The organism is Streptomyces sp. NPDC096048 (genome assembly GCF_044763415.1).
Lineage (GTDB): Bacteria > Actinomycetota > Actinomycetes > Streptomycetales > Streptomycetaceae > Streptomyces.
On record NZ_JBIWGG010000001.1, the window covers coordinates 745086 to 800245 of the forward strand.

At 70.7% G+C, this 55160-nt stretch carries 55 protein-coding genes and 1 riboswitch (2 of these 56 cut by a window edge); of the genes, 28 read left to right on the forward strand and 27 right to left on the reverse strand.

Features of this window, described 5'->3' with window-relative positions:
* On the reverse strand, positions 1 to 365 hold the 5' portion of the coding sequence (locus ACIQ6R_RS03560; protein WP_404218447.1) for a cyclic nucleotide-binding/CBS domain-containing protein. Its footprint begins 37 nt before the window's first position; 365 of the gene's 402 nt are visible here — the first part of the coding sequence; its start codon is at positions 363 to 365; its stop codon lies beyond the left edge, outside the window.
* A gap of 140 nt (positions 366 to 505) precedes the next feature.
* Complete coding sequence (hisN, locus tag ACIQ6R_RS03565; protein ID WP_404170106.1) at positions 506 to 1306, reverse strand: histidinol-phosphatase; 801 nt, start codon at positions 1304 to 1306, stop codon at positions 506 to 508.
* Positions 1307 to 1810: 504 nt separating this feature from the next.
* On the opposite strand from hisN, the gene ACIQ6R_RS03570 reads away from it, so the two are divergent.
* On the forward strand, positions 1811 to 2437 hold the full coding sequence (locus tag ACIQ6R_RS03570; protein WP_404218449.1) for a TetR/AcrR family transcriptional regulator: 627 nt from the start codon (positions 1811 to 1813) through the stop codon (positions 2435 to 2437).
* Positions 2438 to 2466: 29 nt separating this feature from the next.
* Here ACIQ6R_RS03570 and ACIQ6R_RS03575 read toward each other — a convergent pair whose 3' ends face one another.
* From ACIQ6R_RS03575 to ACIQ6R_RS03590, 4 genes are all read right to left on the reverse strand, one after another.
* Positions 2467 to 2790: a multidrug efflux SMR transporter gene (locus tag ACIQ6R_RS03575; RefSeq protein WP_121749126.1), complete on the reverse strand. Its 324-nt coding sequence runs from the start codon at positions 2788 to 2790 to the stop codon at positions 2467 to 2469.
* A 148-nt stretch (positions 2791 to 2938) separates the two neighbouring features.
* Positions 2939 to 3952: a ribosome small subunit-dependent GTPase A gene (rsgA, locus tag ACIQ6R_RS03580; protein WP_404170112.1), complete on the reverse strand. Its 1014-nt coding sequence runs from the start codon at positions 3950 to 3952 to the stop codon at positions 2939 to 2941.
* Between the two features lie 12 nt (positions 3953 to 3964).
* On the reverse strand, positions 3965 to 5281 hold the full coding sequence (gene aroA, locus ACIQ6R_RS03585; protein WP_404170115.1) for a 3-phosphoshikimate 1-carboxyvinyltransferase: 1317 nt from the start codon (positions 5279 to 5281) through the stop codon (positions 3965 to 3967).
* 138 nt (positions 5282 to 5419) lie between these two features.
* Complete coding sequence (locus ACIQ6R_RS03590; protein ID WP_404170118.1) at positions 5420 to 6142, reverse strand: M50 family metallopeptidase; 723 nt, start codon at positions 6140 to 6142, stop codon at positions 5420 to 5422.
* Positions 6143 to 6192: 50 nt separating this feature from the next.
* Here ACIQ6R_RS03590 and ACIQ6R_RS03595 point away from each other — a divergent pair, with 50 nt between their 5' ends.
* The 10 genes from ACIQ6R_RS03595 to ACIQ6R_RS03640 all read left to right on the forward strand — a co-directional run bounded on the left by ACIQ6R_RS03595 (position 6193) and on the right by ACIQ6R_RS03640 (position 16600).
* Positions 6193 to 7008 (forward strand): SOS response-associated peptidase, encoded by an 816-nt coding sequence (locus ACIQ6R_RS03595; RefSeq protein ID WP_404170121.1) that lies wholly within the window; start codon positions 6193 to 6195, stop codon positions 7006 to 7008.
* Between the two features lies 1 nt (position 7009).
* On the forward strand, positions 7010 to 7693 hold the full coding sequence (locus ACIQ6R_RS03600) for an alpha/beta family hydrolase (RefSeq protein WP_404218451.1): 684 nt from the start codon (positions 7010 to 7012) through the stop codon (positions 7691 to 7693).
* Between the two features lie 257 nt (positions 7694 to 7950).
* Entirely contained in the window at positions 7951 to 8634 is a 684-nt protein-coding gene (gene sigR / locus ACIQ6R_RS03605) for an RNA polymerase sigma factor SigR (protein WP_003973756.1), read from the forward strand.
* Complete coding sequence (rsrA, locus tag ACIQ6R_RS03610) at positions 8631 to 8942, forward strand: mycothiol system anti-sigma-R factor (protein WP_386316574.1); 312 nt, start codon at positions 8631 to 8633, stop codon at positions 8940 to 8942. The genes sigR and rsrA overlap by 4 nt, the downstream gene beginning before the upstream one ends.
* A gap of 143 nt (positions 8943 to 9085) precedes the next feature.
* Positions 9086 to 10411, forward strand: a complete 1326-nt coding sequence (locus ACIQ6R_RS03615) for an HD-GYP domain-containing protein (RefSeq protein ID WP_404218453.1) — start codon at positions 9086 to 9088, stop codon at positions 10409 to 10411.
* Between the two features lie 268 nt (positions 10412 to 10679).
* Complete coding sequence (locus ACIQ6R_RS03620; protein WP_404218455.1) at positions 10680 to 12053, forward strand: HD-GYP domain-containing protein; 1374 nt, start codon at positions 10680 to 10682, stop codon at positions 12051 to 12053.
* Positions 12054 to 12167: 114 nt separating this feature from the next.
* Positions 12168 to 13148, forward strand: coding sequence for a tetratricopeptide repeat protein (locus ACIQ6R_RS03625; RefSeq protein WP_404170130.1), 981 nt, complete (start codon positions 12168 to 12170; stop codon positions 13146 to 13148).
* An 87-nt stretch (positions 13149 to 13235) separates the two neighbouring features.
* On the forward strand, positions 13236 to 13886 hold the full coding sequence (gene def, locus ACIQ6R_RS03630) for a peptide deformylase (RefSeq protein ID WP_404170133.1): 651 nt from the start codon (positions 13236 to 13238) through the stop codon (positions 13884 to 13886).
* A 249-nt stretch (positions 13887 to 14135) separates the two neighbouring features.
* Positions 14136 to 15227 carry an epi-isozizaene synthase gene (gene cyc1, locus ACIQ6R_RS03635; RefSeq protein ID WP_404218457.1) on the forward strand — a complete coding sequence of 364 codons (1092 nt, stop codon included), beginning with the start codon at positions 14136 to 14138 and terminating at the stop codon, positions 15225 to 15227.
* Positions 15224 to 16600: a cytochrome P450 gene (locus ACIQ6R_RS03640; protein WP_404218458.1), complete on the forward strand. Its 1377-nt coding sequence runs from the start codon at positions 15224 to 15226 to the stop codon at positions 16598 to 16600. Before cyc1 ends, ACIQ6R_RS03640 begins: the two co-directional genes overlap by 4 nt.
* A 21-nt stretch (positions 16601 to 16621) precedes the next feature.
* Here the strand turns inward: ACIQ6R_RS03640 and ACIQ6R_RS03645 are convergent, their stop codons facing one another.
* Positions 16622 to 17590: a GlxA family transcriptional regulator gene (locus tag ACIQ6R_RS03645; protein WP_404218460.1), complete on the reverse strand. Its 969-nt coding sequence runs from the start codon at positions 17588 to 17590 to the stop codon at positions 16622 to 16624.
* A 92-nt stretch (positions 17591 to 17682) separates the two neighbouring features.
* Between ACIQ6R_RS03645 and ACIQ6R_RS03650 the strand changes: the two genes are divergently transcribed.
* The gene (locus ACIQ6R_RS03650) at positions 17683 to 17955 is read left to right on the forward strand and encodes a hypothetical protein (protein ID WP_404218462.1); all 273 of its coding nucleotides are present in this window, start codon (positions 17683 to 17685) and stop codon (positions 17953 to 17955) included.
* Here the strand turns inward: ACIQ6R_RS03650 and ACIQ6R_RS03655 are convergent.
* From ACIQ6R_RS03655 to ACIQ6R_RS03680, 6 genes are all read right to left on the reverse strand, one after another.
* Positions 17868 to 18881: a ribonucleotide-diphosphate reductase subunit beta gene (locus ACIQ6R_RS03655; protein ID WP_404170148.1), complete on the reverse strand. Its 1014-nt coding sequence runs from the start codon at positions 18879 to 18881 to the stop codon at positions 17868 to 17870. The genes ACIQ6R_RS03650 and ACIQ6R_RS03655 overlap by 88 nt on opposite strands.
* Positions 18881 to 21271 carry a ribonucleoside-diphosphate reductase subunit alpha gene (locus ACIQ6R_RS03660; RefSeq protein ID WP_404170151.1) on the reverse strand — a complete coding sequence of 797 codons (2391 nt, stop codon included), beginning with the start codon at positions 21269 to 21271 and terminating at the stop codon, positions 18881 to 18883. The genes ACIQ6R_RS03655 and ACIQ6R_RS03660 overlap by 1 nt, the downstream gene beginning before the upstream one ends.
* Before the next feature lie 122 nt (positions 21272 to 21393).
* Positions 21394 to 21555: riboswitch (cobalamin riboswitch) on the reverse strand.
* Between the two features lie 57 nt (positions 21556 to 21612).
* Complete coding sequence (locus ACIQ6R_RS03665) at positions 21613 to 22119, reverse strand: GNAT family N-acetyltransferase (protein WP_404170154.1); 507 nt, start codon at positions 22117 to 22119, stop codon at positions 21613 to 21615.
* A 78-nt stretch (positions 22120 to 22197) separates the two neighbouring features.
* Positions 22198 to 23808, reverse strand: coding sequence for a monocarboxylate uptake permease MctP (mctP, locus tag ACIQ6R_RS03670; protein WP_404218464.1), 1611 nt, complete (start codon positions 23806 to 23808; stop codon positions 22198 to 22200).
* The gene (locus ACIQ6R_RS03675; protein ID WP_404218466.1) at positions 23805 to 24062 is read right to left on the reverse strand and encodes a DUF3311 domain-containing protein; all 258 of its coding nucleotides are present in this window, start codon (positions 24060 to 24062) and stop codon (positions 23805 to 23807) included. The genes mctP and ACIQ6R_RS03675 overlap by 4 nt, the downstream gene beginning before the upstream one ends.
* A 159-nt stretch (positions 24063 to 24221) precedes the next feature.
* Complete coding sequence (locus ACIQ6R_RS03680; protein WP_404218468.1) at positions 24222 to 24986, reverse strand: GntR family transcriptional regulator; 765 nt, start codon at positions 24984 to 24986, stop codon at positions 24222 to 24224.
* A gap of 454 nt (positions 24987 to 25440) precedes the next feature.
* Here ACIQ6R_RS03680 and ACIQ6R_RS03685 point away from each other — a divergent pair, with 454 nt between their 5' ends.
* From ACIQ6R_RS03685 to ACIQ6R_RS03700, 4 genes are all read left to right on the forward strand, one after another.
* Positions 25441 to 26718, forward strand: coding sequence for an extracellular solute-binding protein (locus ACIQ6R_RS03685; RefSeq protein WP_404218470.1), 1278 nt, complete (start codon positions 25441 to 25443; stop codon positions 26716 to 26718).
* A 109-nt stretch (positions 26719 to 26827) separates the two neighbouring features.
* The gene (locus tag ACIQ6R_RS03690) at positions 26828 to 27814 is read left to right on the forward strand and encodes a carbohydrate ABC transporter permease (RefSeq protein ID WP_404218472.1); all 987 of its coding nucleotides are present in this window, start codon (positions 26828 to 26830) and stop codon (positions 27812 to 27814) included.
* Positions 27811 to 28641 carry a carbohydrate ABC transporter permease gene (locus tag ACIQ6R_RS03695; RefSeq protein WP_404170166.1) on the forward strand — a complete coding sequence of 277 codons (831 nt, stop codon included), beginning with the start codon at positions 27811 to 27813 and terminating at the stop codon, positions 28639 to 28641. The genes ACIQ6R_RS03690 and ACIQ6R_RS03695 overlap by 4 nt, the downstream gene beginning before the upstream one ends.
* 8 nt (positions 28642 to 28649) lie before the next feature.
* Complete coding sequence (locus ACIQ6R_RS03700) at positions 28650 to 30140, forward strand: glycoside hydrolase family 3 protein (RefSeq protein WP_404170169.1); 1491 nt, start codon at positions 28650 to 28652, stop codon at positions 30138 to 30140.
* 267 nt (positions 30141 to 30407) lie between these two features.
* On the opposite strand, the gene nagB is transcribed toward ACIQ6R_RS03700, so the two are convergent.
* Together nagB and ACIQ6R_RS03710 are read right to left on the reverse strand one after the other, a co-directional pair.
* Positions 30408 to 31193 carry a glucosamine-6-phosphate deaminase gene (gene nagB / locus ACIQ6R_RS03705; RefSeq protein ID WP_404170172.1) on the reverse strand — a complete coding sequence of 262 codons (786 nt, stop codon included), beginning with the start codon at positions 31191 to 31193 and terminating at the stop codon, positions 30408 to 30410.
* Positions 31194 to 31325: 132 nt separating this feature from the next.
* Entirely contained in the window at positions 31326 to 32087 is a 762-nt protein-coding gene (locus ACIQ6R_RS03710; RefSeq protein WP_404218474.1) for an SDR family oxidoreductase, read from the reverse strand.
* Positions 32088 to 32184: 97 nt separating this feature from the next.
* Here ACIQ6R_RS03710 and ACIQ6R_RS03715 point away from each other — a divergent pair, with 97 nt between their 5' ends.
* Both ACIQ6R_RS03715 and ACIQ6R_RS03720 read left to right on the forward strand, forming a co-directional pair.
* A complete protein-coding gene (locus ACIQ6R_RS03715; RefSeq protein ID WP_404218476.1) occupies positions 32185 to 32829 on the forward strand; it encodes a TetR/AcrR family transcriptional regulator in 645 nt (214 codons plus the stop codon).
* A 444-nt stretch (positions 32830 to 33273) separates the two neighbouring features.
* Complete coding sequence (locus ACIQ6R_RS03720; protein WP_404218478.1) at positions 33274 to 34749, forward strand: sensor histidine kinase; 1476 nt, start codon at positions 33274 to 33276, stop codon at positions 34747 to 34749.
* Between the two features lie 223 nt (positions 34750 to 34972).
* On the opposite strand, the gene ACIQ6R_RS03725 is transcribed toward ACIQ6R_RS03720, so the two are convergent.
* Both ACIQ6R_RS03725 and ACIQ6R_RS03730 read right to left on the reverse strand, forming a co-directional pair.
* Complete coding sequence (locus tag ACIQ6R_RS03725) at positions 34973 to 35230, reverse strand: WhiB family transcriptional regulator (protein ID WP_003973730.1); 258 nt, start codon at positions 35228 to 35230, stop codon at positions 34973 to 34975.
* Between the two features lie 321 nt (positions 35231 to 35551).
* Complete coding sequence (locus ACIQ6R_RS03730; RefSeq protein WP_386510079.1) at positions 35552 to 36520, reverse strand: diacylglycerol/lipid kinase family protein; 969 nt, start codon at positions 36518 to 36520, stop codon at positions 35552 to 35554.
* Positions 36521 to 36655: 135 nt separating this feature from the next.
* On the opposite strand from ACIQ6R_RS03730, the gene ACIQ6R_RS03735 reads away from it, so the two are divergent.
* A complete protein-coding gene (locus ACIQ6R_RS03735) occupies positions 36656 to 37102 on the forward strand; it encodes a hypothetical protein (RefSeq protein WP_404170184.1) in 447 nt (148 codons plus the stop codon).
* A gap of 71 nt (positions 37103 to 37173) precedes the next feature.
* Here ACIQ6R_RS03735 and ACIQ6R_RS03740 read toward each other — a convergent pair whose 3' ends face one another.
* The 3 genes from ACIQ6R_RS03740 to ACIQ6R_RS03750 all read right to left on the reverse strand — a co-directional run bounded on the left by ACIQ6R_RS03740 (position 37174) and on the right by ACIQ6R_RS03750 (position 39169).
* Positions 37174 to 38229: an RNA polymerase sigma factor SigF gene (locus ACIQ6R_RS03740; protein WP_404170187.1), complete on the reverse strand. Its 1056-nt coding sequence runs from the start codon at positions 38227 to 38229 to the stop codon at positions 37174 to 37176.
* A 17-nt stretch (positions 38230 to 38246) separates the two neighbouring features.
* Entirely contained in the window at positions 38247 to 38660 is a 414-nt protein-coding gene (locus ACIQ6R_RS03745; RefSeq protein WP_003973726.1) for an anti-sigma regulatory factor, read from the reverse strand.
* Positions 38661 to 38908: 248 nt separating this feature from the next.
* A complete protein-coding gene (locus tag ACIQ6R_RS03750) occupies positions 38909 to 39169 on the reverse strand; it encodes a UBP-type zinc finger domain-containing protein (RefSeq protein WP_210960524.1) in 261 nt (86 codons plus the stop codon).
* 61 nt (positions 39170 to 39230) lie between these two features.
* Between ACIQ6R_RS03750 and ACIQ6R_RS03755 the strand changes: the two genes are divergently transcribed.
* Complete coding sequence (locus ACIQ6R_RS03755) at positions 39231 to 40823, forward strand: Na+/H+ antiporter (RefSeq protein ID WP_404218480.1); 1593 nt, start codon at positions 39231 to 39233, stop codon at positions 40821 to 40823.
* Positions 40824 to 41137: 314 nt separating this feature from the next.
* Here ACIQ6R_RS03755 and ACIQ6R_RS03760 read toward each other — a convergent pair whose 3' ends face one another.
* Together ACIQ6R_RS03760 and ACIQ6R_RS03765 are read right to left on the reverse strand one after the other, a co-directional pair.
* Complete coding sequence (locus ACIQ6R_RS03760; RefSeq protein ID WP_404170193.1) at positions 41138 to 42046, reverse strand: 1-aminocyclopropane-1-carboxylate deaminase/D-cysteine desulfhydrase; 909 nt, start codon at positions 42044 to 42046, stop codon at positions 41138 to 41140.
* A gap of 36 nt (positions 42047 to 42082) precedes the next feature.
* Positions 42083 to 42661, reverse strand: coding sequence for an N-acetylmuramoyl-L-alanine amidase (locus tag ACIQ6R_RS03765; RefSeq protein ID WP_404170719.1), 579 nt, complete (start codon positions 42659 to 42661; stop codon positions 42083 to 42085).
* A 328-nt stretch (positions 42662 to 42989) separates the two neighbouring features.
* Here ACIQ6R_RS03765 and ACIQ6R_RS03770 point away from each other — a divergent pair, with 328 nt between their 5' ends.
* The 4 genes from ACIQ6R_RS03770 to ACIQ6R_RS03785 all read left to right on the forward strand — a co-directional run bounded on the left by ACIQ6R_RS03770 (position 42990) and on the right by ACIQ6R_RS03785 (position 47304).
* Positions 42990 to 44396 (forward strand): family 2B encapsulin nanocompartment shell protein, encoded by a 1407-nt coding sequence (locus ACIQ6R_RS03770; RefSeq protein WP_404218483.1) that lies wholly within the window; start codon positions 42990 to 42992, stop codon positions 44394 to 44396.
* Between the two features lie 87 nt (positions 44397 to 44483).
* Positions 44484 to 45644: a family 2 encapsulin nanocompartment cargo protein polyprenyl transferase gene (locus tag ACIQ6R_RS03775; protein WP_404218485.1), complete on the forward strand. Its 1161-nt coding sequence runs from the start codon at positions 44484 to 44486 to the stop codon at positions 45642 to 45644.
* Between the two features lie 273 nt (positions 45645 to 45917).
* Complete coding sequence (locus ACIQ6R_RS03780; RefSeq protein ID WP_404218488.1) at positions 45918 to 46565, forward strand: GNAT family N-acetyltransferase; 648 nt, start codon at positions 45918 to 45920, stop codon at positions 46563 to 46565.
* Positions 46566 to 46719: 154 nt separating this feature from the next.
* Complete coding sequence (locus ACIQ6R_RS03785) at positions 46720 to 47304, forward strand: dihydrofolate reductase family protein (RefSeq protein WP_404218490.1); 585 nt, start codon at positions 46720 to 46722, stop codon at positions 47302 to 47304.
* A gap of 124 nt (positions 47305 to 47428) precedes the next feature.
* Here the strand turns inward: ACIQ6R_RS03785 and sodN are convergent, their stop codons facing one another.
* The gene (gene sodN, locus ACIQ6R_RS03790) at positions 47429 to 47824 is read right to left on the reverse strand and encodes a superoxide dismutase, Ni (RefSeq protein ID WP_064729779.1); all 396 of its coding nucleotides are present in this window, start codon (positions 47822 to 47824) and stop codon (positions 47429 to 47431) included.
* A 146-nt stretch (positions 47825 to 47970) separates the two neighbouring features.
* Here sodN and sodX point away from each other — a divergent pair, with 146 nt between their 5' ends.
* Entirely contained in the window at positions 47971 to 48408 is a 438-nt protein-coding gene (gene sodX / locus ACIQ6R_RS03795) for a nickel-type superoxide dismutase maturation protease (protein ID WP_404170257.1), read from the forward strand.
* Here sodX and ACIQ6R_RS03800 read toward each other — a convergent pair.
* The gene (locus ACIQ6R_RS03800) at positions 48312 to 48941 is read right to left on the reverse strand and encodes a CGNR zinc finger domain-containing protein (protein WP_404218492.1); all 630 of its coding nucleotides are present in this window, start codon (positions 48939 to 48941) and stop codon (positions 48312 to 48314) included. The genes sodX and ACIQ6R_RS03800 overlap by 97 nt on opposite strands.
* A 99-nt stretch (positions 48942 to 49040) precedes the next feature.
* Here ACIQ6R_RS03800 and ACIQ6R_RS03805 point away from each other — a divergent pair, with 99 nt between their 5' ends.
* Positions 49041 to 49820 (forward strand): class I SAM-dependent methyltransferase, encoded by a 780-nt coding sequence (locus ACIQ6R_RS03805; protein ID WP_404218494.1) that lies wholly within the window; start codon positions 49041 to 49043, stop codon positions 49818 to 49820.
* Between the two features lie 87 nt (positions 49821 to 49907).
* Here ACIQ6R_RS03805 and ACIQ6R_RS03810 read toward each other — a convergent pair whose 3' ends face one another.
* Genes ACIQ6R_RS03810 through ACIQ6R_RS03820 form a run of 3 tightly spaced genes read right to left on the reverse strand, consistent with a single transcriptional unit; the run spans position 49908 to position 52777 of the window.
* Positions 49908 to 50669 (reverse strand): amino acid ABC transporter ATP-binding protein, encoded by a 762-nt coding sequence (locus ACIQ6R_RS03810; RefSeq protein ID WP_404170266.1) that lies wholly within the window; start codon positions 50667 to 50669, stop codon positions 49908 to 49910.
* Positions 50666 to 51616, reverse strand: coding sequence for an amino acid ABC transporter permease (locus tag ACIQ6R_RS03815; RefSeq protein WP_404170268.1), 951 nt, complete (start codon positions 51614 to 51616; stop codon positions 50666 to 50668). The genes ACIQ6R_RS03810 and ACIQ6R_RS03815 overlap by 4 nt, the downstream gene beginning before the upstream one ends.
* A gap of 30 nt (positions 51617 to 51646) precedes the next feature.
* Positions 51647 to 52777 carry an ABC transporter substrate-binding protein gene (locus ACIQ6R_RS03820; protein WP_404218496.1) on the reverse strand — a complete coding sequence of 377 codons (1131 nt, stop codon included), beginning with the start codon at positions 52775 to 52777 and terminating at the stop codon, positions 51647 to 51649.
* Positions 52778 to 53250: 473 nt separating this feature from the next.
* Here ACIQ6R_RS03820 and ACIQ6R_RS03825 point away from each other — a divergent pair, with 473 nt between their 5' ends.
* Both ACIQ6R_RS03825 and ACIQ6R_RS03830 read left to right on the forward strand, forming a co-directional pair.
* Complete coding sequence (locus tag ACIQ6R_RS03825; RefSeq protein ID WP_404170274.1) at positions 53251 to 54480, forward strand: NADP-dependent malic enzyme; 1230 nt, start codon at positions 53251 to 53253, stop codon at positions 54478 to 54480.
* A 334-nt stretch (positions 54481 to 54814) separates the two neighbouring features.
* A protein-coding gene (locus ACIQ6R_RS03830; protein WP_404218498.1) for a zinc-binding dehydrogenase crosses the window boundary here: on the forward strand, positions 54815 to 55160 show its beginning. The gene runs 620 nt beyond the window's last position; only the first 346 of its 966 coding nucleotides appear in the window; its start codon is at positions 54815 to 54817; its stop codon lies off the right edge, out of view.

Here is a 55160-nt window from a genome sequence, read left to right on the forward strand (position 1 = left end):
GCCCAGCAGCGGATGATGTCGCGGACCGAGACGATGCCCGCGGGCTCGCCGCGGTCGAGGACGATGAGGTGGCGGAAGCCGCCGTGCGCCATCGCCCGGGCCGCCTCCTCCACGGTCCAGGAGGGCGCGGCGAACACGACGTCGGTGGTGGTGTGGGCGTGGGCGCGTTCGGTGTCCGGGTCCTGGCCCTGGCCGACGGAGACGAGGACGTCGCGTTCGGTGAGGATGCCGATGCCCCCGGCGTCGGGGTCGTGCACCACGGCCGCGCCGACGCGGCGCGCGGACATCAGGGCGGCGGCCTCGCGGAGGGTGTGGGCGGGGCCGATGGTGAGGACTACCGTGCTCATGGCTTCGCGGACGAGCATGGGTGGAGCCACCTCCTGCCGGTGATCCATGAGTTAGTTCATGGATTCACAAATTCACAAGTGGGGGGACTCTCAGAGTGGCAGGCAAAGCACGGGTCAACAAGAGGGCGGGGGCGTGTGAGGGCGCGTCAGGAGGGCGCTCAGTAGCGCTGGTTGAGATACCCGAGAAGCTCGTCGTGGAGCCGTCCGTTCGACGCCGCCGCGTTGCCGCTGTTCGGGCCGTGGCGTCCGTCGAGGCCGGTGAAGGTGCCGCCCGCCTCCGTGACGATGATCGCGTTCGCGGCCATGTCCCAGAGGGAGAGCTCGGGTTCGGCGCAGATGTCGACCGAGCCCTCGGCGACCATCATGTACGGCCAGAAGTCGCCGTACGCGCGCGTGCGCCACACCTCGCGGGTCAGGTCGAGGAAACCGTCGAGCCGGCCCTGCTCCTCCCAGCCTCGAAGCGAGGAGTACGCGAAGGAGGCGTCGGAGAGGGCGGAGACCTGGGAGACCTGGAGCCGGGAGGCCGAGGTCAGGCTGCGGCCCGTGAAGGCGCCGTGGTCCTTCACCGCCCACCAGCGACGGCCGAGGGCCGGGGCGGAGGCGAGACCGACGACGGGCTGGTAGCCGCCCTCGCCGGCCTCCATGAGGGAGATGAGGGTGGCCCAGACGGGGACGCCGCGCACGTAGTTCTTGGTGCCGTCGATCGGGTCGATGATCCAGCGGCGGGGTCCGGTGCCCTCGACGCCGTACTCCTCGCCGAGGACCGCGTCGCGGGGGCGCGCACGGGCGAGGTGGCCGCGGATGAGTTCCTCGGCGGCCTTGTCCGCCTCGCTCACCGGGGTCATGTCCGGCTTGGTCTCGACCTTCAGATCGAGGGCCTTGAAGCGTTCCATCGTCGCGGCGTCGGCGGCGTCCGCGAGGACGTGGGCGAGGCGGAGGTCGTCAAGGTAGTCGGGCATGCGATCACGGTATCTGTCGGGGGCGGGGCGGGGCTACCAGGGGCTTGACGGGGTGGGGTGGGACAGGGGGGCGGGTGGTGGCGAGGGGCGGGTGTGCGGCCCGGTGTTGGTGGGGCGCGGGTCTGTTCGGTGCGGGGCGGAGGTGGGTGCGTGGCCCGGCGTGGCGGGGTGCGGGTCCGCGGGCGCTGGGGCGGAGGTGGGACACGGCCGGTCCGGTGCAGACGGGGCGCGGGTCGGCCGGGGCCTGGGCGGGGGTGGGTCGACCGGGCTGGGGTGGGGGTGGGTCGCGCGGCCCGGCGCCGGCAGGGTGCCGCTGCGCCCACCCGTGCCGCCCCAGCGGCACGACTGCCCGCAGCGGCGGCGGCGCGCGACTGCCCGCGGCTACGCCGGGAAGCGGCTGCCCGCGGCTCCGGCGGGGGAAAGCGGCTGACCGCGCGAGAGCTCTTGACAGTGCCCCCATACCCGTCAAATCTGGGCACCAAGTCGCTCGGCCCGAGGGAGGCGATGGTGCCTGCAGCCCGGGAGTCCCTGCTCGATGCCGCCTACAGGGCGCTGGCGCGTCGGCCGTGGTCCGCTGTGCGGATGGTGGACGTGGCGGCGGCGGCCGGGGTGTCCCGGCAGACCCTGTACAACGAGTTCGGGAGCAAGGAGGGCCTCGCCCGGGCGCTCGTCCGCAGGGAGGCGGACGGGTACCTGGCCGGCGTCGAGCGTGCGCTGACCGGTGGTCCCGGCGACCCTCGTGAACGGCTCACCGCCGCGGCGGAGTGGACCACGTCCACCGCCCGCGAGAACGCGCTGGTACGGGCCATGCTCACCGGCTGCTGGAGCGAGCGGCTGCCCTCCCCGGCCCTGACGGCGGTGCCGTCCTCCTCCGCGGTGCCGGCCCAGCGCCGGGCCGACGGTCCACTGCCCTCGCCCGCGGACTTCGTCGCCCTCGTGCGCGACCGTGCCGTGGCCGTCCTGCACGGCGTCGGCGCGCTCCCGCCGCCGGACACCAGCGAGCTGGCCCGCTCCTGCGAACTGGCCGTGCGTCTCGCCCTGTCCTGCGTCGCGGCGCCGCCCGCCGAGGGCGGGGTGGCGGAGCTCGTACGCACCGCCCTGTCACGCCAGTCGACGGCCCAGGTGTATTGATCCGCGGGGTTGTTCGGGCGGCGGACGCGTCAGTGCGCCGAGCCCGACAACTGGAGCCCGATCACGCCGATGATGACGAAGCTGATCGAGACGATCTTCAGGGTCGACACCAGATCGCCGAGGAAGACCATGCCGTAGATGGCGGTGCCCGCCGCGCCGATGCCGGTCCACACCGCGTACGCCGGACCGACGTCGAGCTTCTTCAGGGCGAGGGTCAGCAGGCCGAAACTGCCCAGCGCGAAGACGCAGAAGGCAATGGTGGGCCAGAGGCGGGTGAAGCCGTGCGACAGTTTCAGACAGACGGCGAAGCCGGTTTCGAGCACCCCGGCCACTATGACCAGCAGCCACGCCATGTCTTGTCCTCCCGTAGTCCCGTACCGTGACCGCTGCGTCGCCTGGTCTTCTTCATATGGTCGCTACGTCCGGCTTTGCTCAGCCTTGGATCCGGCTTGGTGCGATTATGCACTTACCGGTGGCAGGGCACGGCAAACAACGCGGAGGTCAGTCGCCTTCCTTCCGTTCCCGCGTCGACAGCAGCCGGCGCAGCGAGTACAGCCGGGCCGGGTCCGCGTGCCCCTCGGCCACCCACGCGTCCAGCGCGCAGTCGGGCTCGTCGTGACTGCACGCGCGCGGGCAGCCCTCCGTGCCGGGCACCAGGTCGGGGAAGGCGTTGATCACCCGCGACGGATCGATGTGCGCGAGACCGAACGACCGCACGCCCGGGGTGTCGACGACCCAGCCGCCCCCCTCGGAGGACAGCGGCAGGGCGAGCGCCGAGGTCGTCGTGTGCCGGCCGCGGCCCGTCACCGCGTTGACATGGCCCGTCACGCGACGGCGGTCCTGGGGCACCAGTGTGTTGACGAGGGTCGTCTTGCCGACGCCGGAGTGCCCGACGAAGGCCGTGATCTTGCCGTCCAGATGTTCCCGTACGAGGCCGGCCGCGGCGCCGTTCTCCAGCTCCTCGCGGCTGGTGACGACGTAGGGGATGTCCAACGCCCCGTACAGCTCCAGGAGTTCGTCGGGCGGTGCGAGGTCCGACTTGGTCATGACCAGCAGCGGAGTGAGGCCGCCGTCGAACGCCGCGACCAGGCAGCGGTCGATCAGACGGGGACGCGGCTCGGGGTCGGCGAGGGCGGTGACGATGGCGAGCTGGTCGGCGTTGGCGACCACCACGCGCTCGTAGGGATCGTCGTCGTCCGCCGTACGGCGCAGGACGGAGGTGCGCTCCCCGATGCGGACGATGCGCGCGAGCGTGTCCTTCTTGCCGGTGAGGTCACCGACCAGCGCCACCCGGTCGCCGACGATCGCCGCCTTGCGGCCCAGTTCGCGGGCCTTCATCGCCATCACGATCCGGTCCTCGACGAGGCAGGTCAGCCGGCCCCGGTCCACGGTGAGGACCAGGCCCTCGGCGGCGTCCTCGTGCTTGGGGCGCGTGTGGGTGCGCGGCCGGTTGCCCTTGCGGTTCGGGCGGGACCGGATGTCGTCCTCGTCGGTGTGCTTGCCGTAGCGGCGCATGGCGAACCGTCCCTACGCCCCGAGCATCCCGGTCCACAGGTCGGGGAATTCGGGCAGTGTCTTGGCGGTCGTCGCCACGTTCTCGATCTCCACGCCCGCGACCGCGAGGCCGATGATCGCCCCGGCGGTGGCCATGCGGTGGTCCTCGTAGGTGTGGAAGACCCCGCCGTGCAGGCGGCGCGGTCGGATGTGCAGGCCGTCGGCGGTCTCGGTGACGTCGCCGCCGAGTTCGTTGATCTCCTTGGTGAGCGCGGCCAGGCGGTCCGTCTCGTGCAGGCGCAGGTGCGCGACCCCGCGCAGGGTCGAGGGGGAGTCCGCGAGGGCGGCGACGGCCGCGATGCCCGGGGTCAGCTCGCCGACCTCGCCGAGGTCGACGTCGATGCCGTGCACGGCACCCGAGCCGGTGAAGACGAGCCCGTAGTCCGTGAGTTCGCAGGAACCACCCATCTCGGTGAAGATCTCGCGGAGCCGGTCGCCGGGCTGGGTGGTGCGGGACGGCCAGTCGGGGACCACGACCTTGCCGCCGGTCACCAGAGCCGCCGCCAGGAACGGCTGGGCGTTGGACAGGTCCGGCTCGACCGTCAGGTCCCGGCCGAGCAGCGCGCCCGGCGTGACCCGCCAGACGTTCGGCTCGCCGCCGGACTCCGGGGTGTCGACCTGGGCGCCGACCGAGCGCAGCATGTCGACGGTCATGCGGATGTGCGGCATGGACGGCAGCGCGGACCCGGTGTGGCGGACCTCGACACCCTGGTTGAAGCGCGGGCCGGACAGCAGCAGCGCGCTGACGAACTGCGAGGACGACGACGCGTCGATCTCGACCGGACCGCCCTCCAGGGCGCCGCCGCCGTGCACGGTCATCGGCAGTGCGCCGCGCCCGTCGTCGTCGATGCGGGCACCCAGGACGCGCAGCGCGTCGATCACGCCGTGCAGGGGACGCTCGTACGAACGCGGGTCGCCGTCGAAGCGGATGGCGCCGTCGGCGAGCGTGGCGACCGGCGGGAGGAAGCGCATGACCGTGCCCGCGTTGCCGACGTCGACCGTGGCCGGGCCGCGCAGGCCGGCCGGGATGACCCGCCAGAACTCGCCCGTGCCGTCCGGGCCGACGCCCTCCTCGATCTCGACGCCCATCGCGCGCAGGGCGCCGGCCATCAGCAGGGTGTCGCGGGAGCGCAGCGGGCGGCGCAGCCAGCCGGGCTCGGAGGCGAGCGCGGCCAGCACCAGGGCGCGGTTGGTGACCGACTTGGACCCGGGCACGTGGACGGTCGCGTCGACGGCTCCGCTCGCGTGTGGTGCGGGCCAGAGGGCGGTGTGCGCGGGGTTCACGGTCATGGGCCCCACTTTAATGGCTGGGGACGATCGGAGATCTTGATCAAAAGCGGCGAAACCTGACCGAAAGCACGACAGTGCAATTCGACTCCGCACTTGCCGTGCATATATGCGGGAGCGCGGGGCCCGGATGTGCCCGGTTCACAGCTCCAGCAGCCAGCGCGCCCCGCCGACCAGCGAACACAGCGACACCGCGTGGAAGAGGAAGAACCACACCCCCGCCGGTGCGTGGGTCAGGCGGGCCAGCTGGTCCGCGTCCGAGTCCCCGGCGCCGCCCCGCGCCCGCTTGACCTGCAGCTCGAACGCCGGCCGCACCCCGCCGAGCAGCAGGAACCACACCACCGCGTACGCGAACGCCGCCTGCACCTGCGGCCCGGCCAGCCAGGACACCACGACGAACGCGGCGCCGGTGAGCACCACCGTCAGCACCCCGTACGCGTTGCGGACCATCACCAGCAGGGCCACGAGCAGCGCCGTCGCCAGCCACAGCAGCAGCGTGATGCGCCCCGCGGCCAGCAGCGCGGCGCCGCCGAGGCCGAGCAGCGGGGGAGCGGTGTAGCCGGAGACCGCGGTCAGGATCATCCCGAGCCCGTGCGGCTTGCCGCGGCTGACGGTCAGGCCGCTGGTGTCCGAGTGCAGTGTGATGCCGGTCAGCGTGCGCCCGGTGAGCAGGGCCACGAGCCCGTGACCGCCCTCGTGGGCGATGGTGATCGCGTTGCGCGCTATCCGCCACAGCCCGTGCGGCACGACGACGGCGAGCGCGGCGGCCAGGGCCGCGATCACCACCCACAGGTCGGGATCGGGCTGGGTGCCGGAGACCTCGTCCCAGAGGGAGGTGAGCGAGGCCGTTGCGAGGTGGTCCATGTTCGGTGAGGGCTCCTCGTATGCGCGCGGGGTCTGGCAGTGTGGCACGTATGTGCGGACGGTATGCGGCGAGTCGTCGACCCGAGGATCTCGCGGGAATCTTTGAGATCGAGAAGTGGGAGCCGGAGGAGACTCTGGAGCCCGACTACAACGTGGCTCCCACGAAGGAGGTCTACGCCGTCCTGGACCGTCCCCTGAAAGACGTCGAGGACCCGAAACCGGTTCGCCAGCTGCGCAAGCTCAAGTGGGGTCTCGTCCCCTCCTGGTCCAAGACGCCCGAGGGCGGCGCCCGGATGATCAACGCGCGCGCGGAGACCGTCCATGAGAAGCCGTCCTTCCGTCGCGCCTTCGCCACCCGGCGCTGCATCCTGCCCGCCGACGGCTACTACGAGTGGGTCACCGGCAAGCAGGAGCGCGACCTGGAGGTCGAGGGGCGCAAGAAGCGGCCCCGCAAACAGCCGTACTTCGTGACGCCCGCCGACGGGTCCGTGTTCGCCATGGCGGGGCTGTACGAGTTCTGGCGGGACAAGACACTGCCGGACGACCACCCGCACTCCTGGTGGGTGACGTGCTCGGTGATCACCACGGAGGCGGAGACCACGCCGCTCGCCGTCGCCCCGGCCGACGGTCCGCACGCCCTGGCCGACATCCACCCGCGGATGCCGCTGATGCTGACACCGGACCGCTGGGACGACTGGCTCGACCCGGCGCGCACCGACCCCGACGAGCTGACCTCGATGCTGGCGGCGCCGCCCGCCGGACTGATGCGGGCGTTCCCCGTCTCCACGGCCGTGAGCAGCGTCCGCAACAACGGGCCGGAACTGCTGAGGGAGCTGGAGGGACCGGAAGAGGGCACACTCTTCTGACGTGACACCCGAGACACCCGAGACACCCGAAACCCCCGCGACCCCCGCGACCCGCGCGACCCCCGAGACCGTGGACACCGAAGCCGGCCCCGCCCGCGTCACCTGGCACCCGGCGAAGAAGCCCCGTCTCGTCCTCGCCGTGAGCCACGGCGCCGGCGGCGGCATCGAGGCGCGCGACCTGCGGGCGCTGGCGGCCGCACTGCCCGCGCACGGTGTGAGCGTCGCCCTCGTCGAGCAGCCGTGGCGGGTGGCCGGCAAGAAGCTGGCGCCCGCGCCGAAGACGCTGGACGTCGGCTGGCGGGGCATCTGGCCCGCGCTCGCCGCGCCGGGGCTGCCGGTGGTCTCGGGCGGCCGGAGCGCCGGTGCCCGGGTCGCCTGCCGCACCGCCGCCGAACTGGGCGCCCACGCCGTCCTCGCCCTCGGCTTCCCGCTGCACCCGCCCGGCAGGCCCGAGAAGTCCCGCGCCGACGAGCTGCTCGGGGCCGGTGTGCCCACCCTCGTCGTACAGGGCGGCAACGACCCGTTCGGCAGGCCCCAGGAGTTCCCCGAAGGGACGTACGACCTGATCGAGGTCCCGCACGGCGACCACGGTTTCGCCGTGCCCAAGCGGGCGGAGACCACGCAGGAGCAGGCGCTGGAACTGATCACCGAAGGCGTCGCGAAGTGGGTCGGCTCACTCGGGTGAAGGCCCGGGAATGACCGGCGGGCGGCCACTGTTGTGGCGGACATACGTTGCTGAGAATCAGCACCGACGCCGTAGGAGAGGAAGTCCGCCGCATGGGTTCAGCCTTCTGCCCGAGTCGCAGCAGCCGCGCCGACCTGGACTGGACCGTGCTGCACGCCGCCAAGACCGCCCCTATTCGGGCGGCGGGCGGACCGGATCGTCGTCTATCCTCCGATTCGAGTGGGGCCGGTCTCGGCCTCGCGACGTCACTGGAGGAGGTGGGTCCGGTCACTGGGACCGACGCAGGGACCGAACACGGCCAGGCGGAGCAGCCCGAGGGCCGGGGCACGGGCGCGGAGTCGACCGCGGAGCGCAGCGCGCGCTTCGAGCGGGACGCGCTCGAGTTCCTCGACCAGATGTACTCGGCCGCGCTGCGCATGACGCGTAATCCGGCCGATGCCGAGGACCTGGTGCAGGAGACCTACGCCAAGGCGTACGCGTCCTTCCACCAGTTCCGTGAGGGCACCAACCTGAAGGCATGGCTGTACCGCATCCTCACCAACACCTTCATCAACTCGTACCGCAAGAAGCAGCGCGAACCCCAGCGCAGCGCGGCCGAGGAGATCGAGGACTGGCAGCTCGCGCGTGCCGAGTCGCACATGTCGACGGGTCTGCGCTCCGCGGAGTCGCAGGCGCTCGACCACCTGCCCGACTCGGACGTGAAGCAGGCGCTCCAGGCGATCCCCGAGGAGTTCCGCATCGCCGTGTATCTGGCGGATGTAGAGGGCTTTGCCTACAAGGAGATCGCCGACATCATGGGGACACCCATCGGTACGGTGATGTCCCGGCTGCACCGTGGACGCCGTCAGCTGCGCGGCATGCTGGAGGACTACGCCCGCGACCGCGGCCTGGTCCCGGCCGGCGCCGGAGAGTCGAACGAAGCGAAAGGCTCGGGGTCATGAGCTGCGGAGAGCCGCACGAGACGGATTGCAGCGAAATCCTCGATCATCTCTACGAGTTCCTCGACAAAGAGATGCCGGACTCGGACTGCGTGAAGTTCGAGCACCACTTCGAGGAGTGCTCGCCCTGCCTGGAGAAGTACGGGCTGGAGCAGGCCGTGAAGAAGCTGGTCAAGCGGTGCTGCGGACAGGACGACGTGCCGGGTGACCTGCGTTCCAAGGTCATGGGCCGGATCGACCTGATCCGCTCCGGACAGTCCGTGCCCGAGCACGACGTCACGGCCGCGCCGCCGACTCCGCAGGAGTCCTGAGCCGGTCCCGACCGGGCGGACCGTGAGGCGGCACGTCACCCGTCGCGTCACCCGTACGTGCTAATCCGCGGGTTATCTGCCCGCGTTCCCCTGCCGCCGTCCTAGGCTCCGGAGCCTGACAGGCATGGCCGGGGGAGGGGCACATGGACGCGGTACCGGCGCGGGCACACGCGTACGTCGCCGCTGTGGTCCTCGCCGCCCTGGTCTGCCTGCGCCCGCTGCCTCGGGTGCATACGCCCTGGTGGGCGGTGCTGCTGCTCGCCGGGCTGTACGCGGGCTCCGAACTGGTCGCCCGGTCCCGTCTCGTCGGGACCTGCTATCCCGTACTGCTCGCCGGGGCTTTCCTGCTGCCGCCGCCCGCCGCCGCGCTCGTGGCGCTGCCCGGGGCCCTCCTGTCCCCGGTGGCGCAGCGGCCCTTCGCTCTGCGGCGCGTCTGGCGGGCCGCGCAGCTGACGCTCGCCGTGTGGGCCGCCGCGCGGGTCCACTGGACGTGCGGCGGGCGGGACGCGGTGGTCGCCTCCGACTTCCCGTACGCGCTCGTGCCGGCCGGGGCCGCGGTACTGGCGTTCTGCCTGGTACTGACCCTGCTGGACGGCGGCATCCTGGCGCTCGCCGACCGGGTGCCGGCCGGGCGGGCGTGGCGGGGGCTGTTCTCCCGGTCGCTCGCGCCGATCGCCGTGCACGGGCTCGCCGGACTGATGATGGCCGTCCTGTGGCGCAGCCCGTACGGTCCCGTCGCCGCGCTGCTCGTACTGCTGCCGATGTGCGTGGCGTGGTGGGCGTTCGCCCAGTACCACCGGGAACAGGCCGCGCACCAGGCGACCATCCGCGCGCTGGTGCAGGCCGTCGACATCAAGGACGGCTACACGCGCGGGCACAGCGAGCGGGTCGGCCAGGCCTCGATGATGATCGCCCGTGAGCTGGGCATGGACGACGAGCGCGTCGAGACGCTCCGTTTCGCCGGGATCCTGCACGACGTGGGCAAACTCGGGGTGCCCACCCGGCTGCTGCGCAAGGACGGGCCGCTGACACCCGAGGAGCGCCGGGTGATCGAACTGCACCCCGAGTACGGGCACGAGATGGTGCGCGGCATCCGCTTCCTGGGTGAGGCCCGGGCCGCCGTCCTCCACCACCACGAACGGCTGGACGGCAGCGGCTACCCCTACGGGCTGGCCGGCGACCGGATCCCCGAGTCGGCCCGGGTGGTCGCCGTCGCCGACGCCTTCGACGCCATGACGTCCACGCGGTCCTACAGCAGGGCCCGTCCCGTAGCGGTGGCGGTGGAGGAGCTCCAGCGGTGCGCCGGGGCGCAGTTCGACCCACGGATGGTCCGAGCGCTGGTCCGGTCCCTGGGACGCCACGGCTGGCGACCGGCGGTGACGGCGGACGGCACACCGGTCGTTCCCGCCGGCGTGACCCCGGGCCGGGGCGAGGGCGCGTGGGACAGCGCCGGAAGGGGGGCGTCATGACGGGGTGGGTGTACTCGGGGGACGGCGCACGGATCCGGAGCGCCGTCGGTGGTCGGGGGCGGCGGCCGGGGGCGGCGGCCGACGGAGTGCCGACCGTGACCGGACCGGATGCCGTCGTTCCTGCGGGTGCGGGTGCGGGTGCGGGTGCGGGTGCGGGTGCGGGTGCGGCCCCGTGCATAGGCGCGGGCGACGGCCACGACCGGCGGAGGCCGGCGCCGACGGCCGGCCGCGGCGGAGCACCGCGTGACCGCGTCGGCGGGGGAGCACCATGACCTCGTACCAGCCCCAGCCCCAGCCGCAGCTCCAGCCCCAGCCGCAGTCCCAGACCCAGACCGAGCCCCAGGCTCAGCTCCTGTACCCGTCCCAGCCCTGGTCCCTGCTCCAGGCCGGACGGCGGTCCACCTCCCGGTCCCCGGTGGCTCTTCTCCTGATCCCCGCCGCCGCGGGGGTCCTCGCGCTCGGGTGTCTCGCCTGCGTGCTGTGGTCGGGGTTGGCCGAGCGGCCCGTCGCGCTCGCCTTCGGCGTCCTCGTCGCCCTCGGCGAGGTCACCCGGCGGGCCGGGACCGAGGCCCGGGAGGCCGCGCCGCTCGGGGCCGCCGGAGCGCTGGCGTACGCGCTGCTCGGGGACGTCGCAGGGCAGCCCACGCACCACGGCGTCGCCCAGACCGTCACCGTCGTGCTCGCCGCGTCGCTGCTCGGCAGCGTGCCGTACATCGCGCGCGGCGGCGGGCCCGTGCTGGACCACCTGGCGCGGCGCGTGCTCACCGTCGCCTTCGCCGCCGTGTGCTTCCAGCCGCTGTCCAACCAGGGCGCCTTCCGCGACTGGGGCGGCCCCGCCTACGCGCTGTTGCTGATCGCGCTGCTCGCCCTGACCGCGCTGTGCGACGCCGTGCTCGCCGCGGCACCCGCGCGCGCCCGCACCGGGTGGCCCTTCGGTCCGCTGCTGCGCGAGGAACTGCGCGGCATGGTCGGGATCACGTCCGCGGTGTGCGCGACCGGGGCGGTGATGGCGCTCGCGGTGGCCGTCGCGGGACTGTGGGCGCTCCCCGTCTTCTGCGTGCCGCTGCTGCTCACCCAGCTGTCCTACCGCCGGTACGCGGCCGTCCGGGCCACCTATCGGCAGACCATCGCCTCCCTGGCCCGGGCCACCGAGATCGCCGGGTACACCCCGGCCGGGCACGCCCGCCGCGTCGCCGAGCTCAGTGGCGCCGTCGGGCGGGACCTGGGGCTGTCCGGGGTCGAGCTGACCGTGCTGGAGTACGCGGCCCTCATGCACGACATCGGCCAGCTGAGCCTCATCGACCCGGTTCCGGCCGGGGCCACCGCCGGTCTGCCCGCCGCCGAGCAACGGCGGATCGCCCTGCTCGGCGGGGCCGTCGTCCGCCAGACCGGGGTCGACGCGGCCGTCGCGGTGGTGGTGGAGCGGCAGGCCGACCCCTGCCGGGAGCAGCCGGTCGCCGCGCGGATCGTACGGGCCGTGAACGCCTACGAGGAGAAGGCGAGGGACGCCGGGCCCGGCGGCGGCCTCACGGCCCTGGAGGAGCTGCGCCTGGCCACCGCGGACGACTACGCTCCCGACGTCGTGGAAGCACTGGCCCGAGTGCTTTCACGCGGCAGTCTTACCTCGCCCGCGGCTGGGTAACCCATGGGTAATGAGCGCCCTTCCAGCCGTACGTGGTTGGATGCGAAGGAGAAGGTGTCCGGGGGCGCGGGAAGGCACAGCCAGCCCACAGAACGGAACTGGCAGGCGGGAATCGTGAGGATCTTCGGCAAGGGACGGCACCGGCCCTCCGCCTCCTGGCGGCAGGCCACCGACCGCGCGTTCACGCTGATCGGCGACGGTCGCTACGAGGACGCGGGCGCTCTGCTGACGCGCGCCGCGGACCTGGAACCGTGGCTGTCGGAGTCGTGGTTCAACCTCGCCCTGCTGCACAAGTTCCGGCACGACTGGGAGCAGGCCAGAGCGGCGGGCCTCAGGGCGGTGGCGCTGCTCGACCGGGACATCGGGGCACCCGACTGGTGGAACGTCGGCATCGCCGCGACCGCCCTCCAGGACTGGCCGCTGGCCCGCCGGGCCTGGCAGGCCTACGGGCTGCGCACCCCCGGGGACGCGACGGACGCCGGTGAGCCGCTCGGCATGGAGCTCGGCAGCGCGGCCGTACGGCTGTCTCCGGAGGGGGAGGCCGAGGTCGTGTGGGGGCGACGGCTGGACCCCGCCCGCATCGAGGTGCTGTCCATTCCGCTGCCGTCCTCCGGCCGCCGCTGGGGCGAGGTCGTCCTGCACGACGGGGTGCCGCACGGGGAACGGACCACCACCGCCGGGCACGCCTATCCCGTCTTCGACGAGATCGAGCTGTGGGCGCCGTCGCCCGTACCCACCTGGGTGGTCCTCCTGGAGGCGGCCACCGAGTCGGACCGGGACGCCCTCGAGCAGCTCGCCGCGGACGCCGGTTTCGCCGCCGAGGACTGGTCGTCGTCGGTCCGGCTGCTGTGCCGGATGTGTTCGGAGTCACGGATGCCGTCCGACGAGGGCGAGGGCGAGCACCTCGACCCGCACGACCACAGCGAACCCGGACACCCGGGGCCACTCGGCCACCGCACCGACGGGCAGCAATGGGTGCCGGAGCGGGAGTGCGGTGTGGCAGCGCCGGCCGCGCTGGTGAAGGGGTTGCTGGACGGCTGGGTGGCGGACAGTCCGGATTCCCGGGACTGGCGGGATCTGGAAGAGGTCTGCTGAGCGGCCCCGTAGTCTTTACCAGGGCTCCGCAGGAGCAGTCGCCATTCAGCATCACCCTTTGTTGTTCGAGGAAGGCATACGTCGGTCATGGCCCAGCAGGACACCGATCAGCAGCACGTGGGCGTGCTCCCCGTGGACGACGAGGGGTTCGTCGTCGACACCGAGGACTGCGAGGAGCGCGAGGCTGCCTGGCGTGAGCGCGGCACCTCGCGTCCGATCACGGTGGTCGGCAATCCGGTGCTGCACAAGGAGTGCGAGGACGTCACCGACTTCGGCGAGGAGTTCCAGCAGCTGGTCGCGGACATGTTCGCCAGCCAGCGCACCGCCGAGGGCGTGGGCCTGGCCGCCAACCAGATCGGCGTCGGCAAGAAGGTCTTCGTCTACGACTGCCCCGACGACGAGGGCGTCCGCCACGTCGGCGTGGTCTGCAACCCGGTCCTCGTCGAACTGCCCGCCGACCGGCGCAGCCTGGACGACAGCAACGAGGGCTGCCTGTCGGTGCCGACCGCCTACGCGCCGCTCGCCCGCCCCGACTACGCCGAGGTGACCGGGCAGGACGAGAAGGGCAACCCGGTCAAGGTGCGCGGTACCGGGTACTTCGCACGGTGTTTGCAGCACGAGACGGACCACCTGTACGGGTACCTCTACATCGACCGGCTCTCCAAGCGCGAACGCAAGGACGCGCTGCGGCAGATGGCCGAGAACGAGCCGCGCTACCCCGTGGTCGCGAACGACTGACACCGCGTCACCTCCACCCCTCCTCCGTGCGTACGGCGCCCGTTCGGGTCTCACCCCGAGCGGGCGCCGTTCGTCTGCCGGAAGCTGCCACACAACAGGAGAATTCCGGCACTGTGGGGTAGTGAATGGAGCAAATCCGTTCCCAGAACGGTCAGTTGTAGTGCTGAATGGGAAGTGCGGGGATACGCAACGGCGCACGCCTCGCTCAGCGGGAGGGGTGCGCCACCGGCGGCTGAGAGGGGTTTGTTCGTGCATGCTTTCTCACACGGCACCACAGCGACACCGACCGCGATCGCAGTACCGCCATCACTGCGCCTTCCGGTGATCGAGGCGGCATTTCCCCGGCAACTGCACCCGTATTGGCCGAAGCTCCAGGAGAAGACCCGTACCTGGCTGCTCGAAAAACGGCTCATGCCGGCGGACAAGGTCGAGGAATATGCCGACGGCCTGTGCTACACGGACCTCATGGCGGGCTACTACCTGGGCGCCCCCGACGAGGTCATGCAGGCGATAGCGGACTACAGCGCGTGGTTCTTCGTCTGGGACGACCGGCACGACCGGGACATCGTCCACGACCGCCCGGCCGCGTGGCGGCGACTGCGGGACCAGTTGCACACGGCACTCGACTCACCCGCGGACCATCTGTACCACGAGGACACGCTGGTCGCCGGGTTCGCCGACAGTGTGCGGCGGCTGTACGCCTTCCTGCCGCCGCCGGCGACGTGGAACACCCGGTTCGCCCGGCACTTCCACGCGGTGATCGAGGCGTACGACCGGGAATTCCACAACCGAACCCATGGCATCGTGCCCGGCGTCGAGGAGTACCTCGAACTGCGCCGGCTCACCTTCGCGCACTGGATCTGGACCGACCTGCTGGAGCCGAGCGCGGGGTGCGAACTACCGGACGCCGTTCGGAAACACCCGGCATATCGCCGGGCGGCACTGCTGAGCCAGGAATTCGCCGCCTGGTACAACGACCTGTGCTCACTGCCCAAGGAAATAGCGGGCGATGATGTCCACAATCTGGGAATCAGTCTCATCACGCATCACGGACTGACCCTGGAAGAATCCATCGCGGAAGTCCGGCGACGCGTCGAGGAATGCATTACCGACTTCCTCGCTGTGGAACAGGACGCGTTACGGTTCGCCGACGAACTCGACAACGGCACCGTACGCGGAAAGGAACTGAGCGGCGCCGTACGGGCCAACGTCGGCAATATGCGGAACTGGTTCAGTTCCGTCTACTGGTTCCACCACGAGTCCGGCCGGTACATGGTCGACAGCTGGGACGACCGGTCCACGCCCCCGTACGTCAACAACGAAGCGGCAGGTGAGAAATGACCGTCGAGTCCGTCAACCCCGAAACCCGGACCGAAGACGCACCGGAGCTGCGCGAGCCGCCCGTCGCGGGTGGCGGTGTCCCGCTCCTCGGCCACGGCTGGAGGCTGGCCCGCGACCCGCTGGCCTTCATGTCCCAGCTGCGCGACCACGGTGACATCGTTCGCATCAGGCTCGGCCCGAAGACCGTCTACGCGGTCACCACCCCGGAGCTCACCGGTGCGCTGGCCCTGAGCCCCGACTACCACATAGCCGGTCCGCTGTGGGAGTCACTGGAGGGCCTGCTCGGCAAGGAGGGCGTGGCGACCGCCAACGGCCCGCTCCACCGCCGCCAGCGGCGCACCATCCAGCCGGCGTTCAAGCTCGACGCGATCCCCGCCTACGGGCCGATCATGGAGGAGGAGGCGCACGCGCTCACCGAGCGCTGGCAGCCGGGGCGAACCGTCGACGCCACCTCCGAGTCCTTCCGCGTCGCCGTGCGCGTCGCGGCCCGCTGTCTGCTGCGCGGCCAGTACATGGACGAGCGGGCGGAGCGGCTGTGCGTCGCGCTCGCCACCGTCTTCCGGGGCATGTACCGGCGCATGGTGGTTCCGCTCGGACCGCTCTACCGGCTGCCGCTTCCGGCCAATCGCGAATTCAACAACGCGCTGGCCGATTTGCATCTCCTGGTGGACGAGATCATCGCCGAGCGACGCGCATCCGGTCAAAAGCCGGACGACTTGCTGACAGCATTGCTGGAGGCAAAGGACGACAATGGCGACCCCATCGGGGAACAGGAGATCCACGACCAGGTCGTCGCCATACTCACCCCCGGCAGCGAAACCATCGCCTCCACGATCATGTGGTTGCTGCAGGCACTTGCCGAACACCCGGAACATGCCGACCGCATACGCGACGAAGTCGAAGCGGTCACCGGCGGACGCCCCGTGGCATTCGAGGATGTCCGGAGTCTCACGCACACCGGCAATGTCATCGTGGAGGCCATGCGTTTGCGTCCCGCCGTGTGGGTTTTGACGCGGCGCGCGGTGGTCGAGACCGAACTCGGTGGCTACCGCATTCCGGCCGGGTCGGACATCATCTACAGTCCGTACGCGATCCAGCGCGATCCGAAGTCGTACGCGGACAACCTGGAGTTCGACCCGGACCGGTGGATTCCGGACCGTGCGGGGGAGGTGCCGAAATACGCCATGAAGCCGTTCAGTGCGGGCAAGCGGAAGTGCCCCAGCGACCACTTCTCCATGGCGCAGCTGACGCTGATCACGGCCGCGCTTGCCACGAAGTACCGCTTCGAGCAGGTGGCGGGCTCCAACGACGCGGTCCGCGTGGGCATCACACTGCGGCCGCACGACCTGCTGGTCAGGCCCGTAGCACGGTGAGCGGCTCGGTCGCGTGGCCGCTCAGGCGACGGCCTCCGGGCCCCGGAAGGTGCGCCGGTAGGCGTGCGGAGTGGTGCCCAGGGCACGGACGAACTGGTGCCTCAGTGCCGCCGCCGTACCGAAGCCGGTGCGCCAGGCGACCGCGTCCATCGTCTCGTCCGTCGCCTCCAGCAGCCGCTGGGCCAGCAGGACACGCTGGCGCAGGATCCAGCGGTAGGGAGTCGTACCCGTCTCCTGCTGGAAGCGGCGGGCGAAGGTGCGCGGGGACATGTGCGCCCGGGCCGCGAGCTGCTCGACGGTGACCTCCTCGTCGAGGTGCTGTTCCATCCAGGCCAGCACCTCGCCGACGGTGTCGCAGGAGGAGCGCGGCAGCGGCCGTTCGATGTACTGCGCCTGACCGCCGTCCCGGTGCGGCGGTACGACCATGCGCCGGGCGATCCTGTTGGCGACCTCCGGTCCCTGCTCCTTGCGGACGATGTGCAGACAGGCGTCGATACCGGCGGCGGTGCCGGCGCTGGTGATCACGGGGTCCTCGTCCACGTAGAGCACGTCGGGCGTGACGGCGACCCGCGGGTACTGCCGGGCCAGCTCGGCCGCGTGGTGCCAGTGCACCGCGCACCGCCGTCCGTCCAGCAGCCCGGCGGCGCCCAGCACGAACACCCCGGAGCACACGCTCAGCACCCGCGCGCCCCGGTCCACCGCCCGCCGCAGGGCGTCCAGCAGCTCGGGCGGGTACTCCCGGCGGACGTAGTCGTTCCCCGCCGGCACGGCGATCAGGTCGGCCTCCTCCAGCCGGTCCAGACCGTACGGCGTGGAGACGGAGAGCCCGCCGACATGGGTACTCAGCTCCGGGCCCTCCGCGGAGACCACGGCGAAGTCGTACCCCGGCAGGCCCTCGTCGCTCCGGTCGACGCCGAAGACCTCGCAGACCACGCCGAGTTCGAAGGGATGCGCGCCGTCCATCAGGACGGCGGCCACGTTCTGCAGCATGCCGCCAGTCTGCCTCGGAAGTGGCAGGAAATCGAGGCCCTACGGCAGTCCTGCCACTCCCGGTAAGGAGTATCCGGCGCGACAGTGGTGTCATGACCGGAAACCAGACAGAAGCCCTGATCGGAATGCTCGTGACCTTCGGGGTCCTCGTCCTCATGGTCCTCCCCTCGGTGATCGGCATCGTGCGCGACAGGCGCATCGACCGTCAGCTCAGGGAGGCCAGGGAGGCCAGGGAGGCCAGGGAGGCCCGGGAGGACGAGGGAGCGGGGAAGGAGACTCAGAAGTCCTCGGACAGGTCGACGGTGCCCTCCACCGCCACCTGGTACGCCGAGGGACGCCGCTCGAAGAAGTTGGTCAGCTCCTGAACGCCCTGCAGCTCCATGAAGGAGAAGGGGTTCTCGGAGCCGTACACCGGGGCGAAGCCGAGACGTGTCAGGCGCTGATCGGCCACGCACTCCAGGTACTGCCGCATCGAGTCGGTGTTCATGCCCGGGAGGCCGTCGCCGCACAGGTCGCGCGCGAACTGCAGCTCGGCCTCGACGGCCTCCCTCAGCATGTCGGTGACCTCCTGCTGGAGGGCGTCGTCGAACAGCTCCGGCTCCTCCTTGCGCACGGTGTCGACGACGTCGAAGGCGAAGGACATGTGCATCGTCTCGTCCCGGAAGACCCAGTTGGTGCCGGTGGCCAGACCGTGCAGCAGGCCCCGGCTGCGGAACCAGTAGACGTAGGCGAAGGCGCCGTAGAAGAACAGGCCCTCGATGCACGCGGCGAAGCAGATGAGATTGAGCAGGAAACGGCGGCGGTCGGCCTTGGTCTCCAGGCGGTCGATCGACTCGACCGAGTCCATCCACTTGAAGCAGAACCCGGCCTTCTCGCGGATGGAGGGGATGTTCTCCACGGCCGCGAAGGCGGCGGCGCGGTCCTCCGGGTCGGGCAGGTAGGTGTCCAGCAGCGTCAGATAGAACTGGACGTGGACGGCCTCCTCGAAGAGCTGGCGGGACAGGTAGAGCCGCGCCTCGGGGGAGTTGATGTGCTTGTAGAGGGTGAGCACCAGATTGTTCGCGACGATCGAGTCGCCGGTGGCGAAGAAGGCCACCAGCCGGCCGATCAGGTGCTGCTCCATGGGGCTGAGCTTCGCGAGGTCGGCGACGTCCGAGTGGAGGTCGACCTCCTCGACGTGCCAGGTGTTCTTGATGGCGTCCCGGTAGCGTTCGTAGAAGTCCGGGTAGCGCATGGGGCGGAGCGTCAGTTCGAAGCCCGGGTCGAGCAGGTTCTTCGTGTTGTCGTGCATTACTGGCAGGCCTCGCAGGACTCGGGGTTTTCCAGGGAGCAGGCGACCGCTTCGGGGTCCGGGGCGGCCTGCACGGGGACGGTGGTGGCTCGGGCGGCGGCGCGGGCGATGCGGGTCGCCGGGCGGGAGCGCAGGTAGTACGTCGTCTTCAGGCCCTGCTTCCAGGCGTACGCGTACATCGAGGAGAGCTTCCCGATGGTCGGCGTCTCCAGGAACAGGTTCAGCGACTGGGACTGGTCGAGGTACGGAGTGCGGGCGGCGGCCATGTCGATCAGGCCGCGCTGCGGGATCTCCCAGGCGGTGCGGTACAGCGCGCGGACGTCCTCGGGGATCCAGGTGAAGTCCTGCACCGAGCCGTTGGCCTCGCGCAGCGCCTCGCGGGTGCGGGCGTCCCACACGCCGAGCCGCTTGAGGTCGTCCACCAGGTACGAGTTGACCTGGAGGAACTCGCCGGAGAGCGTCTCGCGCTTGAACAGGTTGGACACCTGCGGCTCGATGCACTCGTAGACGCCCGCGATGGAGGCGATGGTCGCCGTCGGGGCGATCGCGAGGAGCAGGGAGTTGCGCAGGCCGGTCGCGGCGACGCGCTCGCGCAGGGCCGCCCAGCGCGCCGGCCAGGCGTGCTCGACGCCGTAGTGGTCGGGGTGCAGCACGCCCCGGGCGGTACGGGTCTTCTCCCAGGCCGGCAGCGGGCCGTTCCGCTCGGCGAGGTCGGCGGACGTCTCGTACGCGGCGAGCATGATCCGCTCGGCGATGCGGGTGGAGAGGGCCTTCGCCTCGGGCGAGTCGAAGGGCAGGCGCAGCTGGAAGAAGACGTCCTGAAGGCCCATCGCGCCGAGGCCGACCGGGCGCCAGCGGGCGTTGGAGCGGCCCGCCTGCTCGGTCGGGTAGAAGTTGATGTCGACGACCCGGTCGAGGAAGGTGACGGCGGTGCGGACGGTGGCGTCCAGGCGCTCCCAGTCGATGTCCCGGGTGACCGGGTCCACGAAGGCGCCCAGGTTGACCGAGCCCAGGTTGCAGACCGCCGTCTCCCCGTCGTCCGTCACCTCCAGGATCTCCGTGCAGAGGTTGGAGGAGTGGACGACGTGACCGGGCTCCGCGGTCTGGTTGGCGGTGCGGTTGGCGGTGTCCTTGAAGGTCATCCAGCCGTTGCCGGTCTGCGCGAGGGTGCGCATCATGCGGCCGTACAGCTCACGGGCGGGGAGGGTCTTGCGGGCCAGACCCGCGGCCTCGGCATCGCGGTAGGCGGCGTCGAACTCCGCGCCCCACAGGTCGACCAGCTCGGGCACGTCGGCGGGCGAGAACAGCGACCACGGTCCGTCGGCGTCCACCCGGCGCATGAACTCGTCCGGCACCCAGTGGGCGAGGTTCAGGTTGTGCGTGCGGCGGGCGTCCTCGCCGGTGTTGTCCCGTAGCTCCAGGAACTCCTCGATGTCCGCGTGCCAGGTCTCCAGGTAGACGGCCGCCGCGCCCTTGCGCCGGCCGCCCTGGTTCACGGCGGCGACCGAGGCGTCCAGTGTCTTCAGGAACGGGACGATGCCGTTGGAGTGCCCGTTGGTGCCGCGGATCAGCGAACCCCGGGCGCGGACGCGGGAGTAGGCGATGCCGATGCCGCCGGCGTGCTTGGAGAGGTTGGCGACCTGGTGATAGCGGTCGTAGATGGAGTCCAGCTCGTCCTTGGGGGAGTCCAGGAGGTAGCAGGACGACATCTGGGCGTGCCGGGTACCGGAGTTGAACAGGGTGGGGGAGGAGGGCAGGTAGTCGAGGCGGCTCATCAGCCCGTACAGCGCGGCCACCTCGTCGGCCGAACGCGGGCTGTCGTCCTCGGCGAGTCCGGCGGCCACCCGCAGCATGAAGTGCTGGGGCGTCTCGACGACCTTGCGAGTGATCGGGTGCCGGAGCAGGTAGCGGCTGTACACGGTGCGCAGGCCGAAGTAGCCGAAGCGGTCGTCGGCGGCCGGGTCGATCAGCTCGTCCAGGCGGTCCGCGTGCAGCCGTACGAACTCGGCGGTGCGGTCGGCGATCAGACCCTCGCGGTGACCGGTGGCGACCGACCCGGTGAACGAGGTGACGCCCTGCGAGGCGGCCTCGGCGCGGATGCCGATGGTCAGCAGCCGGGCGGCCAGCCTGGAGTAGACCGGGTCCTCCGAGATGAGCCCGGCCGCCGCCTCCGTGGCCAGCTCCCGCAGCTCGGACTCGTCCGCACGGGCGGACCGGCCGCGCAGTGCGGCGGCGGCGACCCGGCCCGGGTCGGCGCCGGGGAGGTCGGCGGTCAGCTCGGTCAGGGTCCGCAGCAACGCGGCGCCGGGCCCGTCGGGCTGCTCGGTCACCGGGGCCGCTGAAGTCGTCGCCGGGGTCGCTGAAACCGGGTCGGCTGGCGCGATGGTCACGTGGGGGCACTCCCTCGCTCGGCACGGGGCCTGGGGGAGGGCAGGGCAGCTCACGAGCGCACACGGCGTCGCGTCCACCGGCCCACTCCACGAGGCCCGGACGTCAGGCACCCGGACCGGGACGGTACGGGCGCACTGTCGGCAGGTCCTCGGACTGGACATGCGTGTGCACACGTGCGGAGACGCGCGGATACACACAAGTACACCGTTGCGGGACAGTTCCGGATTCGCACCGGATTCCCCTGCGGCGACAGCGAGCACGAGCATACATCTTGTGCCGGGTTCGGCGAGCACCCCCAGATGTTGTGTCGCGGAGGGGTCGTCGAGGGGCGGCGCTGGTGTCAGAGCGTCAGTTCATAGGTGAGGAGCGTGATGTCGTCGAGCTCCGGCAGCGGGTTCCAGTCGCGCTCGGGCGTGCGGGCGAAGCCCATCCGTTCGTAGAGGCGGTGGGCGGTGCGCATGGTCGGCTGGGTCGACAGCACGACGCGCGCGCAGCCCTCCACGGCTCGGGCGCGGTCGACGCAGGTCCGCACGAGGGCCACGCCCACCCCGCGTCCGCGGGCCTCGCGGGCGACGGCGAGCATCCGTATCTCGGCCTCGCCGGGCCGGGCGATGTCGGCCATGGGGCCGCCGGACGGCACGAAGGTCACGCCGCCGAGCACCCGGCCGTCCGCCGCGGCGACCAGCACCTCGGCGGCCGCCGCCCGCTTGGCCACGTTCCTCAGCTCGCCGAGGTACGCGTCGCTCTCCCCGAAGTCGAGGAGACCGTCCCGCAGATAGGCCTGCGCGGTGATCTCACCGAGGGTGCCGTACTCGTCCGCCGCCGCCTGCCGGATCACGAAGTCCATGACGCCGAGTGTGCCCGACGGGTACGACAACGGGCCGCCGGATCTCTCCGACGGCCCGCCGCGTATCAGGGATGGCGATCAGTGCGAGGTGCCCGCCGTGGCCGGCGGCAGCTCCACCTCGACGCCGGGGTCGCCCGCGTCCGCCGTGTAGTCGCCGGGCTTGGTCTCGTCGACGCCGTCGGGGGCCTTGAGGGCCCGCATGACGAAGGTCAGGACCACGGTGACCGCGACGTTCAGCACGAAGGCGGTGAGGCCGATGTAGCCGATCTCGCCGATGCCCGGTATCTCCTTGGAGGAGCCGCCGAAGTGCTTCTGCGTCGGCGAGGCGACACCGTACGCGGCGACCGTGCCGTAGATCATGCCGACCGCCCAGCCGCCGAGCAGCGCCCAGCGGTGGAACCAGCGGGTGAACAGGCCGCCGACCAGGGCCGGGAAGGTCTGCAGGATCCAGATGCCGCCGAGCAGCTGGAAGTTGATCGCGACCGTCTTGTCCATGCCGAGGACGAAGACCAGCGCGCCCACCTTCACCATCAGGGACACCAGCTTGGAGACCTTCGTCTCCTGGGCCGGGGTGGCGTCCGGCTTGATGAAGTCCTTGTAGATGTTGCGAGTGAAGAGGTTCGCGGCGGCGATCGACATGATCGCCGCCGGGACCAGGGCGCCGATGCCGATCGCCGCGAAGGCCACGCCGGCGAACCAGTCCGGGAACATGTTCTCGAACAGCTGGGGGATCGCCAGCTGCCCGTTGTCGACCTTGACACCGGCCGCGATCGCCATGAAGCCCAGCAGCGCGAGCAGGCCGAGCATCAGGGAGTACAGCGGCAGGATCGTGGTGTTGCGGCGGATCACCTCGCGGCTGCGCGAGGACAGCGTCGCGGTGATCGAGTGCGGGTACATGAAGAGCGCGAGCGCCGAGCCGAGCGCCAGGGTGGCGTACGTCCACTGACCGCCGTGGTCCGGCACCAGTCCGCCCTTGCCCGAGTCGCTGAACTTGTCGTTCGCCGCGGCGAAGATGTCGTCGAACCCGCCGAGCTTGATCGGGATGTAGATGATCGCCACCGCGATCACGATGTAGATCAGCGTGTCCTTCACGAACGCGATCAGCGCGGGCGCGCGCAGCCCCGACGAGTAGGTGTACGCCGCCAGCACACCGAAGGCGATCAGCAGCGGCAGGTCCTTGATGAACCAGTTGGTGTCCTTGCCGCCGCCGACACCCATCACGTCCAGCACGGCCTGGATGCCGACCAGCTGGAGCGCGATGTACGGCATCGTGGCGAGGATGCCGGTCACGGCGACCGCCAGGGACAGCCCCTTGGAGCCGAAGCGGCCGCGTACGAAGTCCGAGGTCGTCACGTATCCGTGTCTGTGGGAGACCGACCACAGCCGCGGCAGGAAGGTGAAGATCAGCGGGTAGACCAGGATCGTGTACGGCACCGCGAAGAAGCCGGCCGCGCCCGCCGCGTAGATCGCCGCCGGTACGGCCACGAAGGTGTACGCGGTGTACAGGTCGCCGCCCAGCAGGAACCAGGTGACCCAGGTGCCGAACGAGCGGCCGCCGAGGCCCCACTCGTCGAGGCTCTGGTCGTTGGCGGCCCGGCGCCAGCGGGCGGCCAGGAAGCCCATGGCGGTGACGAGGACGAAGAAGAAGATGAAGACGGCGAGTGCGACGCCGTTCACGCCGTCGTTCATTTGGCCCCGTCTTCCCGGCGGGCGCGCTGGTCACGCTGCCACAGCTTGTAAGCGATCACCGTGAGCACGGTGGAGATGAGCACCCACGCCATCTGGTACCAGTAGAAGAACGGGATGCCGATGAAGGCCGGGTCCGTCTTCGCGTACGAGCCGACCCACAGCATGGCGACGAACGGTGCGACAAGGCAGAGGCCGATGACGACGCGCACCGGCGTCACCGTCGGCCCTCTGCTCACTTCCGGGGCTTGTGACATGCGGTGGCTCCGTCCCCTCGCTGATCACCTCGTGCAGTGCGCACGAAATGTAGGGGACGGTGTCGAGACAGCGGAAGACCTCGTCCGTATATCGGTCCTGAACTGCCGACTTCGAGGTCACGCGTGCGGGGGTTTGCCTGAAACGCCCCGCGCCCGGCGTCAGTCCTGGGGCCGCTTCAGCCGGGCCACGAACTTGTAGCGGTCGCCCCGGTACACCGAGCGCACCCACTCCACCGGCTGGCCCGTCCGGTCCTGCGAGTGCCGGGAGAGCATCAGCATGGGCAGGCCGACGTCGGTGCCGAGCAGGCCGGCCTCGCGCGGGGTGGCCAGGGAGGTCTCGATGGTCTCCTCGGCCTCGGCGAGATGGACGTCGTACACCTCGGCGAGCGCGGTGTAGAGGGACGTGTACTTCACCAGGGAGCGGCGCAGCGCCGGGAAGCGCTTGGCACTGAGGTGGGTGGTCTCGATGGCCATCGGCTCCCCGTTGGCCATGCGCAGCCGCTCGATGCGCAGCACCCGCCCGCCGGCCGTGATGTCCAGCAGCCCGGCGAGCCGGTCGTCGGCGGTGATGTAGCCGATGTCCAGCAGCTGCGAGGTGGGTTCGAGACCCTGCGCCCGCATGTCCTCGGTGTACGAGGTGAGTTGCAGGGCCTGCGACACCTTGGGCTTGGCGACGAAGGTTCCCTTGCCCTGGATGCGCTCCAGGCGGCCCTCGACGACCAGTTCCTGAAGGGCCTGGCGCACGGTCGTGCGCGAGGTGTCGAACTCCGCGGCCAGCGTGCGCTCCGGAGGGACCGGTGTACCCGGCGCCTGGGTCCGGGTCATGTCGAGCAGATGCCTCTTCAGACGGTAGTACTTGGGCACGCGCGCGGTACGGACGGTCGCCCCACCCTCGTTCTCCGCACTGCTGACGTCGGTGCTCATGCTCTGCCTTCCCGGCTCCGGGTGCCGAAGCGACCGCTATCCCTGTCGGCCACGGCTCACATCGTGGCACGGCTCCGTGCCGGGTTGGCCCCACACGCTCCGTGATCCCTTCTGTATACCTCCGGGACCCTCGTTGGTCTAGTCCACAGCGCCGTCCGACGTCGCTGGTACGCGCGTTCGGAACCGTACCGGCACGTCATTCGGTGGGTGGTGGTACACCCGGTCACGGTCCGCCCGATCTGTCGCTTGCGCAATGAAAGGTCCCTGCATATCTCGGTCGCATCACGGACGCGAGGAGCCCGGTTGAACACCCTTGACAGCCCTATTGGTCTGGGCCAAGCTCCCGGTACTGGTCTACACCATTGGTCCAGGTCCCGGCCCCATGGGCGGTCCGCGTCGACGAGCAACCGCGGGGAGGCAGGGGGGTTGTGTGGCATCCCTGAGGAGGGTTGGCGTGAAGCGCAAGCTGATAGCCGCGATCGGTATCGCGGGCATGATGGTCTCGATCGCGGCATGCGGGGGCGACAGCGGCGACGACGGCAAGAAGGCCGGGGCGGACGGCTACGCCGGCGAGACGCTCAACGTGTGGGTGATGGACGGGTCCTCGCCCGACGACTGGCAGGCGGACCTCGCCAAGGAGTTCGAGGCGAAGACCAAGGCCAAGGTCAAGTTCGAGATCCAGACGTGGAACGGTATTCAGCAGAAGCTGACCACCGCGCTCTCCGAGGAGAACCCCCCCGACGTCTTCGAGGTCGGCAACACCCAGACCCCGGCGTACGCCAAGACCGGCGGCCTCGCGGACCTCACCGACCTCAAGGCCGAGATCGGCACGGACTGGACCGAGTCCATCAACGAGTCCTCCGTCTTCGAGGGCAAGCAGTACGCGGCACCGTGGTTCGTGGTCAACCGCGTGGTCGTCTACAACAAGAAGGTCTGGGCGGACGCGGGCATCAAGGAGACGCCCAAGACCCGCGACGAGTTCTACAGCGCCCTCAAGACGATCGGCGAGAAGACCGACGCCGAGCCGATCTACCTGCCGGGCCAGAACTGGTACCACTTCGTCGGTCTGGCGATCGGTGAGGGCGCCGAACTGGTCAAGAAGGACGGCGACAAGTACGTCTCCAACCTGGACGACCCGAAGATCACCGCCGCGATGGAGACCTACAAGAAGTTCCAGTCCCTCTCCAAGGCGCCCCAGGACAAGGACGAGGCCACCCCGCAGCAGGGTGAGGTCTTCGCCAAGGGCAACGTGGGCTCCTTCATCGGCATGGGCTGGGAAGCCGCCACCGCGATCAAGGCGAACCCGAAGATCGAGAAGGACATCGGCTACTTCACCATCCCGGGTGAGACCGCCGCCGAGCCCGAGGGCGTCTTCCTCGGCGGTTCCAACCTCGCCGTCGCCGCGGGCAGCAAGAAGCAGGAGCTCGCCAAGGAGTTCCTGAAGATCGCGCTGTCCGACAAGTTCGAGGGTCAGCTGGCCAAGGCCAACGGCGTCACTCCGAACAAGGAGTCGCTGGTCAGCAACCTGGAGGGCAACCCCGCCGCCGAGGCCGGCTCGCCGGCCGTCGCCTCCGGTGGCACCACGCCGCTGATCCCGGAGTGGGCCGCGGTCGAGAACGCGCCCAACCCGATCAAGACCTACATGACCGCCGTGCTGAAGGGGAAGTCCCCGGCCGAGGCGGCCAAGCAGGTCGAGGAAGAGTTCAACAAGCGCCTGTCGCAGCAGCAGTAGCACCGGGTGAGCCGGGGCGGGATGGCCGGACGCCGGCCCCCGCCCCGGCGACCGTACGCGAGCCGACGTACGCAGGCCCTCTCGTAGGCCGAGAAGAGAGATCGCGAGCATGACCGTGCAGACCGAACGGCCGCCCTCCGGCCCGGCGGACGTCCGCAAGTCGGACGACGAGGGCGGCGGCGGGCCGAAGCAGAGAGCCGCGTCGCACGCCGGCGCGCTCGTCCCGTACTTGTTGCTGCTGCCCGCCGGCGTGGCCACCGTGCTGCTGCTCGGCTGGCCGCTGCTGAAGGACGTGCTGCTGTCCTTCCAGAACCTCAACATGACGCAGCTGATCCAGCACGTCACCGAGTGGAACGGCGTCGACAACTACCAGGAGACCCTCACCAGCGAGCACTTCTGGCGGGTCACGCTCCGCTCGATCCTGTTCGCGGCGGTCAACGTCGCCCTGATCATGGTTCTGGGCACCCTGGTCGGCCTGCTGCTCGCCCGCCTCGGCAAGCGGATGCGGTTCACCCTGCTGCTCGGTCTGGTGCTGGCCTGGGCCATGCCGATCGTGGCCGCCACCACCGTCTACAAGTGGCTGTTCGCCCAGCGCTTCGGCGTCGTCAACTGGGTCCTGGACAAGCTCGGCTGGCACTCCATGGCCGACTACAGCTGGACCAGCAGCCAGATGTCGACCTTCTTCGTCGTCACCCTGCTGATCGTCTGGCAGTCCATCCCGTTCGTCGCGATCAACCTCTACGCGGCGACGACCACCATCCCGAAGGAGCTCTACGAGGCCGCGTCCCTCGACGGCGCCGGCGCCTGGCGGAGCTTCACCGCGGTCACCATGCCGTTCCTGCGGCCGTTCCTCTACGCGACGACCTTCCTGGAGATCATCTGGGTCTTCAAGGCGTTCGTGCAGGTCTACACCTTCAACCAGGGCGGACCCGACCGGCTCACCGAGATCCTGCCCGTCTACGCCTACGTCGAGGGTGTCGGCAACCAGCACTACGGCATGGGCGCGGCCATCGCCGTGCTGACCATCCTGATCATGCTCGGTCTGACCGCCTACTACCTCAGGATCGTGCTCAAGCAAGGGGAGGACGAGCTGTGAAGCGCTCGCTCTTCGGCCGCCTGTGGCCCAACGCCACGGCCGTCGTCCTGTTCATCGGCTTCGTCTTCCCCGTGTACTGGATGTTCTCCACGGCCTTCAAGCCGACCGGCGACATCATCACGGAGGACCCGGTCTGGTTCCCGACCGACTTCACCTTCGATCATTTCAACACGGCGACCGAAGCCGACCACTTCTGGTCCTTCGTCACCAACTCGCTGACCGTCACCATCCTCGCCGTCGTCTTCTCACTGGTCATCGCGCTGGCCGGCTCCTTCGCCCTGGCGCGGATGCGGTTCAAGGGGCGGCGCGGCTTCGTCATCGGCTTCATGCTCGCCCAGATGGCGCCCTGGGAAGTCATGATCATCGCGATGTACATGATCGTGCGCGACGCGTCGATGCTGAACAGCCTCGTGCCGCTCACGCTCTTCTACATGATGATGATCCTGCCCTTCACCATCCTGACGCTGCGCGGCTTCGTCGCCGCCGTGCCGAAGGAGCTGGAGGAGTCGGCGATGGTCGACGGCTGCACCCGCAGCCAGGCGTTCCGCCGGGTCATCCTGCCGCTGCTCGCGCCGGGTCTGATGTCGACCTCGCTGTTCGGCTTCATCACCGCCTGGAACGAGTTCGCCCTGGTCCTGGTCCTGAACAAAGACGCCGAGGCCCAGACGCTGCCGGTGTGGCTGACCAGTTTCCAGACCGTCTTCGGCGACGACTGGGGTGCGACCATGGCCGCCTCCTCCCTCTTCGCCGTCCCGATCCTGATCCTCTTCGTCTACCTCCAGCGCAAGGCCGTCAGTGGCCTGACCGCCGGCGCCGTGAAGGGATAACGCGACCGATGACTACCATCGCCAGGGCCACCGACACCCTCACGCGTGACGCGCTCGCCGTCCTCCAGCCCGGGTTCACCGGCACCACCGCCCCCGACTGGCTGCTGCGCCGCCTCGGCGAGGGCCTGGCCTCCGTCGGTCTGTTCGGGCGCAACATCGCCTCGGCCGAGCAGGTGGCCGCGCTGACCGCACAGCTGCGCGCCGAGCGCGAGGACGTGCTGGTCGCGATCGACGAGGAGAGCGGCGACGTCACCCGGCTGGAGGTGCGCACCGGTTCCTCCTTCCCCGGCAACCTCGCCCTCGGCGCGGTGGACGACGTCGGGCTCACCCGGGAGGTGGCCGCGGAACTGGGCCGCCGGCTCGCCGCCTGCGGCGTCAACCTCAACTGGGCCCCGTCCGCCGACGTCAACTCCAACCCCGACAACCCGGTCATCGGCGTGCGTTCCTTCGGCGCCGGCACCGACCTGGTCGCCCGGCACACCGCCGCCTACGTCACCGGCATGCAGTCGGCGGGCGTGGCCGCCTGCACCAAGCACTTCCCGGGGCACGGGGACACGGGCGTCGACTCCCACCACGCCATGCCGCGCATCGACGTGGACGCCTCGGTGCTCGCCGAACGCGACCTGGTCCCGTTCCGCGCGGCCATCGCCGCCGGCAGCCGCGCGGTGATGAGCGCCCACATCCTGGTCCCGGCCCTGGACCCGGACCGCCCGGCGACGTTGTCCCGCCGCATCCTGACCGACCTGCTCCGCGGCGAACTGGGCTACGACGGCCTGATCGTCACCGACGGTATGGAGATGCGGGCCATCGCGGGCACGTACGGCATCGAACGCGGCAGCGTCATGGCCATCGCGGCCGGCGCCGACGCGATCTGCGTGGGCGGCGGGCTGTCCGACGAGGACACCGTGCGGCGGCTGTGCGACGCCCTGGTCGAGGCGGTCCGCTCGGGCGAGCTGTCCGAGGACCGCCTGGCCGACGCGGCGGAACGCGTCCGCGCCCTGGCCCGCTGGACCGCCTCGCACCGGGCCGACGCCGGGGCGGGGGAGGCCGGGGACGGCGACGTGGGCCTGCGCGCGGCCCGCCGCGCCCTGCGCGTCACCACGGCCGAGGACTTCACCCCCCTCACCGAACCGCCGTACGTCGCCGCCCTCACCCCCGTCGCGAACATCGCGGTCGGCGACGAGACCCCCTGGGGCGTCGCCGCCGAACTCTTCCGCCTGCTCCCCGGCACGGAGACCGGCAGCTTCACCGGGCCCGACGCCGGGAACGAGGTGCTGGCCGCGGCCGGCTCCCGCCGCGTCGTGGCCGTCGTACGCGACGAGCACCGCCACCCCTGGATGGCGGCGGCCCTCGACACCCTGCTGGCGGCTCGTCCCGACACGATCGTGGTCGAGATGGGCGTCCCTCGCGCCGAGCCCCGGGGCGCTCTCCACCTGGCCACCCACGGCGCGGCCCGGGTCTGCGGCCGGGCGGCGGCGGAGGCGATCGCGGGCGTGTAGCGGCTGCACCGCTTCGCCGGGCTCCGGACGGCGGGACTCCAGACGGCACGACGAAGGCGCCGGTCCTCCTGGTGGGGGACCGGCGCCTCTGGTTCGCGGTGGTGCGCCGGGAGGGCCCGTCCGGAGATGTGCGTGGTGCCGTAAGAACACTGTGCTCCGCTCGCCGGAAAAGGGGAGGGCACCGAACCCCGTGGAGGGGATCGGCGCCCTTCGCTCGCGGCGGCTGTCCGTGTCCGGCCGGTCAGGGCCGGGGGCTCGGACCAGGGGTCAGATTCCCTGCCAGTCGGGCTTGTGGGCGTAGGTGTGCCGGAAGTAGTCGGCGAGCTTCAGCTTGGCAGCGGCGGCCTCGTCGACGACCACCGTGGCGTGCGGGTGCAGTTGGAGCGCGGAGGCCGGGCACACGGCCGCGACCGGGCCCTCGACGCTCGCGGCGACCGCGTCCGCCTTGCCCTCGCCGGTGGCGAGCAGCACCACGTGCCGGGCCTCCAGGATGGTGCCGATTCCCTGCGTGATCACGTGGTGCGGCACCTGCTCGATGTCACCGTCGAAAAAGCGCGCGTTGTCGACGCGGGTCTGCTCGGTGAGCGTCTTGATGCGGGTCCGCGAGGCGAGCGACGAGCACGGCTCGTTGAAACCGATGTGCCCGTCGGTGCCGATCCCCAGCAGTTGGAGGTCGACCCCGCCGGTCGCGCCCAGCGCCTTGTCGTACGCCTCGCACGCCCCCTGCACGTCCGCGGCCGCGCCGTCGGGTCCCATGAACGCGTCCATGCCGATCCCCAGCGGTTCCAGCACCTCGCGCCGCAGCACCGAGCGGTACGACTCCGGATGCTCGGCGGGGAGTCCCACATACTCGTCGAGCTGCGCGATCCGCGCCCGCGTGGTGTCCACGGCACCCGAGCGCACCTTGGCCGCCAGCGCCTCGTACACGGGCAGCGGCGTCGAACCGGTGGCCACCCCGAGCAGGGCGTCGGGCTTGCGCCGGAGCAGTTGCGCCATGGCTTCGGCTATCAGCTCGCCGCCTGCCTTGGCGTCCGGAACGATGACAACTTCCACGCTTGCCTGCCGTTTCGAAGAGAGGACTCACCCGGGGTCCGGGACTGGCTGTGTGGGGCCCTATGTGGTTTAGACCAATCTAACAGAGCGGGGCCCGGCGGGCGCGTCGAAACGGTCAGGTGGGTGGCGGTGTCAGGTCAGTGAACCTCCCGTCGCGTCCACCCAGCTCCCCGTGACCCACCGGCCCCCGTGCGAGGCGAGGAACGCGACCACGTCGGCCACCTCGGCCGGTGCCCCCACCCCGCCCAGCGCGGAGAGTGCCGCCGCCCGGTCCCAGCCGTCCGGGCTCCCGTGCAGCAGCCCGGCGGTGTTGTCGGTGTCGATGATGCCGGGGGCCACCGAGTTCACCGTGATGCCGCGGGTGCCCAGCACCTTGGAGAGGTCACGCGAGAACACGTCCAGCGCGCCCTTGGTCATCGAGTACGCCATGTTGTCCGGCATCACCGCGGTGCGGGACAGCCCCGACGAGATGTTGATGACCCGGCCGCCGTCGCGCAGCCGGCCCATGCCGTGCTTGAGGATGAAGAACGGCGCCTTCACATTGACGGTGAAGACCGCGTCGTACTCCTCTTCCCCTATCTCCCCGATAGGGGACGTGCTGCCGATCCCGGCGTTGTTCACCAGGATGTCCAGGCCGTCGGCGTGCCGGTCGAACTCCTCCCACAAGGTCTCGGCGGCTCCCGCGGCGCGCAGGTCGGCCCTGATCGCGAACGCCGAACCGCCTGCCGTCTCGATCGCGTCGACCGTCTCCTTCGCCGCCGCCTCGTTCCTGCCGTAGTGCACCGCGACCCGCGCGCCGTCGTGCCCCAACCGCTCCGCGATGCCTCGCCCGATGCCCCTGCTCGCCCCCGTGACGAGAGCCGTCCTGCCCGCAAGCACGCCCTGTACGCCCATGTCGACGCCCCCTCCGCATTTTCCTATCGGTCGCTACAGAAAAGACCGTACAACAGTCCGGCGACATTTCTCTAGCGCCCGCTATAAAATGCACTCCATGGTGAGCGGTGAGAAGAGCGGGCAAGCGGGGGTGTCGACTCGGGGGGGTACGGCCAGGGGGCGGGGCAGGCCCCGCTCCTTCGACCGCGCGACGGCCCTGGAGAAGGCGCTGATGGCCTTCTGGGAACACGGTTACGAGGCCACGTCCGTCTCCGACCTCACGCGGGTCATGGAGATCGGCGCCCCGAGCCTGTATGCCGCCTTCGGCGACAAACGCTCGCTCTTCGAGGAGGTCGTCCAGGAGTACGGCGTGCGCTACGGCTCGTTCGGCGGCCGCGCCCTCGCCGAGGAGTCCACCGCTCGCGCGGGGGTGGAGCGGATGCTGCGCGAGGCCGCCTTCGAGTACACCGTCCCCGGCCGGCCGCACGGCTGCCTCGTCATCCATGCCGCCGCCAACTGTTCCACCGCCGAGGTCGAGGAGTCCCTGCGGGAGCGGCGCAACGGCAACATCGCGGCCATCGAGGACCGGATCGGGGCCGACGTGGCGGCGGGCGTGCTGCCGCCGGACACCGATGCGGCCGCCCTCGCCCGGCATGCCGGGGCCATGATCCAGGGCATGTCGCAGCAGGCGCGCGACGGCGCGAGCAGGGCGGAGCTGGAGGCACTCGCGGAAATTGCCCTGGCCGTCTGGCCCCGTGTGTGAGCCAACAGGGTTAGGCTTTGGCCGGAAGCTCGGATGTCCGAGTAGTCGACGGAACGCGACACCGCGAACACCGTCCACCGCATGGACACGATGAGTGGTCTAGTCCACAATGGCCACGGAGACCCTTGGCGTGACACTCGCGCGAGGTGATCGTCAGGCCTCCGCCTTCCCCGCACAGGAGGGCGGACCGAGGAACCGGTGCTCTCTGCCCTGACTGCCCCGGGTCCTCATCCTTCGGCCGACCGGGACCGCACACCCCACGGCCGTTGTTGCTCCGGGCTGCGGTGCCGGGAGGGTTGAGGGTCCCTCTCAGGCGCCGCGGCCCGCGGGTGTTTCCGGGGCCGGGGCCGGGGCCAGAAGGGGGTCCGGGAGCGGGGCGGTGCGGGGACGGTGGAATCCGGCTGGTTTCGATCGCTGTCCGAACCGCCAGGTACGCTCAGCCACGTGCCCTCCATGAACGAACTCGTACGCCAGCACACAGCGCTCGACGACTCCGACCTCGAGTGGCTCCACCTGCTGGTCTCGGAGTGGCAGCTCCTCTCCGACCTCTCCTTCGCCGACCTGGTTCTGTGGGTTCCCACCCGCGACGGCACCCGCTATGTCTCCGTCGCCCAGATGCGGCCCAACACCGGACCGACCTCGTACCAGGACGACATGGTCGGCCACCTGGTCCCGCGCGGCCGGCGCCCCATGCTGGACGCCGCCCTGGACGAGGGCCGGATCGTGCGCGAGGGCGACCCGGAGTGGCGCGAGGAGGTCCCGGTCCGCGTCGAGTCCATTCCCGTACGACGTCAGGGGCGCGTCCTGGGCGTCATCGCCCGCAACACCAACCTGCTCACCGTGCGTACCCCGAGCCGCCTGGAACTCACCTATCTGCAGAGCGCCTCGGACCTCGCGCAGATGATCGCGGCCGGCGCCTTCCCGTTCGAGAACCAGCAGGTCGACATGGACGCCTCGCCCCGCGTCGGCGACGGCCTCATCCGGCTCGACGCGGACGGCATCGTCCAGTACGCCTCCCCGAACGCGCTGTCGGCCTACCACCACATGGGCCTCGCCGCCGACCTGGTCGGCCATCACCTCGGGCGGACCACCGCCGAACTCGCCCCGTCCCGCGGCCCGGTCGACGAGGCGCTCGCCAAGGTGGCCAGCGGATGGGCCCCGCGCGAGTTCGAGATCGAGGCGCACGACGGGGTGATCCAGTTCCGCGCCATCCCGCTCAAGCCGAAGGGCACGCGCATCGGTTCGCTGGTGCTCCTGCGCGATGTCACGGAACTACGCCGTCGTGAGCGCGAGTTGATCACCAAGGACGCCACGATCCGGGAGATCCACCACCGGGTGAAGAACAACCTCCAGACGGTGGCGGCCCTGCTGCGCCTCCAGGCCCGGCGCATCGAGTCCGACCGGGGACGCGAGGCGCTGGAGGAGGCCGTGCGCCGGGTCGGTTCGATCGCGATCGTGCACGAGACGCTCTCCCAGAACCTGGACGAGCGCGTGGAGTTCGACGAGATCGCCGACCGCGTGCTGGCGATGGTGGCGGAGATCTCCCCGGGCAAGGTCACCGGCCGGCGCACCGGCCGCTTCGGCATCCTGGACGCCGAGGTCGCGACGCCCTTGTCGATGGTGCTGACCGAGGTGCTGCAGAACGCCCTGGAGCACGGTTTCCGTGACGGCGACACCGGCACGGTCGAGGTCTCCGCGGTCCGCGGCGGTACGACCAAGGAGGCCCGGCTCCTGGTCACCGTCCAGGACGACGGCGTCGGTCTGCCGGAGGACTTCGACCCGCACCGCTCCGGCAACCTCGGCCTGCAGATCGTCCGCACACTGGTGGAGGGCGAGTTGGGCGGGGTCTTCGACATGGTGCCGGCCCCGGAGCGCGGCACCCGGGTGATCCTGGACATCCCGGTGCCCACGGAGAAGTAGCAGCGCCACGGGGAAGCAGCAGGGCCACGGCGACGACGTAGGACCGTGGCAGCGGGCGGGTCCGGACAGCAAAAAGCCCCGGACCGGTGAGGGTCCGAGGCCAGTGCTCGTGCGATCCATCGTCCGATGCGCATCGGGGGTACTGCGCGCTGCGGCTCGGGAGCGGGGGTGGCGTACTCGCTGTACGCGCCGCCAAGCTCAGGCTGTCAGCAGGGGTGGATGGTCAGGCGGAGGCCTGACGAGCCCGGTTGCGGGCGGCACGGCGCTTCATTGCGCGGCGCTCGTCCTCGCTGAGACCACCCCAGACGCCGGAGTCCTGGCCGGACTCGAGCGCCCACTGCAGGCACTGCTCCATGACAGGGCAGCGACGGCAGACGGCCTTGGCTTCCTCGATCTGCAGCAGCGCGGGACCGGTGTTGCCGATGGGGAAGAAGAGCTCGGGGTCTTCCTCGCGGCAAACGGCGCGGTGACGCCAGTCCATGGCTGCTACCTCTCCTTGGTATTACATGCTGGAATGCTTGTGAATGTGAACGCTTTCACGAATCCCTCAACAAGGGAAGGGCCTACCGTCAGGTTGCCCTGGCGTGGTCCTGTGGATTGAAGAGGGGTTCTGGTGATCTGTGAAGGCCGGTGTTGCGGGCCGTTCCGATCGCCAAGAAGAGACTCGCAAACCTCGGCGGCGGATACAACCCCTTCCGGAAAGTTTTTTTTGATTCTTCGGTGTCGACTAGGTCACAGCCGTACTTCCATGGGGTGGACCCTGGTCTAAACGTTCGAGTGAAAGGACTTTCGCCCCTTCTGCTCACACAATCACACGCAGTGCACGGCGAACGCCTGTGAACGTCACGCTGGTCCGCAGCCCCAGGTGGTCACCGTCCATCTGAAGGGGGAGCGGCACCTTCGAATGCAAGGTGAACTCGGTCATGTCGTGCAGGGAGACGGCGTGCCGGCCCCGGGGTCCGCGCTCGGGGGACGAAGTGAGCAACTGGGTGCCATACCGGGCAACGGCGGCCGTCGACAGGCGGCTGAGGCCGAAGACGTCGAGCCCGGTATCGAACGAGGCCTTAGGTGACGCATAGATCGGGCGATTGCCGAGAAACGTCCAAGGGCACGTGTTCGAGACTATGGACAGCACCAGATCGGTGACCGGGTCCTCACCCGCCCGCTCCAGAGTGATCGTCCCGTTGCGGCGGTGCGGCTCGCCGACGAGTGCGCGCATCACCTGGCGGACGTAGAGGGCGTGCGTCGACTTCTTGCCGCGCTCACGGTGCTGCTCGACCCGGCCGACCACGCCGGCGTCGAAACCCAGCCCGGCGTTGAAGGTGAACCAGCGGGCCGGGACCGCCTCGTCCTCCGTGCCAGGCGTACCCGAGGCCAGGCCCAGTCCGACGGTCCGCTCGCTGCCCTCGCGCAGTGCGTCCAGCAGGGCGCCGGTGGCCTCCACCGCGTGGTTGGGCAGGCCGAGGGCGCGGGCGAAGACGTTGGTGGAACCGCCCGGGACCACCGCGAGGCGGGGCAGCTTCTCCGGGCAGGGGCCGTCGTGCAGCAGACCGTTGACGACCTCGTTGACCGTGCCGTCGCCGCCGAGGGCCACCACCAGGTCGATGTCGTCGCTCTGTGCCGCCTGCCGGCCGAGGTCGCGCGCGTGGCCGCGGTACTCGGTGGTGACCGCCTCCAGCTTCATCTCGCTCGCGAGCGCGTGGATCAGCACGTCGCGCGTGCGCGCACTCGTGGTGGTTGCCGCCGGATTGACCACGAGAAGTGCACGCATGGTGTGCAGGGTACCTACTGAGTGGTACCCGGCCCAGACCGAGGTGGAGATCGCCGAGGGCACCCGGCGCACATGCGCACACGGTCCGCCGGACGCGCTCACGGGGCGCGGTGCGCCGAGGGCTACCCTTCAGGGGTGAGCAGTGAGCAGACCCCCAGCCCCGAAGCCGCCGAAGAGGCGGGCCCCCGTCCCGGCCGGCTGACCGCCGCGGCCGCGCTGGCCGCTCTGGAGGGGCTGGCGCTCGTCGTCGGCGGCGCCTGGATGCTCGTGGGAGGTCTCACCGGCCACCCCGACGACCGGACCTCGGCCGTCACCGGCGGCGTCACCCTGATCGTCCTCGCTCTGCTGCCGCTCCTCGCCGCCCGCGGACTGATCGGCCGGCGGGGCTGGAGCCGGGGGCCCGCCGTCATCACGCAGATCATGGCGCTGCCGGTGGCCTACAACCTGCTGCAGGCCGACAGCGTGGCCATCCCGGCGGGCATCGTGCTCGGCGTCGTGGCCGTCACGGCACTGGTGCTGCTCGTGAACCCCACGACCACCCAGGCCCTCGGCATCCGGGGACCCGGCAGCGCCGAGAAGTGACCGGGCTGCGGCCGCCGTCCGGAGGGCCGCGATGACGGCCACCGGCCGGTGCCCGGCCGCTGCTCCTCCCGCTACTCCTCGACCAGCAGCTTCTCCCGCAGCTGTGCCAGTGTGCGGGCCAGCAGCCGCGACACGTGCATCTGCGAGATCCCGACCTCCTGCGCGATCTGCGACTGGGTCATGTTGCCGAAGAAGCGCAGCAGCAGGATCCGTTTCTCCCGCGGCGGCAGGTCCTCCAGCAGCGGCTTGAGCGACTCCCGGTACTCGACGCCCTCCAGGGCCTCGTCCTCGGCGCCCAGGGTGTCCGCGACCGCCGGGGACTCGTCGTCGGTGTCCGGGACGTCCAGGGACAGCGTGGAGTACGCGTTGGCCGACTCCAGGCCCTCCAGGACCTCCTCCTCCGAGATCGCCAGCTTCTCGGCGAGCTCGTGGACCGTGGGGGAGCGCCCGTGCAACTGCGAGAGTTCCGCGGTGGCCGTCGTCAGGGCCAGCCGGAGCTCCTGCAGGCGCCGCGGGACGCGCACCGCCCAGCCCTTGTCCCGGAAGTGCCGCTTGATCTCGCCGACGACCGTCGGGGTCGCGTACGTGGAGAACTCCACCCCGCGGTCCGGGTCGAAGCGGTCGACCGACTTGATCAGTCCGATGGTGGCGACCTGGGTGAGGTCGTCCAGGGGTTCGCCGCGGTTGCGGAAGCGGCGCGCGAGGTGCTCGACGAGCGGCAGGTGCATGCGGACCAGCCGATTGCGCAGCTCCGCGTAGGCCGGGCTGTCCTTCTCCAGCGTGCGCAGCTCGGCGAACAGGAGGCGCGCCCCGCTGCGGTCCTGCGGATCGTGCCGCGTGCCCCGTGCACTCGGCGCGCCGTCCTCGGAGTGTCGCTCGTGCTCGCTCATCGTCCCGCCCGTTGCCCTTTCCCGAGCCCTCGCCTCCGCTCGGACGGGGTGGACGGGGGTGTCCCCCGCCCGCTGTCCGTCGCCCGGGACGACGGCCTCGGGGGAGGCCTCGTCCTCCGGATGCGGCCGGGCCTGCTCGGGGATGCCGTCGATGCCGTCCGCCGTGCGCCGGGCCTCGTTCTCAGAACGTGCGCCCTCGGCCGGCAGCTCCCGTGTGCCGCGCTCTTCGTCCCGCACCGGCCCGTCCCCGTCCCTCACGTCGGCCCGGGTCCCGCGCCGCGCTGTTTGTAGAGGCTGATCGAAACGGTTTTGTCCTCGTCCACGGCGGAGGAGACCTTGCCCGCGAGAGCGGACAGCACGGTCCAGGCGAAGGTGTCCCGCGAGGGGGCGTGGCCGTCCGTGGTCGGCGCCGAGACGGTGACCTCGAGCGAGTCGTCGACGAGGCGGAAGACGCAACTGAGCACCGAGCCGGGCACGGCCTGCTGAAGCAGGATCGCGCAGGCCTCGTCGACTGCGATGCGCAGGTCCTCGATCTCGTCGAGGGTGAAGTCCAAACGGGCTGCGAGGCCGGCCGTCGCCGTACGCAGCACCGACAGGTAGGCACCCGCGGCCGGCAGCCGGACTTCGACGAAGTCCTGGGTCGCGGGCTCGCCTGCGATCTGGGACACCCTCACCTCCAAGGTGGTACAAGCGTTACAGGGTCGAGGGTCGCCCTCGGGTAACGCGCTACGTGGTTCAGCGGTGACGTTATCGCGCTCCAGAGTTTCCTGTCCCCGAGACCCCAACCCCTTGCTGTCACTCATAGTAAACACATGAACACGCACAGTGGCTAGGGGTTCGGCGGGCCCAAATCGGAAGAGCGCGCGCCGGGTTGACGTACCCAGGCGTCAGACGGTCGAACCGTCCCCGGGACAGGTCACACGAGTACGTGATCGACGAAGCACCAGCGCCAACTCTCACCCGGCTCGAAGGTCCGCATCACCGGGTGGCCGGTCGCCTCGTGGTGGGCCGTCGCGTGCCGCCTCGGCGAGGAGTCGCAGCAGCCGACGTGACCGCAGACGAGGCACAGCCTCAGCTGCACCGGGTCCGTGCCCTCGGCCAGACACTCCGGGCAGGTCTCGCCGCGCGGCTCCGGTTCCGGGTGCGGCAGCGCGTCGGCGTGCGTGCACTGTTTCATGATTGCCAGGTTACGACGGCTGTGCGGATGACCGCGCGGAAAAAGAGGGCGGGCGAGGACGATGGACGTGATGCCGCTGCTGTTGCTGGTGGCGGGCAGTGCCGCGGTCGCCGCGGCGGGGCGGCGTGTGCCGGTGCCGGCACCGCTGCTGCTGGTCGCGGTGGGACTGGCGGTGAGTTACGTCCCCGGAGTCCCGGACTACACACTCGACCCGCACATCGTCCTGCCCCTGCTGCTGCCCCCACTGCTCCACACGGCGGCCACCGACAGCTCCTACCTCGACCTGCGGGCCCAGATGCGGCCCGTGGCGCTGCTGTCCGTGGGCTACGTCCTCTTCGCCACCTTCGTCGTCGGCTGCGCCGCGTACCTGATCGTGCCCGGCCTGCCGCTGACCGCGGCCCTGGTGCTCGGCGCGGTGGTGGCGCCGCCGGACGCCGTCGCCGCCACGGCGGTCGCGCGTCGCGTGGGGCTGCCCTCCCGGATCACGACGATCCTCCAGGGCGAGTCCCTGGTGAACGACGCCACCGCGATCACCGCCTTCAGGGTGGCGCTCGCGGCGGCGGTCGGCGAGGGGGCCACGTGGGCCGGCGGGATCGCGGAGTTCCTGATCGCGGCCATCGGTGGCGTCGGCGTCGGGCTGGTCCTGATGGTGCCGCTGCACTGGCTGCGCACGCACGTGAAGGAGGCGCTCCTCCAGAACACGCTCTCCCTGCTGATTCCGTTCGTGGCCTACGCCGTCGCCGAGCAGGTGCACGCGTCCGGGGTGCTCGCGGTGGTGGTCGTCGCGCTCTTTCTCGGCCACCGCGCGTGGGAGGTCGATTTCGCCACGCGTCTCCAGGAGGAGGCGGTGTGGAAGATGGTCGCCTTCGTCCTGGAGTCGGCCGTGTTCGCCCTGATCGGGCTCCAACTGCCCGTCGTCCTCAAGGGCCTGGGGGAGTACGAGGGCGTCGACGCCGCCTGGTATGCGGTCGCCGTCTTCCTGGTGGTCGCCGTGGCCAGGTTCGTATGGGTGTATCCGGCGACCTTCCTGCCGCGGCTGTCGGCTCGCGTACGCGCGCGTGAGGGCGACCTCTCCTGGAAGGGGCCGTTCGTGATCGGCTGGGCCGGTATGCGGGGTGTGGTCTCGCTCGCGATCGCCTTCTCCATCCCGCTCACCGTGCACGGCGGCGCCCCCTTCCCCGAGCGCAACCTCATCCTGTTCCTCACCTTCACCACGGTCATCGGCACGCTGGTCGTCCAGGGCGTCACCCTGCCGCCGCTGATCCGCCTGCTGAAATTCCCCGCACGCGACGTACAGGCCGCGACGCTCGCGGAGGCCAACGCCCAGGCACAGGCCTCCCGGGCCGCGGAGCAGCGTCTGGAGGCCCTCCTCGCGGACGAGCGCAACGCCCTGCCGGCCCCGCTCGCCGACCGTCTCCGCACGGTCCTGGAGCGGCGCCGCAACGCCGTCTGGGAACGGCTCGGACAGGTCAACCCCGTCACCGGGGAGACCGTCGACGACACCTACCGGCGGCTGTCCAGGGAGATGATCAGCGCGGAGCGCCAGGTCTTCGTCCGGCTCCGGGACGGCCGCTACATCGACGACGAGATGCTCCGGACGCTGCTGCGCCGGCTGGACCTGGAGGAGGCGGCGGCATACCGGGAGACGGCGTGACGGCGCCACGCGCGCGCGTGCGGCGCCGGGCGCGGGGCGACGACGTGAGGGCCCCGCGCCCGCCCGGAGGCCGGTAGGGCCCTACCCGAACGCCCCGGGCGGCCCCGTGCGCCGGGGCGCGGGGGCGGAGACGGGGAGGGGGTGCCCGAGTCCGCGGATATGCCCGGGCCTGCCCGGCGTACCCGTCCTGTGTGCTCGCGGCCGTGGACCGTGCGGGCCGGCCGGCCGGGCGTCGGCGGGGCTCGTTCACCGGTTTGCCGTACATGGGCGCCAGGGTGAGTCGTCCGGCGCCCGTCAGGTCCGGCGGGGTCCGTTCAGGGAAAGGGGCGGCCGGTGATGACCGCCGTCAGGGCCGTGCCACGCGGGAAGGCGCCCTCCTCGGCGAGGGTGAGCAGGGCGTGGAGCATCTTGGCGACGTAGACGCGCTCCACGGGAAGGCCGTGGCGGTGCTCGAAGTCCTCGGCGAAGGAGTCGAGCTCGGGAGTGGTCCGGGCGTAGCCGCCGCAGTGGAAGCGGTCGTCGAGGCTCCAGGTGCCGCGGATCCCGCCGAAGGCACGGATCTGGAGCCGCCGTATGTCGTCGGCCAGGAAGCCGCCCTTGAGGACGGGTATCCCGAGCGACCGGCGGCCCGGCGGGAGGCCGGCGGCCAGCCCGGCCAGCGTGCCGCCGGTGCCGCAGGCGAGCGCGACCACGTCGGCGTGCTCGCCCAGCTCCTCACCGAGGGCCCGGCAGCCGCGCACGGCCTCCGCGTTGCTGCCACCCTCGGGGACGACGACCGCGCCCTCGGCGTCCACCGCGCTCAGCAGGGCCGCCAGGGTCTCCGGCTCGGTCTTGCGGCGGTACGTCGAGCGGTCGACGAAGTGCAGCCGCATGCCGTCGGCCGCGCACCGGGCCAGCGAGGGGTTGAGCGGCCGGCCGGCCAGTTCCTGACCGCGCACCACGCCCACCGTGGACAGGCCGAGCAGCCGGCCGGCGGCGGCCGTCGCGCGCAGGTGGTTGGAGTAGGCGCCGCCGAACGTGACGACGGTACGACCGGCCGCCGTGGCCAGATTCGGCGAGAGCTTGCGCCATTTGTTGCCGACCAGCTCGGGGTGGATGAGATCGTCCCGCTTCAGCAGCAGGCGGACACCACGACGCTCGAACCGCTCGTCGGTGACCTCCCGCAGGGGAGAGGGCAGGCGGGGGCCGAGGGTGGCGAGGTCGCGGGTGTCGGTGCCGGTCACCCCGCCATTGTCACGCCGCCGGGCGTGGCGGACACGTCACTTCAGGCGGTCCCGGATCCGCCCACGCATCGACGCCATGGTGAACCCCCGCGGGTCCACCTTCCCCGGCTGCCATTCGAGGTGGCCGATGACGGACCGTTCGTTCCACCCGTGGTGCCGGCAGACCGCGGCGGCGGCCCGCTCGATCGCCTCCAGCTGTGCCGCCGGCCAGGGATCGACGCCGTCGCCCAGGTTCTCGCACTCGAAGCCGTAGAAGTGCCGGTTGCCGTCCGTGTTCGACTCGTTGTCCCGGGGCAGCCCCTTCTCCGCGATCACCGCGCGGAGGACGTCGTCGTCGCCGAGCCCGGCGTGGTTGGCCCGGCCGTACCCGACCAGGTGGACCTTGCCGTCCTTGGTGATGACCCCGTGGCACAGCGGTCCCGGGAGGCCTTCGTAACCCTTGCGGCAGATCTCCACGGTCCGCGCGCTGCCCTTGGTGACCGTGTGGTGGATCATCACGCCGTGCACGGGACCCCAGGGGCCCTTGTGGTTACGGTTGTGGTCCCGCCAGTCGCCGACCTGGACGACGCTGAGGCCCTCTGCCTTCAGCGCCTTGAGAAAACTGCTCGCGGACATGGGTGAGGCCACGGCCGGCTCCTTCATGCTGCGCGACGACCGCCCGACGCGACCGCCTCGTACGGTGCTTGTACCGGAACGGAGCGCTGCCTAGTACTTGTTCGGTCCGTGTGCGATCCGATCCGGACAATCCTGCCCCGGCCAACAGTGCTGAACAGGGCCGGACGAGACGCCGGGAAGCCGAAGAAGCACCCATGTGTGCCCCGGCAACCGATGATCCATTCCCGCTCTTTCGGGTAATAGCACCAGCACGCTCCGCGAGGGAGGCTGGTCCACGCACATCGATGCCGGGCGTAGCCGTCCGGCATGACCGGGAGGGCAATTCCTTATGTCGGTAGGCGAAGAGGTCCGCACCGAGCAGACCAGGCCGCAGCAGAGCCTCGGCACGGCGGCCGCGCGGAACCTGGCCACCACGACCAAGTCCGTTCCTCAGATGCAGGAGATCAGCTCCCGCTGGCTGCTGCGCACGCTTCCCTGGGTGGACATCCAGGGCGGCACGTACCGGGTGAACCGGCGCATGACCTTCGCCGTCGGCGACGGCCGGGTGACGTTCGTGAAGACGGGCGACCGCGTCGAGGTCATCCCCGCGGAGCTGGGCGAGCTGCCGGCCCTGCGGTCGTACGAGGACGAGGAGGTGCTCTCGGAACTCGCGCGGCGCTGTGAGCAACGGGAGTTCGGCCCCGGTGAGGTGATCGCCTCGTTCGGCAGCCAGGCCGACGAGGTCTACCTGCTGGCGCACGGCAAGGTGGAGAAGGTCGGCACCGGCCCCTACGGCGACGACGCGGTGCTCGGTGTCCTCGCCGACGGCGCCTACTTCGGCGACCAGGCGCTGCTCGACGGGGACGCCATCTGGGAGTACACCGCCCGCACGGTCACCGCCTGCACGGTGCTCGTCCTGCCCCGCCAGGAGGTGGAGCAGGTCGCGGAGCGCTCGGACAGCCTCAGCGCGCACCTCGAGGAGCGCCGCTCGCTCCCCGACCAGCCCACCAACAGGCACGGCGAGAAGGCGATCGACCTCTCCGCCGGCCACAGCGGCGAGCCGGACATCCCGCACACCTTCGTCGACTACGAGGCCCGGCCCCGTGAGTACGAGCTGAGCGTCGCCCAGACCGTGCTGCGTATCCACTCGCGCGTGGCCGACCTGTACAACCAGCCGATGAACCAGACGGAACAGCAGATCCGGCTCACCGTCGAGGCATTGAAGGAGCGTCAGGAGCACGAGCTCGTCAACAACCGCGAGTTCGGCCTGCTGCACAACTGCGAGTACGACCAGCGGATCCAGCCGCACGACGGCGTGCCCGGACCGGACGACCTGGACGAGCTGCTCAGCCGCCGGCGCGGCACCAAGCTGCTCCTCGCCCACCCGCGCGCGATCGCCGCGATCGGCCGCGAGCTCAACAAGCGCGGACTCGTTCCGGAGACCATCGACATCGCCGGCAACCGCATCCCGACCTGGCGCGGTGTGCCGATCTACCCGTGCAACAAGATCCCGGTCACCGAGGCCCGTACGTCCTCGATCATCGCGATGCGTACCGGCGAGCAGGACCAGGGCGTCATCGGTCTGCGCGCCACCGGCATCCCGGACGAGATCGAGCCGAGTCTGTCGGTGCGCTTCATGGGCATCAACGAGCAGGCCATCATCAAGTACCTGGTCACCGCCTACTACTCGGCCGCCGTCCTCGTACCGGACGCGCTCGGCGTCCTGGAGAACGTCGAGATCGGCCGCTGGCAGTGACGCCAGTCTTTCGACCGCCGTGTTCCCGCCCTCCCGGGCGGGTACACCCCGGGGGTACGGAGGCGGGCGTATGGGGGAGGTGAGTCCATGACAGAGGCTCCGCACGGCGCCGCCGAGACGCGTCGCCCCACCGGGACGCTGGAAAGGCACGGGCCCATCGGCGCCCAGCGAGGGCAGGAGCCGGGGCCTTCGCCCGACGGCCAGGGACCGGCGGGGGCCGACGGGCACGAGGCGGCGATGCTCCTGCGTGAGTCGCGGGCGTCGGTCGACCCCGAGCTGCGGTCCGCCGTCGAGTCACTGCCGGACTCGATGCGCCGCATCGCGCTCTACCACTTCGGCTGGCAGCACGCGGACGGCACACCCGCGGCGGGCAACGCGGGCAAGGCGATCCGCCCCGCTCTCGTCCTCACCTCGGCCGCCGCCCTCGGCGGCCCCGGGGCCCGGACGGCGGCGGCGCGGGCCGCGGCGGCGGTGGAACTGATCCACAACTTCACGTTGCTGCACGACGACGTGATGGACCGGGACACCACCCGGCGCCACCGGCCGACCGCGTGGACCGTGTTCGGCGACGCCGACGCGATCCTCGCGGGGGACGCCCTCCAGGCGCTCGGCCTGCGGCTGCTCGCCGCCGACCCGCACCCGGCGTCCGCGGCGGCGGCCGCCCGGCTCGCCGACTGCGTCGTCGAGCTGTGCGAGGGGCAGCACGCGGACACGGCCATGGAGCGGCGCGCCCCGGACGAGGTCACCCTCGACGAGACGCTCGCCATGGCCGAGGCCAAGACGGGCGCCCTGCTGGGGTGCGCCTGCGCCCTCGGGGCGCTGTACGCCGGAGCCGCCGCCGAGGACGTCGAGGCCCTGGACGCCTTCGGGCGCGAGGCGGGCCTCGCCTTCCAGCTGATCGACGACGTCATCGGCATATGGGGGGACCCGCGCCACACCGGCAAGCCGGCCGGCGCGGACCTGGCCGCCCGCAAGAAGTCGCTGCCCGTGGTCGCCGCCCTCAGCTCCGGCACCCAGGCCGCCGCCGAGCTGGCCGCGTTGTACGCGGCGCCGTACGAGGCGGACAAGGAGGACCTGGAGCGCACCGCACTGCTCGTGGAGCGGGCGGGCGGCCGGGACTGGGCGCAGGTCCAGGCGGCCGACCGGATGGGAAGGGCCATGCAGGAACTGGCCCGCGCCGTGCCCGATCCGGAGGCGGCGGGCGGCCTCCTCGCGCTGGCCGAGTTCGTGACCCGGCGCAGCACCTGACGGCCACCCTGGCCGGCCCGGCGGCGGCCAGGGAGCGCCCGGCCGGCCGCGCAAGGCTCCGGAGCCCGTGCAGGACCGTACGGACCTGACCGACGTACGGCCGCACCGCCGAGGGCTCCGGTCCGGCGGGCCCCGCACTTCCCCACGGTGTGCGGGGCCCGCCCCCTTTTCCGGCCTACGGCCCGGGAACACCGCCCACCTCCCGCCGAAGTAGGTGGATAGGCTCAACCGCCTTACACATGACCGAGGTTGAGTCGAAGGGGCGGGCGGGACATGGGTGTGGTGATCCGGACGGCGGGGCAGGGCGACCGGGAGCTGGTCGTCCGGCTGCTGGACGAGGCTTTCCAGGACGACCCGGTGAGCGGCTGGGTCTTCCCCGGCGAGGAGTACCGCCGCCGGACCCACCACCGGCTCATGGCCGCCTTCACCGACGCCGTGCTCGCCGACGGGCGTATCGATCTCACCGAGGACGGCTCGGCCTGCGCGCTGTGGCTGTCCGTGCCGGCGGACGGGCACACCGGCGACGAGCCCGGCGGTGTTTCCCGCCACGGGGCCGCCGACGGGGCCGCCGACGGCCCCGCCCAGGTGCGGGAGGCCGTCGACCCGGAGAACCAGCGCGTCGAGCTGATAGCCCGGCTGACGGAAGGCATCCACCCCTCCGGCCGGGCCCACGAGTACCTGTGGATGATCGGGGTGGCCCCCGGACGGCAGGGCGAGGGCCTGGGCACCGCGCTCATCGAGTCGGTACTCGACCGCTGCGACCGCGAGGGCCTGCCCGCCTACCTCGAAGCGAGCAGTGCCCGCGGCCGGGCTCTGTACGAACGCCTCGGCTTCGAGTTCACCGGCCGGGCCCTGGAACTGCCGGACGGCCCGCGGATGTGGCCGATGTGGCGCGAGCCGCGAAACCCGGCGACCGCCTGATCGCCGCGCGCTGAGACCGAGAGCGGTGCTCCGAGGACCGAGCGCCGAGAACCGAGCGCTGAGGACCGAGCTCCGATGGCCGAAACCGAAAACCTTCTTGAACCACTACGAGCGGAGTACTATAAATGAGGTGGTTCAAACGGAGGAGACCGGTTTGCGCAAGCTCACGTACTTCATCGCCTGTTCGATCGACGGCTTCATCGGCGGCCCGGACGGCGACGCGTCCTTCATGTTCCCGTTCGTCGACGAGGAGTTCTTCGCGTTCCTGGCGTCGGAGTATCCGGAGACGGTGTCCACCCAGGGGCGTCGGCGGCTCGGGATCGACGACCTGCCGAACAAGCGGTTCGACACGGTCGTCCAGGGCAGGGCCAGCTACGACCTGGCCCTGAGGGAGGGCATCACCAGCCCGTACGCCCACCTGCGCGAGTACGTCGCCTCGCGCACGCTCACGGAGTCGCCCGACCCGAACGTCGAGATCATCCCGGCGGACCTGGTCGGCAGGGTCCGCGAACTGAAGGCGGAGGACAGCGCCTTCGACATCTACCTGTGCGGCGGCTCGGTCGTGGCCGGCGAGCTGATCGACGAGATCGACGAGCTGGTCGTCAAGACCTACCCGGTGGTGCTGGGCACGGGCATGCCGATGTTCGGCTCCGGCTTCCAGGTCTCCGAGTTCGTTCCGGAGACGGTGCGGACCTTCGGCAACGGCGTCGTGGTGCGGACGTACGACAGGAAGCGCTGAGCCGTCACTCCTGGCCGCGGGAACGCCGAAGGGGTCCGGCCGCGAGGGCGGCAGGACCCCTTCGGGCTGTTCCTTCGGCCTGCGATGGTGCACCGATCGCCGGCTCCCGGACGCTGACCGGTCGTCAGGCCTTCTTGGTCTCCCAGAAGATCTTGTCGATCTGGGCGATGTAGTCCAGGGCCTTCTGGCCGGTCGCCGGGTCGGTCGAACCCTTGGCGGCCGACAGGGCCTTCAGGGTGTCGTTGACCAGCTGGTGCAGCTCCGGGTACTTCTCGAAGTGCGGGGGCTTGAAGTAGTCGCTCCACAGCACGGAGACGTGGTGCTTCGCGAGCTCGGCTCGCTGCTCCTTGATGACCGTGGCGCGGGCCTGGAAGTGCGGGTCGTCGTTGCCGGCCATCTTTTCCTGGACGGCCTTCACCGACTCCGCCTCGATGCGGGCCTGGGCAGGGTCGTACACGCCGCAGGGCAGGTCGCAGTGGGCGCTGACCGTGACCTTGGGGGCAAACAGGCGGGAAAGCATGCAGCCGTTCCTTCCTCGTGATCGTCTTCTCAGGGGGGACATTACTCCCTGGGAGGCCCGATTTCGCGAGTGCCCCCGTGGGCTTAGGACAAAAGTCCGGGGTGAGACTGAGACTGGTGGAGGAAAGACCGGGGAGGTGCCGGGTCATGCCGGAGCAGCTGTCGCAGGAGACCGAACGCGCGAGAGGGGCCCTGCCCTTCGGGCCGGCCGAGGTGACCGGGCCGTCCATGGTGCCCACGCTGCACCACGGGGACGTGCTCCTGGTGCACTGGGGGGCCAAGGTCAGGCCCGGTGACGTGGTCGTCCTGCGGCATCCCTTCCAGCAGGACCTGCTCGTGGTCAAGCGGGCCGTCGAGCGGCGCGGGGCCGGCTGGTGGGTGCTCGGGGACAACGCGTTCGCCGGCGGGGACAGCACCGACTACGGGGCCGTCCCCCAGGAGTTCGTCCTCGGCAGGGCGCGGCTGCGGTACCGGCCGCCGCGGCGGGGTCAGCGCTCGCCGTTCGCCGTGGTCCGCTGGGCGCTGTCGGCGCTCAGGCCGGTGCTGACCGACCGGTCCGCCTCCAAGCGCTTGCGGGCACGGTAGGCCGCCACGTTGGCACGGGTGGCGCAGCGGTCCGAGCAGTAGCGCCGGGAGCGGTTGGTGGAGGTGTCCAGGTAGGCGTTGCGGCAGGGGGCGGCCTCGCACAGGCCCAGCCGGTCCACGCCGTACTCGGTGAGGTGGAAGGCCAGGCCCATCGCCGCGATGGCGGCGAAACCGGCGGTCGCGTTGGACGGGTGGTCCGCCAGGTGCATGTGCCACAGCGGGCTGCCGTCGTCGTCGCGGTGGTCGTGGCCGGAGATCTGCGGGCTCACCGGGAACTCCAGCAGGAGCGAGTTCAGGAGGTCCACGGCGAGGGTCTCGTCGCCGCCGTCGGCCGCCTCGAAGACCGCGCGCAGCCGCCCCCGGACCGAGCGGAACCGGGTCACGTCCGCGTCCGTGGCACGCCGGGCCGCCGACTGGTTGGCGCCGAAGAGCTCGCGGACGGCCTCGACCGAGGTCAGTGAGTCCTGCCCCCGGCCCGGTTCCTCGGTGTTGACGAGGCGTACGGCGTAATCCGAGTAATAGGCCAGTTCCACTTGTAGTCCTTACGAAGGGGCTCTAGGGTCGTGCCTGCGATCAGGTAACAGCTGATCGTGGTTCCAGGGTATTACGTACGCATCCGACGGAGGGGCTCGATGACGGACTCGGAGACCACCACTACCACCACGCCCGCCGCCGACTGGCACGCCTGGCAGGCCAGCTGGGACCGGCAGCAGGAGTGGTACATGCCGGACCGTGAGGAACGCTTCCGGACCATGCTGGACATGGTCGAGGCCCTGGTCGGCCCCGCACCGCGCGTGCTCGACCTCGCCTGCGGCACCGGGACCATCACGGCCCGGCTGCTCGCCCGGTTCCCGGAGGCCACCAGCACCGGCGTGGACCTCGACCCGGCGCTCCTCGCCATCGCCGAGGGCACCTTCGCGGGCGACGAACGGGTCTCCCTGGTCACCGCCGACCTGAAGGATCCCGACTGGACGGCGAAGCTGCCGTACGACTCCTACGACGCCGTCCTGACCGCCACGGCCCTGCACTGGTTCCACGCCGGACCCCTCGCGGCCCTCTACGGTCGGGTCGCGGAGCTGGTCCGCGACGGTGGTGTCTTCATGAACGCGGACCACATGATCGACGAGACGACGCCCCGGATCAACGCGGCCGAGCGCGCCCAGCGGCACGCGCAGATGGAGGCGGCCAAGCGCGACGGCGCGCTCGACTGGGCCGAATGGTGGCAGCTCGCCGCCAAGGACCCGGTCCTCGCCGGGCCCACGGCCCGCCGCTTCGAGATCTACGGCGAGCACGCCGACGGCGACACGCCCTCGGCGGCGTGGCACGCGCGCGTGCTGCGCGAGAAGGGCTTCGGCGAGGTACGGCCGGTGTGGTGCTCACCGTCGGACACGCTGCTGCTGGCACTGAAGTAACACGCTGCTGCCGGCGCTGACGTAGCGGCGAACGCGGGGAGGGGCGGTGCGTGACACCCGCACCGCCCCTCCCCGCGACCACCCCTGTCAGAGGACCTTGGACAGGAACGCCTTCGTCCGCTCGTGCTGCGGGTCGGTCAGGACGTCGCGCGGGTTGCCCGACTCGACCACCACACCGTCGTCCATGAAGACCAAGCTGTCGCCGACCTCGCGGGCGAAGCCCATCTCGTGGGTGACGACGACCATCGTCATGCCGGACTCGGCGAGGTCGCGCATGACGTCGAGGACGTCGCCGACCAGCTCCGGGTCCAGGGCCGAGGTCGGCTCGTCGAACAGCATCAGCTTCGGGTCCATGGCGAGCGCCCGCGCGATGGCGACGCGCTGCTGCTGGCCGCCGGAGAGCTGCGAGGGGTAGTTGCCGGCCTTGTCGCCCAGGCCCACGCGCTCCAGGAGCTGGCGTGCGCGGTCCCTGGCCTGGGCCCTGCTGACGCCCTTGACCTGTACGGGCGCCTCCATGACGTTCTCGACGGCCGTCATGTGCGGGAACAGGTTGAAGCGCTGGAAGACCATGCCGATGTCCCGGCGCTTGACCGCGACCTCGCTGTCCTTCAGCTCGTAGAGCTTGTCGCCCTTCTGGCGGTATCCGACCAGCTCGCCGTCGACGTAGAGCCGCCCGGCGTTGATCTTCTCCAGGTGGTTGATGCAGCGCAGGAAGGTCGACTTGCCCGAGCCCGAGGGGCCGATGAGGCAGAACACCTCACCCTGCTCCACCTCCAGGTCGATGCCCTTGAGGACCTCGACGGCGCCGAAGGACTTGTGGACGCCTTCGGCCTTGACCATGGCGGTCATGCCGTACCTCCCGACGTGCTGGAGCGGTTCGACAGGGACAGCAGGTTCGCCCTGATCTTCTGCATCGGGGTGGCGGGCAGGCTGCGGCTGGAGCCGCGTGCGTAGTAGCGCTCCAGGTAGTACTGACCGACGCTGAAGACCGAGGTCAGCAGCAGGTACCAGGCCGCCGCCAGGAACAGCATCTCGGCCGGGGCGCCGGAGGTCTGGCCGATGTCCTGGGCGACCCTGAACAACTCGGCGTACTGGACGACCGACACCAGTGAGGTCGTCTTCAGCATGTTGATGACCTCGTTGCCGGTCGGCGGCACGATCACGCGCATCGCCTGCGGCACCACGATCCGGCGCAGCGTCTTGGTGTGGCTCATGCCGAGCGCGTGCGCCGCCTCGGTCTGCCCCTCGTCGACCGCGAGCAGACCGGCGCGGCAGATCTCCGCCATGTACGCGGCCTCGTTGAGGCCGAGGCCGAGCAGTGCCGTCAGGAACGGCGTCATAAAGTCCGACCACTCGTCGCGGTAGAACGGGCCCAGGTTGATGTACTCGAAGACCAGGCCCAGGTTGAACCAGACGACCAGCTGCACCAGGACGGGCGTGCCGCGGAAGAACCAGATGTAGAACCACGCGATGGACGAGGTCACCGGGTTCTTCGACAGCCGCATCACGGCGAGCAGGATGCCGCCGACGACGCCGATCAGCATCGCCAGGACGGTGATCAGGAGCGTCTTGCCCATGCCGGTCAGGACGCGGTCGTCGAAGAAGTAGTCCGGGATCGCACCCCAGTTGATCTTGCCCTGGGAGAACGCGTAGACGACGGCGGCCAGCAGCGCGAGCGCGACGACCGCGGAGACGTACCGCCCGTAGTGCCGGACCGGGATGGCCTTGATGGCCTCCGGTCCGGCCGGCGGGGTGTCGGCCGGGCCGCCCGCCGTCTTGTCGATGTCAACAGTCACGGATGTTGCCTTTCAGTGCCCGCCGCGCGGTCACTTGCCGCCGTTGATGGTGGCCTCCGTGACGGCACCTTCCGCCACGCCCCACTTGTCCATGATCTTCTTGTACTCGCCGTTGGCGATCACCGCGTCCAGCGCCGCCTTCAGGGCGTCCCGCAGCTGCGTGCTGTCCTTGGCGACCGCGATGCCGTACGGCGCGGCCTCGACCTGCTCGCCGACGAGCTCGAAGTCCTTGCCGCCGCCGGAGGTCTTCACCGCGTACGCCGCGACCGGGAAGTCGGAGGAACCGGCGTCGGCGCCGCCCGCGCGCAGGCGGGTCTGGGCCTGCTGGTCGTTGTCGAAGGCCTCCATGGAGATCTTCTTGCCGGCCGGGCACTTCTCGTTCTCGGCCTTGGCGAGGTCCTCGGAGACGGTGCCGCGCTGCAGCACCAGCTTCTTGCCGCACAGGTCGGACCAGGTCTTGATGCCCTGGTCGTCGCCCTTCTTGGTGTAGATCGAGACACCGGCGGTGAAGTAGTCCACGAAGTCGACGCCCTGGCCGACCTTCTTGCCGGTGTCCGAGTCGACGCCCTCCTGGCGGTCCTTGGTGTCGGTCATCGCGGACATGGCGATGTCGTAGCGCTTGGAGCGCAGACCGGTGATCAGGGTGTCGAAGGTGCCGTTCTCGAACTCGAACTTCACGCCGAGCTGCTTGCCCATGGCGTCCGCGAGGTCCGGGTCGATGCCGACCGTCTTGCCGGACTTGTCCTTGAACTCGACCGGGGCGTAGGCGATGTCGGAGCCGACCTTGATGACGCCCTTGTCACGGATGGACTGGGGCAGCTTGTCGGCCAGCGGGGCCCCCGCCGCGGACTGGTTGTCGCCGCTGCCGGAGCCGCTGCTCTCGGTCTGGTCGCCGCATCCGGTGAGCAGCAGGGCGCCTGCGACCGCGATCGCACCGACCGCTGCTAGCCGGGAGTGCGCGGCGGTCGTACGACGGGTGGAGCTTGCGGTCATGGTGGTTCCTCCGGCGGATGAAGGGAGATGCCGATGGGGACGGTGGTGTTCCGGTGGGACGGGACGCCGGCCGGGTGACCGGCAGGCGCCGTGGGTCGACGAGAGCACACGCCTTCGAGTGCCGCGACCTCGTGTGATTACGGCATCTTGCCATTCGGACTCGGCCATTCAGGGGGGACGTCATGTCAAAATCGGATAACGGGTCACCCCCCGAACCGCACCAGGTCGGTACATCACGACCGAACCTTTACGGGAATCTGCCCTTCCGGCCGAAAGATCTTCGGTGTTCCTCGATATACGGGCACGGTTCAGCGGTGCGTGCAGCTGCTGAAAGCTTGTTCTCCGCGCCTGTCAAGGGGCGACGAGAAGTTGTCCGGATCCCTGGGTATGAGCCATGTCACCGGCATGCGGCGACCGAGGTCCGACATGTGAGCTTGCCCTTATCGGACTCGTCGCGGTGGGTGTCCGTCGGGTAAGAAGGTTCTTTACACCCCTCATCAGGGGCTCAGGGCGCGTGTGCGGCGCGCCCGTCGCGCAGGGCCCACGTGGTCCCAACGGCCATCCTCCTGCGCGGTGCCCGCCCATTCCTCACCAGGAGTGGACAAACCCTCAAACCATGAACTTTTAAGGGGTAAGACAAAGTGGCAGCGGAGATCGTCAATCCTCGCAGCGACAGCGACGCCAGTACGGAGCAGGAGGCGGGCGCGGAGCCCCTCGACTCCTTCGACCCCGCGTTCGCGCTGCACCGCGGCGGCAAGATGGCCGTGCAGGCCACCGTGCCGGTCCGTGACAAGGACGACCTGTCCCTGGCGTACACGCCCGGCGTCGCGAAAGTGTGCAGCGCGATCGCCGAGCAGCCCGACCTCGTGCACGACTACACCTGGAAGTCATCGGTCGTGGCGGTCGTGACGGACGGTACGGCCGTTCTGGGACTCGGTGACATCGGGCCCGAAGCCTCTCTTCCGGTGATGGAGGGGAAGGCGATCCTGTTCAAGCAGTTCGGCGGTGTGGACGCGGTCCCGATCGCGCTCGACTGCACGGACGCCGACGACATCGTCGAGACGGTGGTGCGGCTCGCGCCCTCCTTCGGCGGCGTGAACCTGGAGGACATCTCGGCGCCGCGGTGCTTCGAGATCGAGCGCAAGCTCCAGGAGCGCCTGGACATCCCGATCTTCCACGACGACCAGCACGGCACGGCGGTCGTGACGCTGGCGGCCCTGCGGAACGCCGCGCGGCTGAGCGGGCGGACGCTGGGTGAGCTGCGGGCGGTGATCTCGGGCGCGGGCGCGGCCGGCGTCGCCATCGCCAAGATGCTGGTGGAGGCCGGCATCGGGGACGTCGCGGTCGCCGACCGCAAGGGCGTCGTCTCGGCCGACCGGGACGACCTGACCCCGGTCAAGCGGGAGTTGGCCTCCTTCACCAACAAGGCGGGGCTGTCCGGCTCGCTGGAGGCGGCCCTGTCCGGCGCCGACGTCTTCATCGGCGTCTCCGGCGGTACGGTGCCGGAGCCGGCGGTCGCCTCGATGGCGAAGGGCGCGTTCGTCTTCGCCATGGCCAACCCGAACCCCGAGGTGCACCCGGAGGTCGCCCACAAGTACGCGGCGGTCGTCGCGACGGGGCGCTCGGACTTCCCGAACCAGATCAACAACGTGCTGGCGTTCCCGGGCATCTTCGCGGGCGCGCTGCAGGTGCGGGCGTCCCGGATCACCGAGGGCATGAAGCTCGCGGCGGCGGAGGCGCTGGCCTCCGTGGTGGGGGACGACCTCGCCGCGGACTACGTCATCCCGTCCCCGTTCGACGAGCGCGTCGCGCCGGCCGTTACGGCGGCGGTGGCGGCGGCGGCTCGGGCGGAGGGGGTCGCGCGCCGGTGACGGTGTGATCGTGCCGGTGACGGTGTGATGCTGCGTGTGGTGTACGGCCTCGTCCCTGGTGGACGGGGCCGTACGCTTGATCGGTGGGGTGGCGCGGGGGTTGGGCGGGGGTCGGTGCGCGGCCCGGCGGTGAGGGGGTGCCTCCCCCACTCTCGCCTTCGCTCGGGCGGGAGGTGCCCCCACCGCCCATCCGTGCCGCCCCTGGGGGTGCCTCCCGGGCCGTTCAGGCACGGGGGAGGCGCGACTGCCCGCAGCTGGGTGGGTGGTGCAAGAGGGCGTGTGTCACAGGGCGTCGTGGTTCCGGTCGGCGGGTCGGGAACCTATCGTCAAGGTCATGTTCGCTGTCTACGCCGCCCGAATCGACCGCGACCAGCCGCTGACCGGCCTGGAGTTGGGAGAGCGTCCGGCTCCCCAGGCCCGTCCCGGCTGGAGTGTCGTCGATGTCAGGGCCGCCTCCCTCAACCACCACGACCTGTGGTCCCTGCGCGGCGTCGGTCTCCCGGAGGACCGGCTGCCGATGATCCTCGGCTGCGACGCCGCCGGTGTCGACGAGGACGGCAACGAGGTCGTCCTGCATTCCGTGATCGGTCAGTCCGGCCACGGGGTCGGCCCCAAGGAGCCCCGTTCCATCCTCACCGAGCGCTACCCGGGGACGTTCGCCGAGCAGGTCGCCGTGCCGA

Coding starts and splice junctions, on each gene's coding strand:
- hisN (WP_404170106.1), bottom strand. CDS start 1,306: ATGCCCGACTACCTTGACGACCTCCGCCTCGCCCACGTCCTCGCGGAC.
- ACIQ6R_RS03570 (WP_404218449.1), top strand. CDS start 1,811: ATGGTGCCTGCAGCCCGGGAGTCCCTGCTCGATGCCGCCTACAGGGCG.
- ACIQ6R_RS03575 (WP_121749126.1), bottom strand. CDS start 2,790: ATGGCGTGGCTGCTGGTCATAGTGGCCGGGGTGCTCGAAACCGGCTTC.
- rsgA (WP_404170112.1), bottom strand. CDS start 3,952: ATGCGCCGCTACGGCAAGCACACCGACGAGGACGACATCCGGTCCCGC.
- aroA (WP_404170115.1), bottom strand. CDS start 5,281: ATGACCGTGAACCCCGCGCACACCGCCCTCTGGCCCGCACCACACGCG.
- ACIQ6R_RS03590 (WP_404170118.1), bottom strand. CDS start 6,142: ATGGACCACCTCGCAACGGCCTCGCTCACCTCCCTCTGGGACGAGGTC.
- ACIQ6R_RS03595 (WP_404170121.1), top strand. CDS start 6,193: ATGTGCGGACGGTATGCGGCGAGTCGTCGACCCGAGGATCTCGCGGGA.
- rsrA (WP_386316574.1), top strand. CDS start 8,631: ATGAGCTGCGGAGAGCCGCACGAGACGGATTGCAGCGAAATCCTCGAT.
- ACIQ6R_RS03615 (WP_404218453.1), top strand. CDS start 9,086: ATGGACGCGGTACCGGCGCGGGCACACGCGTACGTCGCCGCTGTGGTC.
- ACIQ6R_RS03620 (WP_404218455.1), top strand. CDS start 10,680: ATGACCTCGTACCAGCCCCAGCCCCAGCCGCAGCTCCAGCCCCAGCCG.
- def (WP_404170133.1), top strand. CDS start 13,236: ATGGCCCAGCAGGACACCGATCAGCAGCACGTGGGCGTGCTCCCCGTG.
- ACIQ6R_RS03640 (WP_404218458.1), top strand. CDS start 15,224: ATGACCGTCGAGTCCGTCAACCCCGAAACCCGGACCGAAGACGCACCG.
- ACIQ6R_RS03645 (WP_404218460.1), bottom strand. CDS start 17,590: ATGCTGCAGAACGTGGCCGCCGTCCTGATGGACGGCGCGCATCCCTTC.
- ACIQ6R_RS03650 (WP_404218462.1), top strand. CDS start 17,683: ATGACCGGAAACCAGACAGAAGCCCTGATCGGAATGCTCGTGACCTTC.
- ACIQ6R_RS03655 (WP_404170148.1), bottom strand. CDS start 18,881: ATGCACGACAACACGAAGAACCTGCTCGACCCGGGCTTCGAACTGACG.
- ACIQ6R_RS03665 (WP_404170154.1), bottom strand. CDS start 22,119: ATGGACTTCGTGATCCGGCAGGCGGCGGCGGACGAGTACGGCACCCTC.
- mctP (WP_404218464.1), bottom strand. CDS start 23,808: ATGAACGACGGCGTGAACGGCGTCGCACTCGCCGTCTTCATCTTCTTC.
- ACIQ6R_RS03675 (WP_404218466.1), bottom strand. CDS start 24,062: ATGTCACAAGCCCCGGAAGTGAGCAGAGGGCCGACGGTGACGCCGGTG.
- ACIQ6R_RS03680 (WP_404218468.1), bottom strand. CDS start 24,986: ATGAGCACCGACGTCAGCAGTGCGGAGAACGAGGGTGGGGCGACCGTC.
- ACIQ6R_RS03690 (WP_404218472.1), top strand. CDS start 26,828: ATGACCGTGCAGACCGAACGGCCGCCCTCCGGCCCGGCGGACGTCCGC.
- ACIQ6R_RS03700 (WP_404170169.1), top strand. CDS start 28,650: ATGACTACCATCGCCAGGGCCACCGACACCCTCACGCGTGACGCGCTC.
- ACIQ6R_RS03710 (WP_404218474.1), bottom strand. CDS start 32,087: ATGGGCGTACAGGGCGTGCTTGCGGGCAGGACGGCTCTCGTCACGGGG.
- ACIQ6R_RS03715 (WP_404218476.1), top strand. CDS start 32,185: ATGGTGAGCGGTGAGAAGAGCGGGCAAGCGGGGGTGTCGACTCGGGGG.
- ACIQ6R_RS03725 (WP_003973730.1), bottom strand. CDS start 35,230: ATGGACTGGCGTCACCGCGCCGTTTGCCGCGAGGAAGACCCCGAGCTC.
- ACIQ6R_RS03730 (WP_386510079.1), bottom strand. CDS start 36,520: ATGCGTGCACTTCTCGTGGTCAATCCGGCGGCAACCACCACGAGTGCG.
- ACIQ6R_RS03750 (WP_210960524.1), bottom strand. CDS start 39,169: ATGAAACAGTGCACGCACGCCGACGCGCTGCCGCACCCGGAACCGGAG.
- ACIQ6R_RS03755 (WP_404218480.1), top strand. CDS start 39,231: ATGGACGTGATGCCGCTGCTGTTGCTGGTGGCGGGCAGTGCCGCGGTC.
- ACIQ6R_RS03765 (WP_404170719.1), bottom strand. CDS start 42,661: ATGTCCGCGAGCAGTTTTCTCAAGGCGCTGAAGGCAGAGGGCCTCAGC.
- ACIQ6R_RS03770 (WP_404218483.1), top strand. CDS start 42,990: ATGTCGGTAGGCGAAGAGGTCCGCACCGAGCAGACCAGGCCGCAGCAG.
- ACIQ6R_RS03775 (WP_404218485.1), top strand. CDS start 44,484: ATGACAGAGGCTCCGCACGGCGCCGCCGAGACGCGTCGCCCCACCGGG.
- ACIQ6R_RS03780 (WP_404218488.1), top strand. CDS start 45,918: ATGGGTGTGGTGATCCGGACGGCGGGGCAGGGCGACCGGGAGCTGGTC.
- sodN (WP_064729779.1), bottom strand. CDS start 47,824: ATGCTTTCCCGCCTGTTTGCCCCCAAGGTCACGGTCAGCGCCCACTGC.
- sodX (WP_404170257.1), top strand. CDS start 47,971: ATGCCGGAGCAGCTGTCGCAGGAGACCGAACGCGCGAGAGGGGCCCTG.
- ACIQ6R_RS03805 (WP_404218494.1), top strand. CDS start 49,041: ATGACGGACTCGGAGACCACCACTACCACCACGCCCGCCGCCGACTGG.
- ACIQ6R_RS03810 (WP_404170266.1), bottom strand. CDS start 50,669: ATGACCGCCATGGTCAAGGCCGAAGGCGTCCACAAGTCCTTCGGCGCC.
- ACIQ6R_RS03820 (WP_404218496.1), bottom strand. CDS start 52,777: ATGGCCGAGTCCGAATGGCAAGATGCCGTAATCACACGAGGTCGCGGC.